65 protein-coding genes and 1 riboswitch are annotated in these 54,889 nt (G+C 39.0%); of the genes, 38 read left to right on the top strand and 27 right to left on the bottom strand.

Features of this window, described 5'->3' with window-relative positions:
* Window positions 1-400 precede the first annotated feature (400 nt).
* The 3 genes from AC1D0Y_RS00325 to AC1D0Y_RS00315 all read right to left on the bottom strand — a co-directional run bounded on the left by AC1D0Y_RS00325 (window position 401) and on the right by AC1D0Y_RS00315 (window position 1,442).
* Window positions 401-556 (bottom strand): hypothetical protein, encoded by a 156-nt coding sequence (locus AC1D0Y_RS00325; protein ID WP_169305187.1) that lies wholly within the window; start codon window positions 554-556, stop codon window positions 401-403.
* Window positions 557-700: 144 nt separating this feature from the next.
* Complete coding sequence (locus AC1D0Y_RS00320; protein WP_141425866.1) at window positions 701-901, bottom strand: hypothetical protein; 201 nt, start codon at window positions 899-901, stop codon at window positions 701-703.
* A gap of 22 nt (window positions 902-923) precedes the next feature.
* A complete protein-coding gene (locus AC1D0Y_RS00315) occupies window positions 924-1,442 on the bottom strand; it encodes a ferritin (protein WP_060747208.1) in 519 nt (172 codons plus the stop codon).
* A 281-nt stretch (window positions 1,443-1,723) separates the two neighbouring features.
* On the opposite strand from AC1D0Y_RS00315, the gene pgaC reads away from it, so the two are divergent.
* From pgaC to AC1D0Y_RS00290, 5 genes are all read left to right on the top strand, one after another.
* Window positions 1,724-2,980: a poly-beta-1,6-N-acetyl-D-glucosamine synthase gene (gene pgaC / locus AC1D0Y_RS00310; protein WP_060747209.1), complete on the top strand. Its 1,257-nt coding sequence runs from the start codon at window positions 1,724-1,726 to the stop codon at window positions 2,978-2,980.
* The gene (gene pgaD / locus AC1D0Y_RS00305; RefSeq protein WP_060747210.1) at window positions 2,938-3,399 is read left to right on the top strand and encodes a poly-beta-1,6-N-acetyl-D-glucosamine biosynthesis protein PgaD; all 462 of its coding nucleotides are present in this window, start codon (window positions 2,938-2,940) and stop codon (window positions 3,397-3,399) included. Before pgaC ends, pgaD begins: the two co-directional genes overlap by 43 nt.
* The gene (gene icaB / locus AC1D0Y_RS00300) at window positions 3,396-4,262 is read left to right on the top strand and encodes an intercellular adhesin biosynthesis polysaccharide N-deacetylase (RefSeq protein WP_060747211.1); all 867 of its coding nucleotides are present in this window, start codon (window positions 3,396-3,398) and stop codon (window positions 4,260-4,262) included. The genes pgaD and icaB overlap by 4 nt, the downstream gene beginning before the upstream one ends.
* Before the next feature lie 380 nt (window positions 4,263-4,642).
* Complete coding sequence (locus AC1D0Y_RS00295) at window positions 4,643-6,358, top strand: putative bifunctional diguanylate cyclase/phosphodiesterase (protein ID WP_060747212.1); 1,716 nt, start codon at window positions 4,643-4,645, stop codon at window positions 6,356-6,358.
* 84 nt (window positions 6,359-6,442) lie between these two features.
* On the top strand, window positions 6,443-6,592 hold the full coding sequence (locus AC1D0Y_RS00290; RefSeq protein ID WP_013084503.1) for a hypothetical protein: 150 nt from the start codon (window positions 6,443-6,445) through the stop codon (window positions 6,590-6,592).
* A gap of 24 nt (window positions 6,593-6,616) precedes the next feature.
* Here AC1D0Y_RS00290 and spoIIP read toward each other — a convergent pair whose 3' ends face one another.
* Complete coding sequence (gene spoIIP, locus AC1D0Y_RS00285; RefSeq protein ID WP_025750039.1) at window positions 6,617-7,801, bottom strand: stage II sporulation protein P; 1,185 nt, start codon at window positions 7,799-7,801, stop codon at window positions 6,617-6,619.
* A gap of 190 nt (window positions 7,802-7,991) precedes the next feature.
* On the opposite strand from spoIIP, the gene AC1D0Y_RS00280 reads away from it, so the two are divergent.
* Entirely contained in the window at window positions 7,992-8,144 is a 153-nt protein-coding gene (locus AC1D0Y_RS00280) for a hypothetical protein (RefSeq protein ID WP_162871436.1), read from the top strand.
* A gap of 26 nt (window positions 8,145-8,170) precedes the next feature.
* Here AC1D0Y_RS00280 and AC1D0Y_RS00275 read toward each other — a convergent pair whose 3' ends face one another.
* Window positions 8,171-8,557 carry a VOC family protein gene (locus AC1D0Y_RS00275; protein WP_060747213.1) on the bottom strand — a complete coding sequence of 129 codons (387 nt, stop codon included), beginning with the start codon at window positions 8,555-8,557 and terminating at the stop codon, window positions 8,171-8,173.
* 172 nt (window positions 8,558-8,729) lie between these two features.
* On the opposite strand from AC1D0Y_RS00275, the gene AC1D0Y_RS00270 reads away from it, so the two are divergent.
* Window positions 8,730-9,257 carry a YcxB family protein gene (locus tag AC1D0Y_RS00270; protein ID WP_477707279.1) on the top strand — a complete coding sequence of 176 codons (528 nt, stop codon included), beginning with the start codon at window positions 8,730-8,732 and terminating at the stop codon, window positions 9,255-9,257.
* Window positions 9,258-9,318: 61 nt separating this feature from the next.
* Here the strand turns inward: AC1D0Y_RS00270 and AC1D0Y_RS00265 are convergent, their stop codons facing one another.
* The 3 genes from AC1D0Y_RS00265 to pruA form a co-directional block, all read right to left on the bottom strand.
* Window positions 9,319-10,122, bottom strand: a complete 804-nt coding sequence (locus AC1D0Y_RS00265; protein WP_337134576.1) for a YwqG family protein — start codon at window positions 10,120-10,122, stop codon at window positions 9,319-9,321.
* Between the two features lie 172 nt (window positions 10,123-10,294).
* A complete protein-coding gene (locus AC1D0Y_RS00260) occupies window positions 10,295-11,209 on the bottom strand; it encodes a proline dehydrogenase family protein (RefSeq protein WP_025750035.1) in 915 nt (304 codons plus the stop codon).
* Window positions 11,210-11,281: 72 nt separating this feature from the next.
* Entirely contained in the window at window positions 11,282-12,850 is a 1,569-nt protein-coding gene (gene pruA, locus AC1D0Y_RS00255) for an L-glutamate gamma-semialdehyde dehydrogenase (protein ID WP_477707278.1), read from the bottom strand.
* A gap of 532 nt (window positions 12,851-13,382) precedes the next feature.
* On the opposite strand from pruA, the gene AC1D0Y_RS00250 reads away from it, so the two are divergent.
* From AC1D0Y_RS00250 to AC1D0Y_RS00240, 3 genes are all read left to right on the top strand, one after another.
* Complete coding sequence (locus AC1D0Y_RS00250; RefSeq protein ID WP_060747217.1) at window positions 13,383-14,777, top strand: amino acid permease; 1,395 nt, start codon at window positions 13,383-13,385, stop codon at window positions 14,775-14,777.
* 40 nt (window positions 14,778-14,817) lie between these two features.
* Complete coding sequence (locus AC1D0Y_RS00245) at window positions 14,818-16,206, top strand: amino acid permease (RefSeq protein ID WP_060747218.1); 1,389 nt, start codon at window positions 14,818-14,820, stop codon at window positions 16,204-16,206.
* 372 nt (window positions 16,207-16,578) lie between these two features.
* Complete coding sequence (locus tag AC1D0Y_RS00240; RefSeq protein WP_075419294.1) at window positions 16,579-16,692, top strand: YjcZ family sporulation protein; 114 nt, start codon at window positions 16,579-16,581, stop codon at window positions 16,690-16,692.
* Window positions 16,693-16,732: 40 nt separating this feature from the next.
* Here the strand turns inward: AC1D0Y_RS00240 and AC1D0Y_RS00235 are convergent, their stop codons facing one another.
* A complete protein-coding gene (locus AC1D0Y_RS00235) occupies window positions 16,733-17,407 on the bottom strand; it encodes a hypothetical protein (protein WP_060747219.1) in 675 nt (224 codons plus the stop codon).
* Window positions 17,408-17,504: 97 nt separating this feature from the next.
* On the opposite strand from AC1D0Y_RS00235, the gene AC1D0Y_RS00230 reads away from it, so the two are divergent.
* The 4 genes from AC1D0Y_RS00230 (at window position 17,505) to sigH (ending at window position 19,861) form a co-directional block, all read left to right on the top strand.
* A complete protein-coding gene (locus tag AC1D0Y_RS00230; protein WP_060747220.1) occupies window positions 17,505-18,065 on the top strand; it encodes a histidine phosphatase family protein in 561 nt (186 codons plus the stop codon).
* A gap of 327 nt (window positions 18,066-18,392) precedes the next feature.
* On the top strand, window positions 18,393-18,593 hold the full coding sequence (locus tag AC1D0Y_RS00225; RefSeq protein WP_013058502.1) for a cold-shock protein: 201 nt from the start codon (window positions 18,393-18,395) through the stop codon (window positions 18,591-18,593).
* Window positions 18,594-18,670: 77 nt separating this feature from the next.
* Complete coding sequence (locus tag AC1D0Y_RS00220) at window positions 18,671-18,826, top strand: DUF3934 family protein (RefSeq protein WP_162837669.1); 156 nt, start codon at window positions 18,671-18,673, stop codon at window positions 18,824-18,826.
* Window positions 18,827-19,210: 384 nt separating this feature from the next.
* Window positions 19,211-19,861 (top strand): RNA polymerase sporulation sigma factor SigH, encoded by a 651-nt coding sequence (gene sigH, locus AC1D0Y_RS00215; RefSeq protein WP_013058500.1) that lies wholly within the window; start codon window positions 19,211-19,213, stop codon window positions 19,859-19,861.
* Between the two features lie 21 nt (window positions 19,862-19,882).
* On the opposite strand, the gene AC1D0Y_RS00210 is transcribed toward sigH, so the two are convergent.
* A complete protein-coding gene (locus AC1D0Y_RS00210; protein WP_025750030.1) occupies window positions 19,883-20,311 on the bottom strand; it encodes a hypothetical protein in 429 nt (142 codons plus the stop codon).
* A gap of 254 nt (window positions 20,312-20,565) precedes the next feature.
* Between AC1D0Y_RS00210 and AC1D0Y_RS00205 the strand changes: the two genes are divergently transcribed.
* The 3 genes from AC1D0Y_RS00205 (at window position 20,566) to AC1D0Y_RS00195 (ending at window position 23,616) form a co-directional block, all read left to right on the top strand.
* On the top strand, window positions 20,566-21,018 hold the full coding sequence (locus AC1D0Y_RS00205) for a MarR family winged helix-turn-helix transcriptional regulator (protein WP_013058498.1): 453 nt from the start codon (window positions 20,566-20,568) through the stop codon (window positions 21,016-21,018).
* Window positions 20,987-22,186, top strand: a complete 1,200-nt coding sequence (locus AC1D0Y_RS00200) for an MFS transporter (protein WP_060747221.1) — start codon at window positions 20,987-20,989, stop codon at window positions 22,184-22,186. Before AC1D0Y_RS00205 ends, AC1D0Y_RS00200 begins: the two co-directional genes overlap by 32 nt.
* 179 nt (window positions 22,187-22,365) lie before the next feature.
* On the top strand, window positions 22,366-23,616 hold the full coding sequence (locus AC1D0Y_RS00195; RefSeq protein WP_477707277.1) for a C40 family peptidase: 1,251 nt from the start codon (window positions 22,366-22,368) through the stop codon (window positions 23,614-23,616).
* 39 nt (window positions 23,617-23,655) lie between these two features.
* Here the strand turns inward: AC1D0Y_RS00195 and AC1D0Y_RS00190 are convergent, their stop codons facing one another.
* Window positions 23,656-24,195 (bottom strand): DUF2199 domain-containing protein, encoded by a 540-nt coding sequence (locus AC1D0Y_RS00190; protein WP_060747223.1) that lies wholly within the window; start codon window positions 24,193-24,195, stop codon window positions 23,656-23,658.
* A gap of 152 nt (window positions 24,196-24,347) precedes the next feature.
* On the opposite strand from AC1D0Y_RS00190, the gene AC1D0Y_RS00185 reads away from it, so the two are divergent.
* The 3 genes from AC1D0Y_RS00185 (at window position 24,348) to AC1D0Y_RS00175 (ending at window position 26,414) form a co-directional block, all read left to right on the top strand.
* Window positions 24,348-25,013 carry a sigma-70 family RNA polymerase sigma factor gene (locus AC1D0Y_RS00185; protein ID WP_060747224.1) on the top strand — a complete coding sequence of 222 codons (666 nt, stop codon included), beginning with the start codon at window positions 24,348-24,350 and terminating at the stop codon, window positions 25,011-25,013.
* A 29-nt stretch (window positions 25,014-25,042) separates the two neighbouring features.
* On the top strand, window positions 25,043-25,624 hold the full coding sequence (gene clpP, locus AC1D0Y_RS00180) for an ATP-dependent Clp endopeptidase proteolytic subunit ClpP (protein WP_060747225.1): 582 nt from the start codon (window positions 25,043-25,045) through the stop codon (window positions 25,622-25,624).
* A 145-nt stretch (window positions 25,625-25,769) separates the two neighbouring features.
* Entirely contained in the window at window positions 25,770-26,414 is a 645-nt protein-coding gene (locus AC1D0Y_RS00175; protein ID WP_477707276.1) for a Bax inhibitor-1/YccA family protein, read from the top strand.
* Between the two features lie 135 nt (window positions 26,415-26,549).
* Here the strand turns inward: AC1D0Y_RS00175 and AC1D0Y_RS00170 are convergent, their stop codons facing one another.
* Complete coding sequence (locus AC1D0Y_RS00170; protein WP_217598250.1) at window positions 26,550-26,792, bottom strand: hypothetical protein; 243 nt, start codon at window positions 26,790-26,792, stop codon at window positions 26,550-26,552.
* Window positions 26,793-26,944: 152 nt separating this feature from the next.
* On the opposite strand from AC1D0Y_RS00170, the gene AC1D0Y_RS00165 reads away from it, so the two are divergent.
* Window positions 26,945-27,628: a hypothetical protein gene (locus AC1D0Y_RS00165; protein WP_255257945.1), complete on the top strand. Its 684-nt coding sequence runs from the start codon at window positions 26,945-26,947 to the stop codon at window positions 27,626-27,628.
* Window positions 27,629-27,734: 106 nt separating this feature from the next.
* Here AC1D0Y_RS00165 and AC1D0Y_RS00160 read toward each other — a convergent pair whose 3' ends face one another.
* From AC1D0Y_RS00160 to AC1D0Y_RS00150, 3 genes are all read right to left on the bottom strand, one after another.
* Window positions 27,735-27,896 (bottom strand): hypothetical protein, encoded by a 162-nt coding sequence (locus tag AC1D0Y_RS00160; RefSeq protein ID WP_165575905.1) that lies wholly within the window; start codon window positions 27,894-27,896, stop codon window positions 27,735-27,737.
* 67 nt (window positions 27,897-27,963) lie between these two features.
* A complete protein-coding gene (locus AC1D0Y_RS00155; protein ID WP_025750020.1) occupies window positions 27,964-29,280 on the bottom strand; it encodes a CitMHS family transporter in 1,317 nt (438 codons plus the stop codon).
* Between the two features lie 296 nt (window positions 29,281-29,576).
* Complete coding sequence (locus tag AC1D0Y_RS00150; RefSeq protein WP_025750019.1) at window positions 29,577-30,437, bottom strand: LysR family transcriptional regulator; 861 nt, start codon at window positions 30,435-30,437, stop codon at window positions 29,577-29,579.
* 184 nt (window positions 30,438-30,621) lie between these two features.
* Here AC1D0Y_RS00150 and AC1D0Y_RS00145 point away from each other — a divergent pair, with 184 nt between their 5' ends.
* From AC1D0Y_RS00145 to AC1D0Y_RS00135, 3 genes are all read left to right on the top strand, one after another.
* Window positions 30,622-31,749: a PrpF domain-containing protein gene (locus AC1D0Y_RS00145; RefSeq protein WP_477707367.1), complete on the top strand. Its 1,128-nt coding sequence runs from the start codon at window positions 30,622-30,624 to the stop codon at window positions 31,747-31,749.
* A gap of 94 nt (window positions 31,750-31,843) precedes the next feature.
* Window positions 31,844-32,512: a cyclase family protein gene (locus AC1D0Y_RS00140; protein ID WP_060747229.1), complete on the top strand. Its 669-nt coding sequence runs from the start codon at window positions 31,844-31,846 to the stop codon at window positions 32,510-32,512.
* Window positions 32,509-33,351: a GNAT family N-acetyltransferase gene (locus tag AC1D0Y_RS00135; protein ID WP_060747230.1), complete on the top strand. Its 843-nt coding sequence runs from the start codon at window positions 32,509-32,511 to the stop codon at window positions 33,349-33,351. The genes AC1D0Y_RS00140 and AC1D0Y_RS00135 overlap by 4 nt, the downstream gene beginning before the upstream one ends.
* Window positions 33,352-33,378: 27 nt before the next feature.
* Here AC1D0Y_RS00135 and AC1D0Y_RS00130 read toward each other — a convergent pair whose 3' ends face one another.
* Window positions 33,379-33,963, bottom strand: coding sequence for a YjgB family protein (locus AC1D0Y_RS00130; RefSeq protein ID WP_060747231.1), 585 nt, complete (start codon window positions 33,961-33,963; stop codon window positions 33,379-33,381).
* A gap of 330 nt (window positions 33,964-34,293) precedes the next feature.
* On the opposite strand from AC1D0Y_RS00130, the gene AC1D0Y_RS00125 reads away from it, so the two are divergent.
* Both AC1D0Y_RS00125 and AC1D0Y_RS00120 read left to right on the top strand, forming a co-directional pair.
* Window positions 34,294-35,904: a putative polysaccharide biosynthesis protein gene (locus tag AC1D0Y_RS00125; protein ID WP_477707275.1), complete on the top strand. Its 1,611-nt coding sequence runs from the start codon at window positions 34,294-34,296 to the stop codon at window positions 35,902-35,904.
* A gap of 13 nt (window positions 35,905-35,917) precedes the next feature.
* Window positions 35,918-36,286, top strand: coding sequence for a hypothetical protein (locus tag AC1D0Y_RS00120; RefSeq protein WP_060747233.1), 369 nt, complete (start codon window positions 35,918-35,920; stop codon window positions 36,284-36,286).
* Between the two features lie 90 nt (window positions 36,287-36,376).
* Here AC1D0Y_RS00120 and AC1D0Y_RS00115 read toward each other — a convergent pair whose 3' ends face one another.
* Window positions 36,377-36,535 carry a hypothetical protein gene (locus AC1D0Y_RS00115; protein WP_155920475.1) on the bottom strand — a complete coding sequence of 53 codons (159 nt, stop codon included), beginning with the start codon at window positions 36,533-36,535 and terminating at the stop codon, window positions 36,377-36,379.
* A gap of 328 nt (window positions 36,536-36,863) precedes the next feature.
* Window positions 36,864-36,970, top strand: a riboswitch (SAM riboswitch).
* A gap of 75 nt (window positions 36,971-37,045) precedes the next feature.
* Between AC1D0Y_RS00115 and AC1D0Y_RS00110 the strand changes: the two genes are divergently transcribed.
* The 5 genes from AC1D0Y_RS00110 to AC1D0Y_RS00090 all read left to right on the top strand — a co-directional run bounded on the left by AC1D0Y_RS00110 (window position 37,046) and on the right by AC1D0Y_RS00090 (window position 42,304).
* A complete protein-coding gene (locus AC1D0Y_RS00110) occupies window positions 37,046-38,056 on the top strand; it encodes a BMP family lipoprotein (protein ID WP_477707274.1) in 1,011 nt (336 codons plus the stop codon).
* 82 nt (window positions 38,057-38,138) lie between these two features.
* On the top strand, window positions 38,139-39,671 hold the full coding sequence (locus tag AC1D0Y_RS00105) for an ABC transporter ATP-binding protein (protein ID WP_060747234.1): 1,533 nt from the start codon (window positions 38,139-38,141) through the stop codon (window positions 39,669-39,671).
* On the top strand, window positions 39,646-40,713 hold the full coding sequence (locus AC1D0Y_RS00100) for an ABC transporter permease (RefSeq protein WP_477707273.1): 1,068 nt from the start codon (window positions 39,646-39,648) through the stop codon (window positions 40,711-40,713). The genes AC1D0Y_RS00105 and AC1D0Y_RS00100 overlap by 26 nt, the downstream gene beginning before the upstream one ends.
* Window positions 40,700-41,617 carry an ABC transporter permease gene (locus AC1D0Y_RS00095; RefSeq protein ID WP_217598245.1) on the top strand — a complete coding sequence of 306 codons (918 nt, stop codon included), beginning with the start codon at window positions 40,700-40,702 and terminating at the stop codon, window positions 41,615-41,617. The genes AC1D0Y_RS00100 and AC1D0Y_RS00095 overlap by 14 nt, the downstream gene beginning before the upstream one ends.
* Window positions 41,618-41,641: 24 nt before the next feature.
* Entirely contained in the window at window positions 41,642-42,304 is a 663-nt protein-coding gene (locus AC1D0Y_RS00090) for a sulfite oxidase-like oxidoreductase (protein WP_028409819.1), read from the top strand.
* 33 nt (window positions 42,305-42,337) lie between these two features.
* On the opposite strand, the gene AC1D0Y_RS00085 is transcribed toward AC1D0Y_RS00090, so the two are convergent.
* Both AC1D0Y_RS00085 and moaC read right to left on the bottom strand, forming a co-directional pair.
* A complete protein-coding gene (locus AC1D0Y_RS00085) occupies window positions 42,338-42,850 on the bottom strand; it encodes a MogA/MoaB family molybdenum cofactor biosynthesis protein (protein WP_060747238.1) in 513 nt (170 codons plus the stop codon).
* 12 nt (window positions 42,851-42,862) lie between these two features.
* A complete protein-coding gene (gene moaC, locus AC1D0Y_RS00080) occupies window positions 42,863-43,351 on the bottom strand; it encodes a cyclic pyranopterin monophosphate synthase MoaC (RefSeq protein WP_013058475.1) in 489 nt (162 codons plus the stop codon).
* A gap of 114 nt (window positions 43,352-43,465) precedes the next feature.
* Between moaC and AC1D0Y_RS00075 the strand changes: the two genes are divergently transcribed.
* Window positions 43,466-44,731: a molybdopterin molybdotransferase MoeA gene (locus AC1D0Y_RS00075; protein WP_060747239.1), complete on the top strand. Its 1,266-nt coding sequence runs from the start codon at window positions 43,466-43,468 to the stop codon at window positions 44,729-44,731.
* Window positions 44,732-45,167: 436 nt separating this feature from the next.
* Entirely contained in the window at window positions 45,168-45,554 is a 387-nt protein-coding gene (locus AC1D0Y_RS00070) for a hypothetical protein (protein WP_477707272.1), read from the top strand.
* A 127-nt stretch (window positions 45,555-45,681) separates the two neighbouring features.
* On the opposite strand, the gene AC1D0Y_RS00065 is transcribed toward AC1D0Y_RS00070, so the two are convergent.
* The gene (locus AC1D0Y_RS00065) at window positions 45,682-46,059 is read right to left on the bottom strand and encodes a winged helix-turn-helix transcriptional regulator (protein ID WP_060747240.1); all 378 of its coding nucleotides are present in this window, start codon (window positions 46,057-46,059) and stop codon (window positions 45,682-45,684) included.
* 119 nt (window positions 46,060-46,178) lie between these two features.
* Between AC1D0Y_RS00065 and AC1D0Y_RS00060 the strand changes: the two genes are divergently transcribed.
* Together AC1D0Y_RS00060 and AC1D0Y_RS00055 are read left to right on the top strand one after the other, a co-directional pair.
* The gene (locus AC1D0Y_RS00060) at window positions 46,179-46,751 is read left to right on the top strand and encodes an NAD(P)H-dependent oxidoreductase (protein ID WP_060747241.1); all 573 of its coding nucleotides are present in this window, start codon (window positions 46,179-46,181) and stop codon (window positions 46,749-46,751) included.
* A 486-nt stretch (window positions 46,752-47,237) separates the two neighbouring features.
* Window positions 47,238-47,501, top strand: coding sequence for a DUF3973 domain-containing protein (locus AC1D0Y_RS00055; protein ID WP_051421118.1), 264 nt, complete (start codon window positions 47,238-47,240; stop codon window positions 47,499-47,501).
* Between the two features lie 46 nt (window positions 47,502-47,547).
* Here AC1D0Y_RS00055 and AC1D0Y_RS00050 read toward each other — a convergent pair whose 3' ends face one another.
* Window positions 47,548-48,189, bottom strand: coding sequence for a DUF1232 domain-containing protein (locus AC1D0Y_RS00050; protein ID WP_060747242.1), 642 nt, complete (start codon window positions 48,187-48,189; stop codon window positions 47,548-47,550).
* A gap of 119 nt (window positions 48,190-48,308) precedes the next feature.
* On the opposite strand from AC1D0Y_RS00050, the gene AC1D0Y_RS00045 reads away from it, so the two are divergent.
* A complete protein-coding gene (locus tag AC1D0Y_RS00045; protein WP_060747243.1) occupies window positions 48,309-48,890 on the top strand; it encodes a manganese efflux pump in 582 nt (193 codons plus the stop codon).
* Between the two features lie 402 nt (window positions 48,891-49,292).
* Window positions 49,293-49,862 carry an MEDS domain-containing protein gene (locus AC1D0Y_RS00040; protein WP_060747244.1) on the top strand — a complete coding sequence of 190 codons (570 nt, stop codon included), beginning with the start codon at window positions 49,293-49,295 and terminating at the stop codon, window positions 49,860-49,862.
* A gap of 449 nt (window positions 49,863-50,311) precedes the next feature.
* On the opposite strand, the gene AC1D0Y_RS00035 is transcribed toward AC1D0Y_RS00040, so the two are convergent.
* A complete protein-coding gene (locus AC1D0Y_RS00035; protein WP_060747245.1) occupies window positions 50,312-50,542 on the bottom strand; it encodes a hypothetical protein in 231 nt (76 codons plus the stop codon).
* 262 nt (window positions 50,543-50,804) lie between these two features.
* On the opposite strand from AC1D0Y_RS00035, the gene AC1D0Y_RS00030 reads away from it, so the two are divergent.
* Complete coding sequence (locus AC1D0Y_RS00030) at window positions 50,805-51,323, top strand: YfiT family bacillithiol transferase (RefSeq protein ID WP_477707271.1); 519 nt, start codon at window positions 50,805-50,807, stop codon at window positions 51,321-51,323.
* Window positions 51,324-51,531: 208 nt separating this feature from the next.
* Here AC1D0Y_RS00030 and AC1D0Y_RS00025 read toward each other — a convergent pair whose 3' ends face one another.
* The 5 genes from AC1D0Y_RS00025 to AC1D0Y_RS00005 form a co-directional block, all read right to left on the bottom strand.
* Entirely contained in the window at window positions 51,532-52,002 is a 471-nt protein-coding gene (locus AC1D0Y_RS00025; RefSeq protein ID WP_098966680.1) for a hypothetical protein, read from the bottom strand.
* Window positions 52,003-52,006: 4 nt separating this feature from the next.
* On the bottom strand, window positions 52,007-52,795 hold the full coding sequence (locus AC1D0Y_RS00020; protein ID WP_336064586.1) for a hypothetical protein: 789 nt from the start codon (window positions 52,793-52,795) through the stop codon (window positions 52,007-52,009).
* 244 nt (window positions 52,796-53,039) lie between these two features.
* A complete protein-coding gene (locus AC1D0Y_RS00015) occupies window positions 53,040-53,531 on the bottom strand; it encodes a CBO0543 family protein (protein WP_477707270.1) in 492 nt (163 codons plus the stop codon).
* Window positions 53,532-53,912: 381 nt separating this feature from the next.
* Window positions 53,913-54,425, bottom strand: coding sequence for a DUF3231 family protein (locus tag AC1D0Y_RS00010; protein ID WP_060747250.1), 513 nt, complete (start codon window positions 54,423-54,425; stop codon window positions 53,913-53,915).
* A gap of 330 nt (window positions 54,426-54,755) precedes the next feature.
* Window positions 54,756-54,889 (bottom strand): small, acid-soluble spore protein, alpha/beta type (locus tag AC1D0Y_RS00005; protein WP_016765087.1); only part of this gene is annotated, 134 nt, incomplete at its 5' end.

Here is a 54,889-nt window from a genome sequence, read left to right as displayed (position 1 = left end):
TCTTTGTCAAATGAAGCAAATGAGTATTTATTCATCCTACAGATTGAGAAATACAGGAAGTTTGACCTCATTCAGTAGATGCACAGCTGTCCCATGTAAAAGGTCATCATCTGAAGAAAACAGTTAATCTGTTAATTAGAAAAGCATAGAATAAAAGCGTTTTTCTTTCTTTTGATTTTATTGTCAGAAACAAAGGTTTAAAAAGGAGCTTCCTTCCTTTTCTAAAGAGTAGGTTTTTTATTAACAAAATGCAGCCGGATTTACGCTGAATGATGAATAGATTTATGCATATTAAGTCGAGAAAAAAATTTCAAGCGGAGCTTTTTTTACTTGTTTTGAAGAGCAGTTATAGTCGAAGAATAAAGAAAAAAGCTCAAAGCAATGAGCTTTGAACCAATTTTTATCGTTTTTCAACCAGCAGTAAGCTGAAGGTAGCCAGCGGTCCTAAAGCAAGAGATAATAAGAACCAGTTCAGACCCGTTCGATTTTTACCTTGCGCTAATCCGGCATTAATTAAAGCCAGCGTTCCCCATCCTACAACGTATTGATTATCCATATGACACCCCGCTAATAATTGTTTCTTTATTTGATTAACAAAACCTGTATTAGCATAAATATCCATATTTTTGATTGGGATTCCTGAATTAGGGTGGAGAAACGGTGAATTTCTTCAAGAAGCAAGGTTCTTATTCTCCTTAACTTAGTGAAGGTAGTAGTGAATAAGAGAAGGGTGCACGTAGTAGACGTGAACATATTGAGGTCGATGATAGTGAAGCTGATGCATATATTGATTCATAAGCCTTTGAATGGCGTTATACACATTAGGCGGATAGCCATAATAGCCGTGGTGAATACCAACTCGAAACAAGGAAACGGGCGTCGTGTTATTGGTTCTGCACATTGTTCTACACTCTTCTGCGCTTTTAACCTTGCGGAGCTGCTCCACCCGCTGGTGCAGCCTTTCGCTGTCCTAGTTCTTGATCGAGTATAAAAATAGCTGCAGGGTTATTTTGAGCGATTTTTAGACGGTCTACAATCGTTTGAGCTTGAGCTTCTTCGTCGACTTGTTCTCGTAAAAAGTCCTGCACGATGACTAACGTTTGAGGGTCATTCGCTTGGCTTATAAATTGAAACGCTTGACGATAAGAGTTCGTGACGAACTTCTCATGCTCCAATACTTTTTGAAACGTTTCTAACGGTGTCCCAAACTCACTTGGCTGAGCAGGCAAAGAGCTTAATTCTACCGTTCCGCCGCGGTCAACTAAGTAGTCAATAAGTTTTAGCATATGAGTGCGTTCTTCTTCAGACTGCAGACGCAGCCAGTTGCCCATTCCTTTATAGTTTAATCGGTTCATGTAGTTAGACATAGCTAGGTATAAAGTCGAAGAGACGTGTTCAAGTTGAATTAAGTTATTGAGCAGCTTCTGAATTTGTTCGTTCATATTTGTTATTCCTCCTTAGGGAAAGGGTTTCTGTCGTATACTACCTGCAACCATCACGCTTTTAATCTACAAAGATACTATATGTCACTTCTTTAAGTAGGTAACTTGCCCATCCTTTATTGGTGCTTCTTGCTTACATATAAGGGTTGTATAATATAGGAATAAAAGTAGTTTAAAAGTATCTTTTTTTAGATGGTTAAAATTACTATGTTCTATTTAACCAATTTAGTGATAAAATTGTCACTCTGTGCAATTTTAATTGGTGTGAAGGAGTCAGAAAAATGAATATGCAACACGTATTAATACCTGGATTTGAAAAGCTTGCGAGCTTTGTTTTCTGGTATCCATTTATTATGTCTTTATTTTGGATTGCAGGCACGCTTATTTACATACGCTATCGCGACCGAGATCCTAAAGTTGATTTTTCAACAATTGACTGGCCGTTAGTGAGCTTTTTAGTGCCTTGCTATAACGAAGAAGAGACGATTGAAGAAACGCTTAAGCACCTTTTGGCGTTAGATTATCCGTCTAAAGAAATCATCCTTATTAACGATGGCAGTACGGATGGAACAGCTGCTATTTTAAAGGACATCAGCAGAAATCACCCTGAAGTTCGTGTGATTCAGCTTTATGAAAATAAAGGAAAAGCCAACGCGTTACATTTAGGTGCGCACGCATCTAAAGCTGAGTTTTTAATCTGCTTAGATTCCGACGCTATTTTAGATCAAGACGCTCCATATTATCTAATCCATCATTTTCTTCATAAAGGGGAACGGCTGGGAGCCGTTACCGGAAATCCGCGCATTCGAAACCGTAATACGCTGCTGAGTCGCATTCAGCTAGTTGAGTATTCTTCTATTATCGGTTCTATTAAACGAACACAGCGAATTTTAGGAAAAGTAATGACGGTCTCAGGCGTAGTAGTAGCTTTTCGAAAGAAAGCACTTGTGGACGTCGGACTGTGGGATCGTGACATGATTACGGAAGATATCGCCGTGAGCTGGAAGCTGCAGCAGCGCTTTTGGGATATCCGCTATGAACCGCGCGCATTGTGCTGGATGCTTGTGCCCGAAACCTTAAAAGGAATTTGGAAGCAACGAGTACGCTGGGCTCAAGGCGGACAAGAGGTAATGCTTCGCCACTGGAAAGTGTTATTAAAATGGAAGCAGCGCAGAATTTGGATTGTATACCTAGAGCAGTGGATCAGTACCCTTTGGTCATTTGCATGGCTATTTGTGACTATCATGCTGCTTGTTACGGCGAGCAGCCCTCAAGACATGCTGTTTTGGTTTACGTTTACTTCATTTTCCCTTGTATTTATGAGCTTAATTCAGCTGTTTATTGCGCTGAAAATTGATTCAAAATACGACAACGTGAAGCGGTATTACGTATGGGCTGCATGGTACCCAGCTCTTTACTGGATTGTGAATACGATTGTGGTAGTGGGCGCATTTCCTCGTGCTATCAGATCTAGAGTGAAAGGAGGCTATGCTACATGGAGCAGTCCAGACCGCGGCTTAACGAAGAGCAAATCATGATTCAAGCCAAACAGCCTCTTGCCCGATTAGTGATAAGCATCATTATTTCATCTGTTTTTTGGCTGTATTGTGCCATTGTTCTTTGGTTTTTCCTTTCAGCTGTTATCGGCGTAAATGACCGTTACAGCGGGGTATTAAAAATTGCGTTCAAAACGACGAACGGCGAAATTCGAACATTTTTAGTAATTGGACTCGTTATTTTTTGCTTCTTTTTCCTGGCTCTGTTTTTATGGAGATCCTACAACAAAAAGAGATTTGGAAGCTTAAACCGACGAAAAGAGCCAGCGTATACGAGTATTAAAGATTTAGAGCGTCTTGAGCTTTTATCCAAGGATCAAATTCAAGAGCTTCAGCGTGCACAGTACATCGAGTTTGATGTTAATCCGTTAAAACATACTGAAGAGAGGAAGCACGCATGAAGAAATATGTATTCTTTCTTTTGATTGCGGCATCGGTAGTTGGTTTTGTTTTCTTTAAAGTAGTGAATTGGGAAGACAAGGCGAAAGCAACAACGACCGTGGAGCCAGCGCTTGAGACGAACGGATGCTTAGGCTTAAATTATCATCGCGTGCGCAAGCATAATTGGTTTAACCGAATTATCAGCTCAGTTACAAAGTCTGACGAGCTAACAGAGTACAGCGTTTACAGCAATGATTTTGAACATCAGTTAAAAAAGCTGAAGGAAATTGACGCTACGTTTGTTACGCCAAAAGATATTGAAACGTATCAGCAAAAAGGTACGTTTCCAAAACGCTGCGTATGGATTTCATTTGATGATATCGACCGTACTGTTTATCAAAACGCGTTTCCAATTTTGAAAAAGGAAAACATTCCGTTTACGCTATATGTAATCGCAGGACAAGTGGGAGCAGAGGACTTTCAAAATTTAAACATGGCTTCGTGGAGTCAGCTAAAAGAAATGAAAGACAGCGGCCTTGCGACAGTCGGTTCGCATACATATGATATGCACCGTTTAGAAGAAGACAAGCCTTTATTTCTGACGCCTGCTAAATACAGCGCGTTTGCTGAAGATTTACGAAAAAGCAAAGAAACGATTAAGCAACATTTAGGAGTAGACCCTGTTTACTTTGCGTATCCATACGGCAATACAAATGATGACGTAGCTAAAATTGTAAAAAATGCTGGTTTTCACCAAGCAGCTATCCTAGCGCCGCACCTTATTACAAAAGATAACGATCCGTATTATCTTAATCGAATTGTTGTATACAATAAAACCTTTCAAGACCTTATTCTTCCGTGGCTGAACCGTACAAGCTCGTAAGAAGAAAGTGAAAAAAGCCTCTGTTTAAAGCAGGGGCTTTTTTCTTTTTACCATCAAAATGTATGTCAATTACGTGAAGAAAGTACACTTTCATTTCTATAAAAATCATTTTAATGTTACCATAGAAAAGTTGTGATAACAGATATGGATAAACGAAACTATCTATCAATCCTTTTACAAACTGCGTGTAAGAAGTTTGTAAAGGTGTAAAGAGGAAAAGCGGCAATTGTACGCTTACTATTTTACGAATGTAAGGCAATCGGACAAACTAATTCGCTGTCCATTGCTAATTAAATTGTATTCATTATTCACGATTCCTCTCTATCATTTCGTCATGGGTTTTGTTTTATCGTTAAAATTTTGATAAAGGTGTATAGGATATGGAAAACAGGCATTTTGAATATAAATTTAAAGAAGCGCTGAAAAAACTAAATGATATTGAACTTGCGTTAAATGAATCATCAATCGTAGCGATTACGGATAGTCGTGGATTCATCAATCACGTGAACGATAAATTCTGTGAAATTTCTAAGTATGAAAGACATGAGCTTCTCGGGCAGGACCATCGTATTATTAATTCGAAACATCATTCAAGCTTGTTTTTTAAAGAGTTATGGAGCACGATCAAATCCGGTAAGGTATGGCACGGAGAAATAAAAAACAAAGCAAAAGACGGCTCGTACTACTGGGTGGATACAACCATCGTTCCTTTTTTAGATGAGCGGGGTAAGCCGTATCAGTACGTATCGATTCGTAATGATATTACAAAACGAAAAGCATATGAAGAAAAAATTAAGCAAATGGCTTATTATGATCCGTTAACCAATTTACCTAACCGCTATTGGTTAAACAAACAGCTGAAAAAACTGTTTATAGATGAGGAATCTCCAGAACTGCTGGCTATTTTATTTTTAGATTTAGACCGCTTTAAATCAATAAATGATACGCTTGGCCATCATCACGGCGATGTGCTGCTGAGGCGCGTAGCAGAAAGGTTAAAAAAATGTATTCCGTCCTCTGATTTTATCTCGCGGCACGGGGGCGATGAGTTTATTTTAGTGCTGCATACACTAAAAACTGTTGAGGAAATTGAAGAAATGACCGAGCAGATTGTAAAAGAAATGTCTCTTCCTTTTTATATAGACGGTGATAAAGTGCTAACCTCTACAAGCGTTGGCATCAGCTTGTTTTCAAAGGAATGTCAGCAGCAAATTGTCCCAAAAGACGCAGATGAACTAATTGATCGACTGATCAAGCAAGCAGATATTGCGATGTATGTAGCAAAACGAAATGGACGAAACACATATGAAATGAGTTCATCTTCATCAAATGAACGAATAATTAAAACAATCAGCATGGAGAATGAGTTAAAGTATGCGTTAGAAAGACATGAGTTTCAGCTTGTTTATCAGCCGTTAATCGATTTGAAAACGTCTGGTGTGATAGGGGCAGAAGCGCTTATCCGCTGGAATAGCGCAAAATTTGGTACCGTCTATCCAAATGAATTTTTGCCTATTTTAGAAGAAGTGGGTCTGATTGTGCCGGTTGGCAAGTGGGTGTTAGAAGAAGCGTGTAAGCAAATGAAAGCATGGACAGAGCTGAATTCAAAAGCGAGCAAAATAGGAGTGAACGTATCACCTATTCAGCTGAAGTCCTCACGATTCGTAGCGGAGATTGAACAAATCTTGCAAAAAACAGGCCTTGAGCCGCACTTTCTGGAACTTGAAATCACCGAAAGCGTTATTCAAAACAGTCAAGAATCGAAAAAAGTGCTAAACCGCCTGCGGAGTCTAGGGATAAAGGTGGCGATGGATGATTTCGGAACGTGCTATTCTTCTCTTAGCTATCTGAAACACTTGCCGATTAATACGTTAAAAATTGATAAATCATTTATTGACGACTTAGACGAAGTTGGAAAAGTGCTGGTTGAAACGATTATTCAAATGGGAAAGAAACTTAACTTTGATCTCACTGCAGAAGGAATCGAAAACGAAGAACAGCTGCAGTTTGTGACAGAACAAGGCTGTCATATCGGTCAAGGCTATCTATTTGATAAGCCGCTTTCTCCCGAGGAAATGAGCCGTTTGTTGAAATGAAGGAAAATCCTATGTACGGAAAGAAGCTCTTTAATAGAGCTTTTTTTTTATGGTTTTTAATCGTATGTAAGGAGTGAGAAAGTCGTGAAAGAGTACGTTGGAATCTGCACAGTATGTCAAAAGAACGTATACTGTTTAGAGGGATTTTTAAACGGTGTGGTTGTTGAAGGGAAGCTGGTGTGCTTTGCGTGTGAAGAAGAGGAGAAGCGTGACTCTCATAAAAACAAAAACTAGCTACCTGGGGTAGCTAGTTTTTGTTTACTGCGCATTCACTTTTTCAGCTTGCCAGTAATACTCGCTGAACACATCAGAAAAAGCTTTGACGGTATTTGTGAGTTCTTCCATATTGTTATCGACGCCCCCTACTTCGATTAAAATGGAGCGGTCGGATAAGTCTTGATTATATAGCCCGTTATTGCCGCTTGTTTTCTTTTTGCTTAACACTCCGCGGCTAAGGCCTGGATATTTTTCTTCTAGTTTTTCATGAATCGCTTTAGCCATTTTCACGTTTTCATCAAATTTCGGGTTTGCTTCACCTAATACAATCATCATTTTAGCGTACGATTTGCCGTTAATAGCAGCCGTTGTTTTTTCTTGGCGCAGTGAATCACGATGAATATCAATTAAATAATCGACGTCTTTGTTTTGCTGAAGAGCTGTTTCCACTACGCTGCGAGACATCATATAGGCTCGTCCTGTACCCCAGCCTTTTTCATTCAGCTTTTGCGTCATATTGGTTGTATCTACTTCCGAACCGATTCCGTCTGCTTTTAATTCCATTCCTAGCATTTGACCAACGAGCGTGATGTTGGTTTTGTTATCAACTGCTTTATTTTCGTTCGCTTCACCTTGCATACCAAGTAAAGGGAAATAAGATTCCCAGCTGTGCGTGTGGTAGATGTACACAACTTTTCTGTCTCCCGTACTTTGCTTGGCCTGTGTTTGAGACTGTTTTTTGCTTTCTTCGTACGTTTTGCTTTCAGCAGGATCCAAATCACGCTCGCCTGAAATGCTTTCGAGCGGAGGAGCCGATTCATGAGGAATCGTGGTATAATCCGTTCCTTCACCGGCTAATAGAATATGGGAATCAAAAATAGAAAAGCCGGGCAGTTCTGATCCAAATAGACTTCTTGTATCTGCCACGCGAATATTCGTCGCCAGCTGAAGGGCGACAGAAGAGAGAGGAGGCGGAGAGAAATCTTCTTCAAAGGCATGAGAGAAATGATGGTTTTCCGTATGCATGAAGTAGAACAAGCTTTGTGCTTTATAATTTGATAGTGCTTGATAGACAACGTTCGAGCGCAGCGTATGCTGAAGAGTTGAATACGTGACGGTAAAAATAGCGGCTGATGTTAAAAGAACAAATAGTATAGCGATAATTAATGATTTATAAGAAAGGATCCAAAAAAGCTTTTTAGGCTTTTCAGTAAACTTGTTTTTCATAGAGTAAACCTCCTCTAATAAAATTTTGAAATCAGCGGATGAGAACTCTAAGAGGAGAATGTTATGTATTTACTATTTACTCTATTAAAAAGAAATAGAAATATGATAGAAACTATGATATTTAACACAACATAAAAAAGTTTATATTAGGGCATACTGTAAAAAAACGGTGCGTATTGGAGCTGGTTAGATGAACGACTCATGGGTTTATCATCATTTTATTAATACATTTTTATTTCCTTTAACAATGTTTGGCGTGGCATTTTGTGTGCTGGGACTGTTGCTGTACATGCTGTGGAAAGAAAAGCAAAAAGAAGGACCAAAAGAAAACAAGAGCTCTTAAATAAGAGCTCTTGTTTTGTCTAATATTCAGTTAGAAAAAGGGAGATTCACTCTCTCTAAGAACTCCATTCGGTTGCCGAAAGGATCAGCCACGTAAATTCTTTCGACACCGGGAATGTTTTTGTCTTCCATAAAAGAAATACCGAAGCTAGTCAAATGATCTTTGAACTCAGGGAGATTTTTGACGTGAAAGCCTGGATGCGCTTTTTTTGCGGGTGAAAAGGCAGGTTCAACACCAATATGCAGCTGATAACAACCAAATTCAAACCACACGCCGCCGCGCTTTTTTAGACTTTCCGGTTTTTCGACTTCTGTTAATCCAAGAACAGTTCCGAAAAAGTGCCGTGCTTTGCTTTCTGAATTCGGTGGTGCAGCTAGCTGAATATGATCAATATGCGTCAGTGTAAAAGTCATAAACATTCCTCCTTAAACAGTAGAGTACTAGTTAAGTTTACGTGATGTATACGTGTAAATAAATGTAAAAAATATGATACTTTTCATAAGAAAAACTTATTATTTTATATACATATAACACCAAATGAGGTATATTTTATTTTGTTGTTATTTAGGAGAATTGGAGATTAATATGGAATATCACTATACGTTAACAAAAGAGGATTACGTAGCTTTTAACATGCATCACGCTCAACATTCGGAAAGAGTACAAAAAGTGCTGAGAGTTCAGCGATGGATGTCGCTTATTTTTCTTCTTATTCCTTTGCTTGTTTCGTGGGTTGAAGGAGAATTTTTACTCGGCATGTTCGTAGCGTTTGCACTGCTTGCGGTGCTGTGGTTTTTATTTTATCCGAAGTACTTTTACGGAAGTATTAAAAAGAACATTGTAAAGGTAATAAATGAAGGAGATAACAGCAGTCTGACGGGTGAGCATACTATGATGGTTACGGAAGATGGCTTGGTAGAGAAAAGCTCAAAAGGAGAAGTGAAGACTCCTTGGTCAAGCATCACTCAAATTAGAGAAACCGATGAACATATCTTTATCCTTGTTAGTGCAATGAGCGGATATGTTATTCCTACAAGCGCATTTACAGATGTAGAAGCGCTACAGCAGTTTAAAGAAACGCTGAATGCTGCAAGAGACGCAAAAACAGGCTGAGTAGTAAATAATAATAATGTAAAAAACGCCCTCCTAGACACTTTTCTAAGAGGGCGTTTTTTTAACAGCAGTCCCAGTTGTATAAAACATCTCTAAAGTTACGGTGGCGAAGGTCTTCTTCTTTAATAAAGAAATTGGCCACTCCCGCATCACCAAACATAATATCCGCTTCGTCGTCCATGGCGAATTGAAGAAGCAGAACATCGTATGCTCGCAGCGCTTCATCGTAGTCTCGAGGATCGCTTTGAGTGAAAAAAGCGTATCCGCCCATTTTATGATACTCGCCCGTAAGCTCATCCCAGTAGATTTCTTCCGTTTCTTCATCTTCAAATAAATCTGATTCTATATCATTATATCGATAGTCAGTAGGGGAAACGGGTTCAATTTTTATTTCAAACTGTAAGCCTACTTCTTGAGGAATAGGGAACATATCCCGGTCAATGTCTTCAAGATACGTAAAATCGGTTGTTAACTTTTTTTCATCTGTGGTTACGTCTTCATAAAAAACGATGCGAAAGTCTTTTTGAGCCGTAGGATGGTCAAAATCAAGACCGTACATATCGCCGGTGCTTTCGTTATCAGCTCCGCAAATGAAAAATTGAAGCATGCCTTGAAAGGGCATATTTTCATAGGAAGGAACTTCAGAAAAATTGATTTGTGCCATCAGGAGCATCGGCTTGCCCTGAGAATCAAGAGGATGACTTGCTTCTAAAGGAAGATAAGGGTTGCCGCCGAACTTGCTTTCATATAATTTTGGAATGTTCATGACCGTATGGAGGTGGATATAAGGCTTACATGTTTGTTCGATTTCTTTTCGGTAAGGTTCTAGCTTAGGAGGCAGTTCTAATTTTGATAGAGGATTCATATGTATTCTCCTTTTTGTTTGGAATAAAAAGAACGTTTGTTCGTATTTATATTTTAGCGTAATACACACGAAAAGGGAAGAGAAATCGTATAAAAAATCCCTTTGCAGAAGCATCCGCAAAGGGCACAAAGAGATGATAGCGTTTTCATTATGGAACTTACTAAATCAATGCTTATTTAGAAAAGAAACCTTTTAAAGCAAATGCGACGTTTTGCGGTCTTTCCGCTAAGCGGCGCATAAAGTAGCCAAACCAGTCGTTGCCAAAGGGAACGTATACGCGCATTGTATAGCCTTCTTTTGCAAGGCTAAGCTGCATATCTGTGCGGAATCCGTACAGCATTTGAAATTCAAACTGCGTGCGAGGGATGTTGTTTTTGTGAGCGAACTCTTTTACTTTTGCAATAATATTGTGGTCGTGAGATGCGATAGCCGTGTATGTCCCGCTCAGCAGATGCTCTTCAATAATTCGCATATAGTTCTCGTCAATTTGGGCTTTATCTTGAAACGCCACGGTTGGTGATTCTTGATACGCGCCTTTTACCAATCGAAGAGGAATGCCTTTTAGCTCTTTTACGTCTTGTTCAGCGCGGAACAGGTAAGCTTGAATAACCGTTCCAACATTATCAAACGTCTCGCGAAGCTCTCGTAAAATATCTAGCGTCATTTGACAGTGAGCATAGTCTTCCATGTCGATTCGGACGAAGTTATCGTATTTTTTCGCTGTTTCAAGAATGCGGCGCATGTTCTCAACGCAAAAACTGCGGTCAATATCCAAACCAAGCTGCGTCATTTTGACAGATAAGTTGCACGTTACACCGGCTTGCCCCATAGCTTCCAGCGTTCTGACATTATATTGAGTCGCTTCGATAGCTTCTTCTCTGCTTGAAACAAATTCCCCTAAATGATCAAGCGTACAAACAAGTCCTTTTTCATTCAGTTCCCGTACTTTTTTGATCGCATGTTCAATCGTGTCGCCAGCTACCACTTGAGCTGCCCCAAAGCGAAGACCCCATTTTTTCGCCGCTTTGTTTAGCGCTTTATTTTGGGAAGCGTGAAGAAACACATTTTTAGATACCTCTGCTAACATAAATATCTCCCCCTATAGAAAAAATCCCTTGTTGTTTTAAGATAGAGCAGCCTAAGGCTGCTCTACTGAGTATTAAAGCGTCGTGCTTGTTGTTTTTGCTTGTAGGTGCAGAATCAAGTAATCAGGACCGCCAGCTTTTGAATCTGTTCCTGACATATTAAATCCGCCAAACGGCTGGTACCCAACGATGGCACCTGTACAACCGCGGTTGAAGTAAAGGTTTCCGACGTGGAACTCTTCTTTTGCACGCTCGATGTGCTCAGGCGTATTTGAAAGAAGGGCACCTGTTAAGCCGTAGTCTGTGTTGTTCGCAATTTCCATCATATGATCGAAGTCGCGCGCTTTGCAGAATGCTACGACTGGGCCGAAGATTTCTTCTTGCATTAAACGTGCTTTTTCATCTACATCTGCAATGATCGTAGGCTGAATGAAGTAGCCTTTTGAATCATCTGCTTCTCCGCCCGTCATTAAACGGCCTTCTTCTTTACCGATTTCAATGTACTTTGTAATTTTGTTGAAAGAAGCCTGATCAATAACAGGTCCCATATACGTGTTCACATCTTCAGGGCTGCCCATTGTTAATGTTTTTGTCAGCGCAACTGCTTTTTGAAGAACGATATCGTACACGTCTTGGTGAACAACCGCACGAGAGCCTGCTGAACACTTTTGTCCAGAGAAGCCAAACGCTGAATACACGATAGAAGAAGCAGCTAAATCTAAATCAGCATCTTTGTCTACAACGACCGTGTCTTTACCGCCCATTTCAGCAATAACGCGTTTTAGCCAGATTTGACCAGGCTGTACTTTTGCTGCGCGTTCATAGATGCGGCAGCCTACTTCACGAGAGCCTGTAAATGAAACAAAGCGTGTTTTTGGATGATCTACTAAATAGTCACCAATTTCGCTTCCGCTTCCCGGCACGTAGTTCAGTACGCCGTCTGGAAGGCCGGCTTCTTTCATTACTTCTACAAATTTTGCTGCGATAACCGGTGTGTTATTAGCCGGTTTTAATAGAACCGTATTTCCTGCTACGATTGCTGCTGCAGCTGTTCCTGCCATGATCGCTAACGGGAAGTTAAACGGTGAAATAATAACGCCGACACCAAGCGGAATGTAGTTGAATTTATTTTCTTCACCTTCGCGGCTCTCAACAGGCGCGCCGTCTTTTAGCTGCACCATTTGGCGAGCGTAGTATTCAAGGAAGTCAATTGCTTCTGCTGTATCAGCATCTGCTTCATTCCAAGGCTTTCCTGCTTCTTTTACAAGATAAGCTGAAAATTCATGCTTGCGGCGGCGAATGATGTCCGCTGCGCGGAAAAGAATATCTGCTCGTGCTTCCGGCGCTTCTTTTTTCCACGTATTAAAGGTAGAAAGTGCTGCTTGCATAGCTTTTTCAGCCAAGTCTTGATCTGCTTTTGACACGCGGCCGATAACTTCTGTTTTATTTGCTGGGTTAATGGACTGAATTTGATCTTCTGTTGTAATTAATTTTCCGCCAATTACAAGAGGATAGTCCTTGCCAAGCTCTGATTGTACAAGTTCCAATGCAGATTCAAATGCATCTTTGTTTTGTGCAATCGTAAAGTCCGTGAAAGGCTCGTGTTTGTATTGTTTGATTTCGTTGATATTCATTGTGTTCATTTTCATTACCCCTTTTTTTAGAAAATTTTAAACATAATTAATATTCCAACACCCTATACCTGTATTATAATCACCTTATTATCGTTTTGTACATAGTTTTTTAACAAAAATGTTCAATAATTTTTATAAATAAACACTTTTGTTTAAATAAACAATCAATTCTTCGTTTTTATAGTGATTTTGAACAAAAAGCACAATAAAGGACAGAGGTAAGCAGAAGTAAAGATGTTTTGAACTAAAGAATTACGATAAAAGAAAGAGTTTATCGTTAGTAAATGAAAATGATCTTCCTTTCAAAAAAACAATAGACAAAGTTGTTCAAAATAAATTATCATATAATTCGAAAAGTAATTTTTGTCGAATGAAGCTGTCTTTTTCGTCAAGTGAAGGCTTCATTTGAATGTACAGATAGAGGGAGGGTAGGAAAACGGCAGTTAGTTGTCCACAGTATTGAAAGGGCTTACATATTTAACGCGCGATGCGAAGAACGTGTAATTCTTTAAATGACGGTTTTTATGAGGAGGATTTTAACATGAGTCATCAACCGCCTGAGTTAAAAAAAGAATTAAAAATTCGACACATAACCATGATTTCTTTAGGAGGAATCATTGGTGCCGGTTTGTTCATTGGAAGCGGATCACTCATTAACGCAGCAGGTCCTGGTTCCATTTTTTCGTACGCGTTTGCCGGTTTGCTGGTGATTTTAGTGATGCGAATGCTGGGGGAAATGTCTACGGCTAATCCTTCAAGCGGCTCGTTCGCGACCTATGCCAGAGAAGCACTTGGACCGTGGGCTGGCTACACAATCGGCTGGCTATACTGGTTTTTCTGGGTAATTGTTATTGCTGTTGAAGCGATTGCCGGGTCAACAATTATTCAATATTGGTTTCCGTCCTTACCGTCTTGGGGCGTTAGTCTCATCCTGACGTTTTTATTAACGTTAACGAACTTATACTCTGTTAAATCATTTGGTGAATTTGAATACTGGTTTTCACTTATTAAAGTAGTTAGTTTAGTGCTGTTTTTACTTTTAGGAGGAGCGATCATCCTCGGTTTAATACCGGGAGTAGAGTCTCCGGGAGCATCGAACCTTCTTCATAGAGGCGGATTTCTTCCAAATGGAATCAGCTCCGTCTTTTTAGGAGTGGCGATTGTCATGTTTTCTTTTATGGGAACAGAAATTGTCGCAACAGCCGCTGGAGAATCGGCTCAGCCTGAGCGAGCAATCACCATCGCAACAAATACCGTTATTTATCGTATTTTATTTTTTTATCTTGGGTCTATTTTAATCTTAGTAACGATCCTTCCGTGGGATTCTTCAAGCTTGATGAAAAGTCCGTTTGTTTCGATATTAGAGCTGGTAAACGTTCCGGCAGCGGCTCAAATTATGAACTTTATCGTACTGACTGCTGTTTTGTCTTGCTTAAATTCAGGTCTATACACGAGTTCTCGTATGCTGTACTCAATGGCGCAAAAAGGAGACGCGCCGCGCATGTTTTTGAAGGTGAGTAAAAAAGGCATTCCGTTTAATGCCATTGTAGGATGTACCGTGATCTCTTACATCAGCGTTGGTTTTAACTATCTTTCACCTGATAAAATCTTTTTATTTTTAGTAAACGCATCGGGAGGCGTAGCGCTTCTTGTGTACCTTGTTATTGCTTTTTCACAGCTTCGCATGAGAAAGAAATACGAAAAAGAAAAGCCGGAAGCATTAAAAATCAGAATGTGGCTGTATCCTTATTTAACGTATGGAACGATTGCGGCAATCACAAGTATCTTTATTGCGATGGCATTTATTGATTCACTTCGCACCCAGTTTTATCTCACGCTGCTGATTGCTGTATTTGTGGTATGTTCATACTTCTTTGTGAAAAAGAAAAAAGATGATAGTTCCCTATCAGGACAGGGGAATAAAAGAATTTCTTAATAGAAGAGAAAATCATCACGAGGGGCTAGGGGGAAGTAAATTGGCAAACAAAGAGTTAAAAAGAGGGCTTGAATCTCGTCATATCCAAATGATTGCTCTTGGAGGAACGATTGGGGTAGGGTTATTCATGGGTTCAGCAAGCACTATTAAATGGACGGGGCCATCCGTCCTGCTTGCATATGCTATTTGCGGCGTTTTTATTTTCTTTATTATGCGTGCAATGGGTGAGATGCTTTATTTAGAGCCAAGTACGGGTTCGTTTGCGACATTCGGTCATAAATATATTCATCCGTTAGCGGGTTATATCACGGCTTGGAGCAACTGGTTTCAATGGGTGATTGTGGGCATGGCAGAGATTATTGCAGTCGGAGCTTATATGCAGTACTGGTTCCCGCATTTACCGGCGTGGGTTCCGGGAATTGTCGCCATGGTCATTCTTGGTGGGGCAAATTTAATTTCGGTGAAATCGTTTGGAGAGTTTGAATTTTGGTTTGCAATGATTAAAATTGTCACGATTGTTCTCATGATTATTGCCGGTCTTGGCCTTATTTTTTTCGGTCTTGGAAACGGCGGCGAAGCGCTTGGCCTGTCGAATTTGTGGGCAAACGGCGGTTTCTTTACAGGCGGATGGTCAGGCTTTTTCTTTGCCTTGTCCCTTGTTATTGCTGCCTATCAAGGAGTAGAGCTTATTGGAATTACAGCAGGAGAAGCAAAAGATCCTAAAAAAACGTTAACAAGTGCAATTCAAAGCTTAATTTGGCGTATTTTAATTTTTTATATCGGCGCCATCTTTGTGATTGTAACGGTGTATCCGTGGAACGAGCTGGATTCACTCGGCAGTCCGTTTGTTTCTACGTTCGCTAAAATAGGAATTACAGCAGCGGCGGGCATTATCAACTTTGTTGTCATCACAGCGGCCATGTCTGGGTGCAACAGCGGAATTTTCAGTGCGGGACGTATGCTTTACACGCTAGGTGTAAACGGTCAAGCTCCAGCCTTTTTCACAAAGGTCTCTCGAAACGGTGTGCCTATTTATAGTACCGTTGCGGTGATGATTGGCTTAGCGGCGGGCGTTGTCTTAAATTATATTGCACCGCCAAACGTTTTCGTGTACGTGTACAGTGCGAGCGTGCTTCCAGGTATGATTCCGTGGTTTGTGATTCTCATCAGTCAAATTCGTTTTCGAAAAGCAAAAGGAGCGGCGATGGATCAACATCCGTTTAAAATGCCTTTTGCTCCCTTGACGAACTACGTAACAATCGCGTTTTTATTGATGGTGCTTGTAGGCATGTGGTTTAATGATGAAACGCGCATATCGCTGATTGTCGGCATTATCTTTTTAGCTATTGTTGTGCTGAGCTACTATGTACTAGGTATCGGTAAGCGTACGGAAGTACGGTCTTCTGAAAGACGTAAGCTAGTGAAATAAATGATTTTGTAAGAGAGCTGAAAAGCACTTTAGTTTAAGGAGAAGATCCGAACGATGAATGAAACGCGTTCGGATTTTTTTATTGATATGGTGAACGTAAGTTTCAGCTTATGTATCTCATTTGTTCGTCTTTAGATTGACTTGATTTCGTTATGCCTTAATCTCTTTTGGGCAGAGGAGAAGAACCGAAGTCAGCGCTTTTCTTAGGCTGTTTTCTTCTTTTATTAATGAGGTGCATGGCAAGAAGGAAAAAGAAAAAAGAAAAAACCAGAGTCAAAAGGGCGCGTTTAGGCATAAGATAATCCAACTCAAGTGAAATGCAAGCGGCGTTTTTCTTGAGGAAAGAGTAATCAAAGAAAAGGAAGTGTTCGTATGTCTGGAAACCCTGGATATGGTCATGGATCTGGTTTTGCTTTATTAGTTGTATTGTTTATTTTATTAGTGATCATCGGCTGCAGCTGCTACGGCGGAGGCTTTGGCTGGTAATTCACTCATTTCAAAAGCCCTATAAGGGCTTTTTCTATGCTTATAAATAACGCTTTTTTCCGTTTTGATAAATGTTGACGTGAAAGCCGTTTACTTCACCCATAAAGATTTTAGAAGGAAATCCTGCTGTTTTGACAGATGAAGTGATTTCGACAGTTTGATACGTTTTTGGTTCCAACGTAACAGTATGAAGCTTAGGTTTATTCATCATCACTAAAAAAGGGGTATCTTCTTTAAAATAGGAGCGTTCATCCAGTGCTACTTCAAACGTAACGGGTTTTGAGCTGTGATTTTCAAATGAAAGGTCACAGGTGCCTGTTAATACGGTTTCTTTTTTATTTCTCTCAAATGTACAAATGCTGTTTTCCACATCGTAAGAAACGGCATACATACCTGGTAATACGGTCTTTTGCATCGCTTCAACCATATGACCAGGACCCGATATGACAATAAACGCAGCAAACATCGTTAGTTTCAAACGATGCCGATTTAAACTTTTGTAAAGGGCAAAAAGACCAAGTAAAAGTATAATTCCCCACGCATTACTAGCATATTGAATTCCCGTCATTGTTTCTTCATCTCCATAGAGGGGAAGACCTAAAAAAGAAAAGACAGAATGACTGAGCGGCGTTGAGTTAGGAAAAGGGATGTTTAAAATAAAAACGGCTAGTAAAAAGGTGAGTCCTTTTATCAAAAGTGATCGTTCACGAATCATGTTGTTCCTCCTTAGCTATAAATCACGTATCATTATATACTATTATTATCTTATTTTGTAATTAATGGTTATTTTACTGCGTCTGGAGGGAAGATGAATGAAAACTTTTTTATTAGTTAGGCATTGTGAAGCAGAAGGGCAAGAAGCAAAAGCATCACTGACAGAACAAGGCATACAGCAAGCCCAGCAGTTAATGTATTATTTGAACAAGCTGAGTTATCCCATTGATAAAATTATTTCAAGCCCGTACAAACGAGCTGTTCAAACAATTGAACCTTATGCAAAAGATACCGGTCTGTCTCTTCATATAGATAAAAGGCTAGAAGAAAGGCGTTTAAGCGGACAGCCTCTTTTCAACTGGATAGAAGTGTTGAAAAGAACTTTTGATGACATAGACTTTAAGGTAGACGGAGGAGAATCGACCAAAGAAGCCACGGTACGTGTTTTAGAGCTGTTTAAAAAAGTAATGAATGAAAAACAGAAAACAACTCTGTTTGTTACGCACGGCAATTTGATGACGTTAATCCTCAGATATTTTGATCCGAAATTTGGGTTTGGTGAATGGTCGCGTTTAACAAATCCTGATGTATATCAAATCGATCTTCAAAAGAAGAACGTTTCCATTACAAGGCTTTGGAGTGAGCAGAAAACAAATTAATGAAATAAAAGATTTTTTGTACATTTGTGCAGATGATAAGTTTAGCTCAATACAAGAACCTCATGCCCCATCTCAATCCAGAAATGTTGGTAGCCTCAAAGCTGTCCTGTAGGCTTTTAGCAGATACATAATTAGGTTGAAGTCTGTCTTAGAACAGGAGCTTGCTATTTCTAAATTGATATGTTACACTAAGGTTAATTATTTTTGTTCGGTATGAAATTGAAAGAAGAGAAATATTCTTCAATAGAAATTTTTATCTGGAAATAGTACGATTGAGCAAGGGTAGTAATATATGCGTGGAGTAATTCCACCACTGGAGGAAATAGTATGACTGAAGGTACAGTAAAATGGTTTAATGCAGAAAAAGGTTTCGGTTTCATCGAAATTGAAGGCGGAGAAGATGTATTCGTACATTTCAGCGCAATTCAAGGCGACGGATTCAAATCTTTAGATGAAGGTCAAAAAGTGACTTTCGACATCGAGCAAGGTCAACGCGGTGCACAAGCTGCTAACGTTGTAAAAGCATAATTTTATGCAATCCAAAAAAGACTCCGACTTTGGACGGGGTCTTTTTTTATTGTAACAAACACGCAGGTAACGGAGGAATACGTATGAGTAAAGCAAAAGGTAAAGGCGGCACGGGGCGAGGCACCGGCAAAAAAGGGTGGAACCGCTGGCAGGCGAGTGCAAAAAAGAAGAAAAATGCAAAGCCTTATAAAAGCAAGGGAACAAAAAATGCTGATAAGCCGGAAGGCAACTAATCCTATATGCGCAGTATCATCTGCAACTTCGACTTACTCTGCTTGAGTAAGTTTATTTCATATGGAATTATTTTTTTATTGCTTTTTTGACAGATTGCTGTCACTATATGAAATAATAAAGTGATTTGTGTGAATTTTCTATAAAAATTGATTTTTTTTGCAAACACTTTCATATTTCGACAACCTTTTTGATTTTTATCGGTTATACTTCTTTATAATAGATTATAGAAAGATGCAGGGGAGCATAAAGTGAGAGAGGAAAGCGACAGTTTACCTGTACGCTTTTTACGTTTCTGGACCGTATTGCAGTAGCGTCGTAACAAGTAGATCATGCATCAGTTTAGAACACATCAAAACTCAACTAAGTGTAACGGGGGGATATGAGTGAGCGTAGGCATCGTAATTGAAAAAGTTCAAAATTATGCTATGTTAGAAGATCATGTTTTGGTTGAAATGGTTCACAGCGGAGATGAAAAATCATTGGAGTATTTAATCAATAAGTATCAAAATCTTGTGAGGGGTAAAGCAAGAAAATACTTTTTGATTGGTGCTGAAAAAGAAGATATCGTCCAAGAAGGAATGATTGGACTGTACAAAGCAATTCGCGACTTTAACGAAGACAAGCTAACATCTTTTAAAGGGTTTGCAGAGTTATGTATCACAAGACAAATCATTACGGCGATTAAAACGGCTACTCGTCAAAAGCACGGTCCGTTAAATTCGTACATTTCATTGGACAAGCCTCTGTATGATGAAGAATCAAACTATACGCTGATGGATATGATTCCTGGCGATCAAATTGCTAATCCGGAAGCGGTGCTGATTCATCAAGAAAAAGTGGAAGACCGCGAGTTAAAAATTGCGGAAACACTTAGTGAATTGGAAAGAAAAGCATTGACGCTGTATATGGACGGCCATTCATACGCTGAAATTTCGAAAGAATTAAATACGCACGTCAAGTCAATTGACAACGCGCTGCAGCGTATCAAAAGAAAGTTAGGTCGAGACGTAGAAAGCAGACAAGCTATTTCATAATAGGTAAAAAACAGCCGGACCTCAAAGGGGTTTCGGCTCTTTTTCACGGTCTTTTAAAATGTCTTGAATAATTTCAATATGAACAGAAGCCCACGATTGTTCACGGAAATGAAGAAACACGCTTGGAATGAGAATAAAAACATACAGCACCACAAAAATAATCCAAAGCCAGCTGCCGTCTTTAAATAAAAATTGCTGCAGCCGCTGCGAAAATAAAAAAAAGAGCCAAGGCAAAGCAGAAACAAGGATGGGAATGACGCCGGAGCCGTTTTTTTCTTTAGTCATTCGGTAATACACTTTTCGCAAAGTAGCGCTTTCGAGCGTAAGGTAAAGCTGCCGGATTTCTTCCATTTCCGCTAATTCATCAATTTCTTCTGCGTTTTGGTTTTGATGAGCTGCTTTTTTCAGTTTAAGGTAGACTTTATGAGCATCGCCGCGCAGTGAAAACATATACCAGCCTCCCGCATAGTGTTTCGTCTTCTTTAACATAGTTTGCAGGTGCATGTAAATATATACAAAAAATTTCGTGATACGAAAGAATAAGAAAACAGAAGTGAAAGCGTAAATCATTAGTAGAAAAAGAAAGAAAACAGCTGATTTTCGCCCTTTTTAGCCGCCTTTACACATCAAGTAGCAGCACATATACTAATAAAAGAACAATTAGTTACCTAGGTAAATAAAATGAAAAGGTGAGGTGGGAAAAAGTGAATAACTTGGTGTTTCATGAGCTTCATCAAAAGTCGAGATTGTCTATTAAAGAAGTAAATGAAGTGTTAAAAGCGTACGGGCTATACAGCTCACAGTATTCAATTTTATTTTGTTTAAAGCGATTCGGCTCGATGACGCAAACGGAGATTTGGCAGTATTTAAATGTCGAAGCGCCAACGGTTACCCGCACGTTAACAAGGCTTGAAAAAAGCGGATGGATCGTTCGAAAAGCAGGCAGTGATAAACGAGAGCGCATCGTTTATTTATCTCCTCAAGCGAAGAAAAAACTTCCGGAAATTCAGCAAGAAATTGAACGTTTAGAAGAAAATTTGCTGATTGCTTTATCCGACAGCGAACAAGATCAGCTTATTTCGTTATTAAAGAAAATTTGTAAATCTACAGAAAAGGGTGAAATGAATGACGAACCAGCAGGAGCCAATCTGGACTAAAAGTTTTATCAGCATTGCGATTACCAACTTTTTTATTTTTGTTGTGTTTTATGCATTGCTGACGCTGCTGCCGATTTATGTATTAGACGCCTTAGAAGGCACGAGTACGCAGGCAGGGCTTGTTGTTACCATCTTTTTATTATCTGCGATTATTGTTAGACCGTTTTCAGGGAAAGTCATTGAAAACATTGGAAAGAAAAAAACGCTTGTATTTAGTACCCTCATTTTTGCGCTTTCTTCCTTCTTATATATGTTTATCCACCATTTTAACGTGCTTTTATTATTGCGCTTCTTTCAAGGGATTTCATTCAGCTTAGCGACAACCGTCACCGGAGCGATCGCAGCGGATTTAGTTCCCGCTAAACGACGAGGAGAAGGGCTTGGCTACTTCGGAATGTCAATGAACTTAGCCGTTGTTGCAGGGCCGTTTTTAGCACTAACGCTTCATCAATACATGGCATACAACATTATTTTCTTTGTATTTGGCGTGATTATGCTCGTTGGCTGGCTCTGCGGAATGATGGTCAAAAATCTTCAAGAAAACGCTGCTCCGTCAGTAAAGAAATCATTTTCACTGAGCGATTTATTTGAAAAGAAATCCATGCCGATTTCATCTGTAGGTATTCTCGTTTCTTTTTCGTATGCAAGTATTATTTCTTTTATTTCTGTGTATGCACAGTCGCTTGGATTGATTAAAACAGCAAGCTTTTTCTTTGTCGTGTTCGCAGCTGCGATGCTGATTTCACGACCGTTTACAGGAAGATTATTTGATAAATCTGGCCCAAACATTGTGATTATTCCATCATGTATTGTTTTTGCGATTGGTCTATTTAGCTTAAGCCTTACACATTCTTCTTGGATGCTGCTGTTTTCAGGTGCATTAGTAGGACTAGGCTACGGAACGCTGCTTCCTAGCTTCCAAACGCTTGCTATCCAAGCGGCGCCTGCTCACCGAAGCGCGTATGCAACTGCCACGTTCTTTACGTTTTATGATAGCGGCATTGCGGTTGGTTCATTTGTATTAGGAATTGCAGCAGGTGCTTTAGGGTATTCAAAACTGTACTTTGCACTTGGTATTTTTGTTCTTTTGATTACACTTTACTACAAGTGGATTGCAAATTTACGTCAAAAACAAAAAGCGTCAAATATCCAGGTGGGCATGAAATAAAAAAGCTCGGCGTAATACGCGCCGAGTTTTTTTATGGATTTTTTACAGGACTTTGGAAGGGAAGCATATTTAAGTCAAAAGGTACTAGCCAATTCCTATCCATCTGCACCATACTTTAACAGAGGAACCATTTACATATAAAACTTCTTGGATGAAATAAAAAACAAAGGAGAAAAAACATGAAAGTAATGAAACCTCTTATGGTCACAGCGTTAGGACTTAGTCTTGCCACTTTTTATGAAGGCGCTTTTCCTGCAGAAAAAGCTGTGCAAGTACAGGCTGCTACAGATGAAAACGTGATTGTTGATAAAGCAAAAACGTATGAAGGAGCGGATTATACGTCTGGAGGAGAGACGTTAAGCGAAGGGTTTGACAGCTCTGGCTTCGTTCAATATGTGTTTAAGCAAGCGCTCGATACAACGCTGCCTCGTTCCGTGAAAGAACAGTCAGAGCTTGGAACAGACGTCGATAAAAACGAGCTGCAGGCAGGCGATGTATTGTTTTTTGACACCGATGAAAACGGTGAAGTGAACGTAGCCGCTATTTATATCGGAGACGATGAGATGATTTATGCATCTTCTTCAGACGGAAAAGTCGTGGTGAAAAACATTTCAAGCAGCGCGTATTGGTCATCACATTTTGCCAAAGCAAAGCGCATTACAGGCGCACCGGAAATTGCAAAAGATAATGAAGTCATTGCAGAAGCATTAAAACATCTCGGTACACCATATGTATTCGGAGGCGAGTCGCCAACGGACGGTTTTGATTGTTCCGCATTTGTTGCTTATGTATTTCAACACGCATCGGACGTGTACCTTCCGAGATCAACCGATCAGCAGTGGCAAGTTGGAGAAGAAGTTGCCCGCGAAGATTTAAAACCAGGCGACGTTATCTTTTTTAAAGATACGTATCGTGAAGGGATTTCACACGTCGGTATCTACGCAGGCGGCAATCAGTTTATTCATGCCAAGCGCAGCGAAAATGTGACGGTGGATTACCTGACAAGCAGTTACTGGACGTCTAAGTACGCAGGAGCGAGACGCTACGATGACTTATCGCTGTCAAAAGACAATCCATTTGTGACGGAATCTCTTAAATATGTAGGAGAAGTACCTTACGCACAAGGTGGGACAAGTCCTTCTACAGGTTTTGATACGGCTGGTTTTGTTCAATATATTTACAAAGAAGCTGCTGGAAAAGATATTCCACGCTATGCGAGTCAGCAGTGGGAAGCAGGAGAAACCATTTCACAATCTGATTTGAAGCCAGGAGATCTCGTCTTTTTTGAAGGAAGTTCGCTTATTCCATCTATCTATATTGGAAATGACTATGTCGTTCACGTATCTACATCCGAAGGCGTAAAAATTACAAACTATAAAGTAGACAGCTACTGGGCGCCTAAATACTACGGAGCCAAGCGCATGCCATAAAGGTGAAAAAACAAGACAGTCTGGGGCTGTCTTGTTTTTTTAATAGGTAGTCAATTGCTTTTGTATGTCTTTGATTCGCGCTAGCGTTATCCCTTCCCGCTGCTCGACGGCTAAAGGGTGATCGGTTGGCTCTAACTTGATGAGGGGTCTTGTTCCGACAGATCGTGTATGCACATTTGTTTTCAAATTTAACGTTTCGGGATAGCCTGGAATGGAAACTGAAAACCATCCGAAATAAGGCGGTTCATTTTCTCTTTTGTCACTTTCCCATAAATCGATCATTCGATGAAAATTTTCTTCGCTTAAAGAAACCCATATGTTCCAAGTGAAAAATTCTTCTTCATTAAGAACAGGAATTTCAACACAGCCTCTTACGAAAAAATGTTCTTGATTCATGATACAAATCTCTGAATATAGTTCAAAGTCGTTTTGTCTTTCATCGTCTGACGCATCATAATAGTAAAAAGGAGCTTCACTTGTATAGCTCATAGGCAAAGCAGGGTGAGGGTGTTCACAGGTTAAGTCTTTAAAGTGAAGTTTGTTCGTTTTCTTCTTGCCATATAATCGTCTTCTTCGCATATTATTTTAGACTCCTCAGATAAAAGTATCTTCATTATAATACAAAAAAATGACTGCTTAAGCGTATAATGTGTAAAAAAGTTTGATTCCCCGTATCTTTTGAACTTCCTTCAATCGTTTAGTAAATAGAGAGTGCAAAAGGAGTGAAAATCATGTCACATTCAAAAAAAATTGAAACACAAACAGAAAGCTTTGACGATGTCTGCTGGAACGAGCATTACCCAAAATTGCAGCAGTACTGCCGTTTTTTAACGCAAAATGCGTGGGACGGAGACGATATTGCCCAAGAAACGTTTTTAAAAGCTCAGCGATATAAAGGTGAAGAGCACAAGCTGTCTTCTGCGCTGTTAAATAAAATTGCGTATCACCACTGGATTGATCTGCTGAGAAAACGAAAGCGTGAAGTAATAGCCGCAGAAGAAGTTTTGAACCAACAAGACGGCAAGCAGGCGTTTGATATGAAAGGACACTCGGTCGAGCTGCTCCTTAGTCAGTTTACGCCGAAGCAAGCGGTTATCTTTTTCTTAAAAGAAGGCTTTCGCTATCAGCTAAAAGAAATAGCGTTGATTTTACAAACGTCAGAAACAGCGGTGAAAAGCAATTTACATCGTGCTAAGCAGCGGTTAGAAAAAGGCGGTGAGCCGTTTTCTACAGATTCTTTTTGGGATGAAAAAGAGCGTAATGAGCTGTCAGAACTGTTTTATAAAACGTTAGAAGCGCAGGACCCAGCACTTTTGATTCGGGCTTTGCCTTCCTTAAAAAGCGTCATTCAAAAACCAACGTATACTCCGACGTGCACTCTCTGCATGGCTGCATAGCCATATTACGTATGATAAGGAGGATATATATGAGTACGATTCCATATGTAATTGAACAAAGCAACCGCGGTGAACGTTCGTATGATATTTATTCGAGGCTGTTAAAAGATCGAATTATTTTAATTGGTGATGAAATCAATGATCATATTGCCAACAGCGTGGTCGCGCAGCTCTTATTTCTCGCCGCAGATGATCCTAAAAAAGATATTTCACTTTATATTAACAGCCCCGGAGGTTCCACTTCAGCAGGGTTTGCGATTTATGATACAATGCAGTACATTGAGCCGGATGTTCAAACAATTTGCACGGGCATGGCTGCTTCTTTTGGCGCACTGCTTCTCCTAGCAGGAGCAAAAGGAAAGCGCTATGCACTTCCGAACAGTGAAGTTATGATTCATCAGCCGCTAGGAGGGGCTAGAGGGCAGGCGACTGAAATTGAAATTAGCGCCCGGCGGATTTTAAAATTGAAGCAGCATATTAATGAAATCATATCAACACGAACGGGGCAGCCGGTTGAAAAAGTGGCACATGATACGGAACGAGATTATTTTATGAGTGCTGAAGAAGCAAAAACTTACGGAATTATTGACGGTATTCTGTTGCCGAAATAAAGGTATAATAAGGAAGCATAGACGGCAGCGTCTATGCTTTCTTTTCTATAAAAATAAGAAAAAAGACCTTAGTATTATCTTTATTTTTCTTTAAAAGGTAGGTATTATATAAAATATAACAGATTTTAGAAAGAAGGTTTTACACATGCAAGAAGTGATTGGAGTAGAGCAGCGGTCTCTGTTTCAAAAAGTATTAGTAACATTTATTTTTTCGTTATTTATTTCAACAGTTGGCTTATATGTAGGTCAATATGTGCCACCGGCTTATTTCCTTCCGTTAGCGATTGCTGAACTTTTGATGCTGGTTGCCGCATTTATGTTGCGAAAGAAAAAAAGCGTAGGATATGGCTTTACATATGCTTTTTCATTTATATCAGGCATCACGCTGTTTCCGATTGTCAGCTACTATGCATCAGTAGCGGGGGCGCAAGTCGTTCTTTATGCGTTTGGAAGCACGTTCGTTATTTTTACGGTGATGGGTGTAATTGGGGCAAAAACAAAAAAAGATTTAGGGTTTTTAGGCAGCTTTTTATTAGTAGCGCTGTTAGCACTAGTGTGTATCAGCATTTTCTCGCTGTTTAGTCCCTTAACAACGCCTGGACTCATGGCATTTTCGGTGATTGGTACCATCGTTTTCTCACTTTACGTACTGTATGATTTTAATAAAATGAAGCACGGTGAAATTACAGAAGAGCTTGTTCCACTGCTGGCACTATCTCTTTATTTAGACTTTATTAATCTATTCATCAACTTGCTTCGCTTTTTTGGTATTTTAGGCAGCGATGATTAATAAGAAAGAGGCTGGGACAAAAGTGTTTTAGCTGAAGGAAGATCCGAACGATGAAGATTCTTGATGGAGAATCAACTTCGTTCGGATTTTTTATTGGTAGGATGAGCGTAGATTACAATCTCTTTTTTGTTTTAGTTATTCTCCGCCGTCCCCATCTCCATCCTCGCTAACGTCATCCTCTGTTTTTTCATAGTTTGGTCCGGTAGCGTAAGGATCTTTAAAAAACTTTTCAAGCCACGTGGAACTTGTAGCGACCGCGCCGTTTTTAGCGTGAATAAATTCACTGATTGTATATATTTCAACGACTTGCTTTCGATATTTCCGAAATAAAAATGCGCTGGCAACGACGCTAATGCTGATGATTATATACGTATTCATGAAATCCTCCTTATAAAAGGGTTAGTGTTATGTATGCCAGATAAGAAAAGGATATGCGAATCTAAAACAAGTTCGTTTAGTAGTGCGAGTCTTTGGAAAAGTGTTAGTATAGAGCAGGTACATAGAGAACGTAAACTTTTTTGGAAGGATGCATGTTAGTGGTGAATTTTAAAGAGTTTTTTACTATTTCTTCGTATGAAGTAATGGAGCATTTGAGTCGAAAAGAAAACGGAAAGAATATAGATGAATACGAAGTGATGTTATATAACGAAAACGTTAGTCAAACAGAAAATGTGATGATTAAGTTTAAAAAGGTGAGCGATGAAATAGCAGTGGAAAAGGTCCAAACGTTCTCTTACTTTGATCAACAGAGTCCCAAACATCCCTGTAAGATTTGCGGCAGTGAAGTGATGGTAAAAGAGAACAGCACTGAAGAACTAAATGTTTACGCACATAATTGTTCATTTAACTATGAAGAAATAGAGTGCTGTTTGAGAGAACTAGTACAAAATGAACTTTTACAGGATAGATTTACTCAAGAAGAATTCGACCGGAACTATGGAGTTAACTATCGTGATGACGCTAACCAGCAATATAGCTTTTACGATGCCCAGCAAAGAGATACTTTCTACACCATCTTTAACGATAGTGTTTATCACACCTCTTACGCAGGACCACAAGAGCTCCGCTGCAAGTTTTGCGGGATGGATGAAGAGCTGCTTGTTGTAGACGGAGCCTTCTACCAAAAGTGCACAGTGCTAACTCCACATACAAATCAAATTATTAATATGATTGAAGCAAGAAAACAAAACGAACCAGACGTAACAAAACGTTGAGGAGAGAAAAGGGGACGAAGTCTCAGAAGAACATAAAAAAAGAAGCTTCCTTTTGAGCGAAAGGAAGCTTATCAAGTTTGTACCTATAGGGTTGAGTGGTGCATAATTAAATAGCTACCGGAATAACCGATGAATCATTAAAGTAAACAACTTCTGAAAGAATGGTGCAGCCTTTCAGGTTTTTGAGCTGAGAAAGGGCTTCTTCTTTGCTATCAAACTCGTACATTCTCATTTCACCTTTTCCTACATAACACGTAATTACATACATTTTAGAAGTACCTCCACCTATCATTTATCAATTTATTAATAAAGAGCCATAACGGCTTTTATTCCTATTAAAATAGCGTAAGTGCGCCTGTGACAATAGCAAGGACAATGAGAACAAGAGACGTTAAAACAGCCCATTTAAATGCAAATCGCTGATGTTCACCAAGATCAACACCTACCATACCTACAAGTAAGAAAGTAGACGCAACGAGCGGGCTTAACAGATGAACAGGTTGTCCGAGCACTGAAGCTCGCGCAATTTCCATCGGATCAATTCCGTAAGAAGCAGCTGTTTCAGCGAATATTGGTAAAACACCGAAGTAATAAGCGTCGTTACTCATCACGAATGTAAACGGCATGCTTGTTAAAGCAACGATCGTCGGTAAAAATGAACCGAGTGAATCAGGAACTAAATGAATTAACAGGCTTGCCATTTCATCAACCATTTTAGTGCCGGATAGTATTCCTGTAAAAATACCGGCTGCAAAAACAAGTGCTGCCACGGTCAGTGCGTTGCCTGCATGAGCCATTAAACGTTCTTTTTGATCCTCAAGTTTTGGATAGTTAATCATAAGAGCAAGCGCAAAGCCAATCATAAATAAAACAGAAACTGACCAAATGCCTGAAACCAATACGACCATGAGTGCAATGGTTAAAGCTAAGTTGATCCAGATTTTTTTAGGCTGTGTAATATCTTCTTGAGAAGTTAAAGATGCGTCTTCAGCAAACGCAAGCGAGCTTTTTAATTCAAACTGCTCGATGTCAATAGCACCAAGTCGTCTGCGCTCTTTTTTTCCAAGAATATAGCCTGTAAAAACAACCCACAAAGCTCCGCCAATTAGCGTTGGAAGAAGTGGAATAAAGAACTCTGATGCATCAAGGTGAAGGGCGACAATCGCACGAGTAGCCGGGCCTCCCCAAGGCGTCATGCTGCTCATAATACTAAGAGAAAGCATCGCAACTGTCGTTAACACTAACGGACTCATATTCAGGCGTTTATAAAGTGGAAGAAGAGCAGAAACCGTAATCATATAAGTGGTTGTACCGTCTCCGTCTAGTGCAACTAAAAGCGATAGAAGAGCCGTTCCGATGACGATTTTAAGCGGATCGCCTTTTACGATTTTTAACAGCTGCTTAATTAATGGATCAAACAGTCCGGCATCAATCATAACCCCAAAATATAAGATGGCGAACAGCAGCATCGCAGCTGACGGAGCTACTTGTTTTAGACCTTCTAGCATCATGTCTCCGACGCCTTTGCCAAACCCTCCAATCACTGCAAAAAGAAGTGGAATGACCATTAAAGCTACGATAGGAGACATCCTTTTTGACATAATGAGATACGTAAAGACAATAATCATTGTAAAACCTAGTAGTGCTAGCATTCAAACAACCTCCTTTATTTTCCCTCTTTTCTCTGAAAGCGTTTTCTTTTAGAGTAAAAAAACGTGACTAACACCTCTCATCCCCATGTATGAGTCGTAGTTTGATTATTAAGAATTTTTAAAGCCGCTCTTTACTCCCGCTGATGTTTCTTGTTTTCATGTTAGTACATTTTTAAAAATAAAGGAAATATAGGTTTTTTTAGAAAGTTCATAAAAAATTTTTATAATGGTAGTCTAGAAAAAAGCTTGGTCTAAAAGAGAGATTCTTCCAAGACGCAAACTTTTTAGCTTTGGCTTTATTTTTCACTTAGCTTTAAAAAGTCAATAAACGCTTTCACGACCGATAGATTCAAGTAAGAAGGATCATACATGAGCCACGTGTTTCGAAGCAAAGGTGATTCATCTCGGTACGAAAGTCCGTATGTATATAAGTTGTCGCTGGAGTGAAGGCAAATTTCAGGTAAAATGGCAAAGCCTAAATCATTTTTGACCATTTCTTTGGCTGTTTCTTGCCGGTCAACTTCCATTGCCACAAACGGAGGTTCTGAAAACTTGTCATGCCACCAGTCTTGAATGAGATCTTTTAGCGACGTATCGGTTTTATAGTTAATATAAGGCAGGTTCGGCAAGTCATCGATCGCAATTTCTTTTTTCGAAATTAAGCATAGCCGTTCTTTCGTCAGCAGTGATTTCTCTCCGTTCCACGGGTAATTGCCTCGTAAAATGCCAACGTGCACACGCGAAGAGTCTAATAGATTCATAACTTGCGTACTCCAGCCCGTATTGACGCTGAACTGTACATTTGGGTAGTGAAGAGAGAACTGCTTTAAAATTTTAGGAAGCTTATGCTGTGCAAAGTTACTCGATACCCCTAAGCGAAGCGTTCCCGTAACGGTTTCGCTCATATTACGCATGCTGTCTTTTGTTTCCTGCAGCTGCTTCCACATATTTTCCGCATAGCGAACAAGATGCTCACCTTCAGATGTAAACTCAATTCCTTTTTTCGTTTTGAAAAAAAGCGACACGCCAAATTCTTCCTCAAGATTTTTAAGGCGGTAGCTTAAAGAAGGCTGCGATACGTAGAGCCTTTCAGCCGTTCGCGTAATGTTCTTTTCTTCGTGAAGAGTTTTAATTAATATCCAATCTTTTTGATCCATCCCGATTCCCCCTTGTATTTAGATTATAAAAAAATTTTTAAAAAGACAATAAATTTTATGTATTTTACTTATGACCACCTCTATTATACGATAAATGGCAAATGAACCGGTTCTAAATAGTAAAAAAATAAAATGGTTTGATGAACGCCTCGGCGTTTGTTAGTAGGGGAGAAAGGTGATTAATATGACGCGTATTCCTGTAACGGTTATGAGAGGTGGAACAAGTAAAGGGGTTTTTATCAATCATGAAGAAATGCCTGTGAACAAATCGGATTGGGAACCGTTTTTGCTAGATATAATGGGAAGTCCGGATCAACGTCAAATTGACGGACTCGGCGGAGCTAATTCGCTGACAAGTAAAATCGCGATTATAAAAAAATCAGATTTAGAGAAAGCTGACGTAGATTACACGTTTGCGCAGGTTAGCATCAGCGAATCTCTCGTTGATTTTAAAGGAAACTGCGGCAATATCTCTTCAGCGGTCGGACCTTATGCAATCGAACAAGGACTTGTACAAGCTGTGGAACCGGTGACTAAAGTGCGGATCTATAATACAAATACCAAAAAAGTAATCGTAGCGGAAGTAGAAGTAGAAAACGGGAAAGTGAAAACAGAAGGATCCTGTATGATTCCTGGAGTGCCAGGTACGGGTTCACCCATTTATCTTTCGTTTGAAAACGGAGAAGGAGCCGTTACTGGAAAACTGCTTCCAACCGGGAACGCTATCGATCGTCTGCAAACATCCATTGGGACGATAAAAGCATCAATTGTTGATGTAGGAAATCCGCTTGTATTTGTTAAAGCAGAGGATATTGGCCTAAAGGGAGCAGAACTTCCGCATGAATACACGGACAAACAGCTGAAGCTATTTGAAGAAATTCGCTCCATTGCAGCGGAAAAAGCGGGGCTCGCACCTCAAGACAAAGCAACTAAACTATCACCAGCGGTTCCAAAAATGACGATTATTTCTCCTCCTATGGACCATCGCGACGGGACTGGCAGAGAAAAAGCTGCTTCTCAAATGGACGTATTAATCCGTATGATGTCGATGCAAAAACCACATCAAACGCTTGCGATTACAGGAGCAATTTGTACAACGGCGGCTATCTATACAAAAGGCACACTTCCGTCAGAAATGGTTCAATTAAAAGGCGATACCGTTCGACTTGCTCATCCAATGGGAATTATGGAAACCAGTGTGGATCTAAAAGATGGACAGGTTAACGGAATCAAAGTAGTGCGTACAGCCCGTCTTATTTTTGAAGGATTTGTTTATACAAAGCATACGTATGATGTATGTTTATCAAGTTAATAATGTTCTCTAAAAAAAGCTCTTTCTAGGAAACTAGGAAGAGCTTTTTTATGTTAGAATATTTTTACTGAATATTGAAAAAGTGGGTGGGGGTATGAAAAAAAGAACGTATATTGATCTAAGCCACATCATTGAAGACGGAGTTATCACACATAAAGGCTTGCCGGCACCGATCATTTGCGACTATTTAAGCCGAGAAGAGTCTAGAAAGCTTTATGAATCAGGCACTGAATTCCAAATCGGTAAAATTGAAATGGTCACGAATACCGGTACGTATATTGATGTGCCGTTTCACAGATACAAAGACGGAGCGGATTTAGCTCAAACGGCTATTGATAAAACAGCCGGGTTAGAAGGAATAGTCGTTTCAGTTGATCCGACTTTAAAAGCGATTGATGAATCTCATTTTCAACATGTAGATGTAAAAGGCAAAGCGGTATTAATTCATACAGGATGGGATCGCTACTGGAATACAGACGATTATTTAGAAAATCATCCATACTTAACAGAAAGCGCGGCAGCTTATTTAGTGTCTCAACAGCCCGCTCTTGTTGGAATTGATTCGATGAATATTGATGATACAAAAGGAAAAGCAAGACCAGCTCATACGCTGCTGTTAGGGGCGGACATTGTGATTGTTGAGCACTTATGTCACTTAGATCAACTAACGGCGAAGTCCTTTTTATTTTACGCCGTGCCTCCTAAAATAAAAGGAGTTGGAACGTTTCCGGTAAGAGCATTTGCGGAGGTAGAAAGAAAATGATCCAGTTACATAGATATAGAGAAGTGCAGGAATTTAAAAACCAAGTAGAGCCGCTTTTATCAAAGAATGAAGTTCTTCATAACTTAGCGCTCGGCATTTTACACAGCTTACAGGAAAACAGCAAACCAAATTTTATGTGTGTTATTTTAAAAGACAGCCGTGCTGCACTTGTGTTGCTGCAAACCCATCCTAAGCAAATCATACTGTCTCACATACAGAAGCTAACGGAGGGTGAACTAAGCGAAGCGGCAGAGCTGCTACAAGAAATCGACATACCGGGCTTAGTTGGAGAAAGACAAATGGTTTTATATCTTTCTCAAAAGCTAGCAGATTTAAAAAATCAAGAAGCTTCTTTGAAAATGGATCAGCGCATTTATCGGTTAGACAAAGTAAAAAAAGCAGCGGATGCTGACGGAGTGCTGGTAAAAGCAAGGTTGGAGCATCTTCCGCTCGTGACAGAATGGATTTGGGAGTTTATGGGCGTCATTGGAGAGCCTGTATCAAAAGAACAAGCTGCCAAAACAGGAGAAGCTTTTATTAAAGCAGGAAGGTTATTCCTATGGGAAGTGAATGGCAAGTATGTGTCGATTGCCAATGCTACGCGTCCAACGGCCCATAACATTACGATTAACTATGTGTACACACCTCTTGAAGAACGTAAAAAAGGCTATGCCTCAAGCTGTGTATCCACGCTTTCTCAGCTTATGCTAGACGAAGGATTTCAAACAACAAGTTTATACACAGATATGACAAATCCTACGTCTAACAAGATTTATATGGAGATTGGGTATGAACACGTAGCGGATTCAGCATTGGTTTTATTTCATGAAAAAAAGTAGCAGACAGCCTGCTACTTTTTCTATTACTTAAGGTTTTTTAACTAAATTAACGTGATTTAACGTTTTGCTATCATCAAAAATGAATTCAAGATCATAGGCGCCGGCGTGATAGGTGTACTTCGTTTGAGTAGTACCATCACCTTTTACTTTGCCTATAAAGTTCGGCTGACCTAATTCTTTCTTTAAGTTAGCTTGGGTGATGGAGCCTAGATTTGTTTGACGCTCTACATTTGTACCAAAATAGCGGATTTCGTTAATAATGTTATTTTGATCATAGCCAAATGCGTATCCAGGGTGACCCATTTCCGCGTGATAGTAGTCAAAGTTGTTTGATGAACCTTCAGGCGGGGGACCGAACTGATCACGAACGTCTTGACGCAGTGTTTTGCCAATTTTGAAGTCTGCCGTTAAGCGTGGCACTTCACCTTTTACTGCGGCGTTGTAAATTTCATTAATGTTTTTTACAGCTGTTTGACTTTGACTGCTTGTTTCTTGAGATGTAGCTGCATGTGCTGGTGTATCAAGCTGAGCGACAGGAGCAAATCCAAACGCAGCAATTCCTGTAATCGTTGCAGCCGCCGCTGCTTTTGATAGTCGTTGTTTCATATTCATGATTTTTTCCTCCTATATATAACGATTTAGCAACCTCAGTCTACCTAAAAGAGCAGGTAGGCCAGAATAGTCAAGGAGTCTTAGTTGAGTTGGTAACTGATATATATAATGTAACACGTCTTTTAAAATGTAAACGTCAGGTAAAGTAAAAAGCAAAAAACGATTCATTTATCATAGGTTAAAAGATTGGTTTATATTCCTTTATTAGGTAAAAACGTAATATAGAGAGGGTTCTAATGTTTTATAAAAAACTAGATAATAATTGTAAGTATGATACAATAAATCAAGTATTTGTTAAAAATAAAATATTTATTTCTGGGGTTTTGATGTATGGAAAAAAATTTGATGAGAGGTACGCTTTTGTTAACAGCGTCTTCTTTGCTAACAAAAATTTTAGGTTTTATTTATATTATTCCGTTTACGGCCTTGGTGGGAACGTCAGGATACGCGCTTTATAAGTATGCATACGGTCCATACACCTTGATGCTAAGCTTGTCGACGATGGGTCTTCCGCTTGCTGTTTCAAAGTATGTATCAAAATATAACGGTCTTGGAAACTACCGTGCTGGACAAGATCTATTAAAAGCAGGACTTCTATTAATGACGATAACGGGCATCATAGGCTTCTTAGTCCTCTATACGATGGCGCCGTGGCTTTCTGAGCTAGTGATTAACGGAAAAGATTCCTCAGGAAATAGTCAAAAAGACGTAGTATACGTGATTCGAATGGTGAGCTTTGCTTTAATTATTATCCCGCCTATGAGTCTATTACGAGGCTACTTTCAAGGTAACCAGTCCATGGGACCATCCGCGCTAAGTACAATTATTGAACAAATAGTGCGCGTGCTGTTTATTTTAGCAGGAGCATACGCTGTTATTCACCTTTTTCATAGCACGATGACAAAAGCTGTTGGAATCGGTACGTTTGGAGCGTTTATTGGAGGCGTAGGGGGTATAGGAATTCTCGGTGCGACTTATCTAAAACGCAAGCGGCTGATTATGAAGGAAGTAAACAGCGGAAAGAATAATAAATTCATTTCGTTCTCTTCAATGTTCAAAGAGCTTGTGACGTACGCTGTTCCGTTTGTCTTAGTTGGTTTAGCGATTCCAATCTATCAAAATATTGATACGTTTACGATTAACATCCTTTTTCAATCAATAGGGTATGGACAAGCTAAAGCCGAAATAATCAACTCTGTCATTGGATTAGCTCAGATTTTAGTGATGGTGCCGGTATCGCTAGCCACCGCCTTCAGCATGTCGCTGATTCCCGGCATTACATCTTCTTTTGTGCAGGGAAATTTACGAGAAGTAAAAGGAAAGATTACAAAAACGCTGCAACTGCTGTTATTTTTTACTCTTCCTGCTGCTGTGGGGCTTTGTTTATTAGGCAAGCCGGTATATATGATGATTTTTGGAGCAAAAAACAGTCCTGAAATCGGTGGAGTTGTTTTACAATGGTACGCGCCTGCTGCCGTTTTATTTGCTCTTTTTACAGTAACAGCCGCAATTCTCCAAGGAATTAATCAGCAAAAGAAGCTAATTTTAGGCTTGGGCTTAGGAATTGTTGTGAAGCTAGTATTAAACGTACTGTTGGTTTCAAGCTTAAAAGAAATTGGACCGGTTGTCGCGACTTACGGAGGGTATGGTGTATCGGTTATATATAACTTTTATTTAATTGAAAAATCCATTTCTTACCGAGTTCAATCACTGAGACAAGCTGCGTTGACACCTGTTTTATTAGTAAGTGTGATGTCAGCCGCTGTGATTATCGGCAATTATACTTCTCACTATTTTTTAGAAAATAAGCTGTCTGCATCTTCACTTGCAATTAGCACATCTTGTATTTCAATTGCTTTAGGTGCTGCCGTGTATCTAGGACTTGGCGTAAAAACAAGTTTAGGGCAATCCGTTGTATTAAATAGAAGAAAAAGAATGTAAAGGAGAGAAAGTAGTGTCAAAACGATTTGTACTAACCGTAGCGGCTGGAGGATGTATAATAATTTCCGGCGCGCTGCTGCTATTAAATTGGGAAAGAGTGTTTGGAGATTATCGTCCCATTCAAACAGCAACAGCTGTATTCAAGTTAGAAGTGGGAAGTCAAGATGTAGCAAACACTACGGATTCAGATGATGCTCTTCACTATATGGTTAAAAAAGGGCATTTAGATGAATATATTCAACTGATGAATGAAAAAGGCTATGTGTTAAAAGAAAAAGATATTAATCATAACCGACTTGTTTTTAACGATGGACAAGAGGATGAGCAAATTTACTACAAGCGCTTTGCTAGGAAGTATACGATGATTGATGAAGAAGGGTAAAAGCATTCACTGAGAATAACTACATACTAAAATCATTAAAAGAAAACACCACCTTGCGAATAAAAGGTGGTGTTTTTTAGTTAGGTTATCTTATCTTAGTTTCGCTCTTGCTATACCTGTTACGACCATACTAGTAATAAAAATAACTACAATTCCAATATTGGTCGGGGTATCAAAAAAGATTTTTGAAACCGCCAAAGCGATAATGAGTCCAATAGCTACTCCAGATAATTCTTTCATCAATTTCAACGTTAACACCTCTTAAAAAATATCGCTCAGGAAAAGTCTAACATTCTTGGTAAAGTGTTTTCAATCGATAGTGGATTAACAAAAGAGATGTAATAAAAGTGCTCTGCTACACATGATCCTTCTAGAAGACTAGCAGACTTACCGTAAGCGCTTTGCTAGGAGGCATACGATGATTAATTTAGAAGGTTGATCTGTATTTTAGTAGACTAAAACCGTATAATCCTATCTGTTTTTAAAGTTTTTTTGCGTAAAAAAGAAAAATAATATTGACAATTGTTAAAAAACTATTAATATTGACTATATTACATAAAACAAATAGCTATTGTTTTCCTTATCAAGAGAGGTGGAGGGACTGGCCCTGTGAAACCCGGCAACCGCTGTCTATGACAGAATGGTGCCAAATCCTTAAGAACAGTATGTTCTTGAAGATGAGGAAGAGACGTTTGGTTAACGAGCTCTTCCTTTATATAAAGGAAGAGCTTTTTTTATATTATAGGGGGAGTAAGTTAAATGAAGAAGTTTCTTATTTTAGCCGTTGCGCTTGTACTACTCGTAACTGGCTGTCAGTCAAAAAGCACAAAAAGCAGTGGAAGTGAAGAGAAAGGAAAGAAGCGAATTGCTCTTGTTTTACCTGAAAAGATTGGAGTTAACCCGTTTTTTCAACAAATGGATGATGGAGCAAAACGCGCTGGAAAGAAGTATAACATTGATATAAAGACAATTGAATCCACGGACCAAGCAGCCATTGAAAGTAATTTGCGTGCTGCCGTAGCAGAAAATTATGATTTGATTATTACATCTTCTTTTGAATCCGAAGATGCGTTGAAAAAAGTAGCTCGAGAAAACCCGCAGCGTCAATTTGCGATTATTGATACAGTGGTCGATTTACCAAATGTAAGAAGCGTTGTATTCCGTGAACAAGAAGCTTCATATTTATTAGGAGCAGCAGCAGGATTGGTTACAAAAACGAATAAAGTAGGAATGGTTGCAGCAGATGATATTCCATTATTAAAAAAATGGACCGTAAGTTTTAAAGAAGGGTTACAATCAACAAATCCAAAAGCAGAGTTTCTAGTAAACTATGTTGGAAGCTTCTCTGATCCAGCTAAAGCAAAAGAGCTTGCTATTTTACAGGCTTCAAAAGGAGCTGACTTTATTGCCGGAGCTTCAGCGGTAGGCGACTTGGGTGTATTTGAAGCAGCAAAAGAAAAAGGTTTTTATACGGCTGGCCAAGATATTGACCGTACGGAAGTAGATCCTGAGCATATCGTTTTATCGCAGTTAAAAGGATCTGATGCGGCTGCTTATGAAACGGTAGAAGCACTCGCAAATGACAAATTTAAATCGGGCGTAGTAACATACGGCTTAAAAGAAAAAGGTGTTGGGTTAACGTATGTGACTCAAGACAGCAAGACACCTCTTAATGACTTTGTAGGGCAAGATGTAATTGATCAATTAAAAGAAATTAAAGATTCGATTATTGATGGAAAAACCGTAGTAAAAGATCCGTTAGCCAAGTGAGTTGAAAAGAGAAGTCGAGTAAGGCTGGCTTCTCTTTCTTATTTTTGAAAAAATCCTAAAGTGGAAAGGAGCAATGAATGGAATGAGTGAGCTGCTGCAGTTAACGAATTTGACGAAAAAATACGGTTCGTTTTTAGCGAATGATAACGTGTCTTTTACACTGAAAAAAGGCGAGGTTCACGCGCTGGTTGGAGAAAATGGCGCTGGAAAAACGACGTTAATGAGGATGCTTTACGGAATGGAAAAGCCGAGTTCAGGAAGTATTCAGCTACATGGGAAAACCGTCTCGTTTTCATCTCCTGCAGATGCCATTAAAAACGGAATAGGCATGGTGCATCAGCATTTTATGGTTTTTCCTCATTTTACAGTGGCTGAAAACATTGTCTTGGGGCATGAGCCAAAGAAAGGCCTCTTTTTTAATAGAAGGCAGGCGAAAGCAGATGTACAGCAATTAACCGAAACGTATCAAATTTCAGTAGATGTTCATAAAAAAGTAAAGCATTGCTCGATTGGAGAACAGCAAAAAATTGAAATTTTAAAAGTGCTGTATCAAGGAGCAGAAATCATCATTTTAGACGAGCCTACCGCCGTTCTTACTCCTCATGAAGTGAAGGAACTATTAAAAACAATCCGTTTTTTAGCTTCTCAAGGTAAAAGTATCGTTATTATTACACATAAGCTGCAAGAAGTGATGGAAGTAGCGGACCGCATTACGGTGCTTCGAAATGGTAAAGTAGCCGGCGTCACAAGTAAAGAAGATACCAATGCTCACCACCTAGCCAGGCTGATGGTAGGGCGAGAATTAAAAGAGCGTCCTGCAAGAATACCATCACAAGGTACCTCTCATCTAAACGTACAAAATCTCTTTTTAAAAGGAAAAGGACAAAAAAACGTATTGCAAAATGTGTCTCTTCACGTTTCTGCAGGCGAAATTGTCGGTATTGCAGGTGTGTCGGGAAATGGACAATCAGAGCTGCTTCAAGCCATTGCTGGATTAATAGAAACAGATAGTGGCAGTATCAAACTTGGCGATGAGCACCTTACAGGGCGATCTGTGCGTGAAAGAAGAGAAGCAGGCATCGCTCATATTCCAGAAGACCGCTATATGTGGGGAGCCTCCAAAGACGATACGATTGAAGAAAATGCACTGATGGGCTATCAGTATAAACCTTCATTTTCAAAAATGGGCTGGTTAAAAAGAAAGATATTCAGTTCTAGTGTGAATGAATGGATAAACGAATTTTCGATTAAAGCCACTTCATCTAAGCAAAAAGCAGGAGAGCTGTCAGGGGGAAATCTGCAAAAATTGATTGTTGCCAGAGAGCTTGGGCAAAACACTTCTTTTCTACTTGCTGCTGAACCAACGCGAGGAGTGGATATTGGGGCAATGGAACGTATTCATGATGCTTTGATTCAAAAACGGAATAATGGCTCCGCTATTTTACTTGTATCTTCGGAACTGTCGGAGATTATCTCCCTATCAGATCGAATGTTAGTTATGTACGAAGGCAGCGTTGTCGGAGAGCTTACAAGAGAAGAAGCAACGGAAGAGAAACTAAGCATATTAATGGCAGGAGGAACGGTAGAAGGTGATACAGTTGCAGAAACTTCTTAAATCATTAATCCAGCCGGTTATTGCAGTCATTTTTGGCTTAGCAGTAGGAGGCATTATTATTTCCTTAACTGGTGGTTCGGTTCTTCAAACATATACAGAGCTCTGGAATGGAGCGTTTGGTAATTTTTATTTCTTCACCACTACGCTGGCTCGCGCTACGCCTATTCTTTTAATTGCTTTAGGTGTCGGGTTTGCTTTTAGGGCAGGTGTGTTTAATTTAGGGGGAGAAGGACAGATGGTCGTTGGAGCGATTAGCGCAGCGATTGTCGCTTATTACCTGCCGGCTCCGGGGATAGTCAAGCTTATAGCGGCTATTGCAGCTGCCGTTGTGGCAGGAGGTTTGCTTTCTGGTTTAGCAGGCTGGATGGAAGCTGCGTTTAAAATTCAGCTCGTCATTTCAACACTTTTGTTAAATTATATCGCTGTTTTATTTGCAAGCTATTTAGCAGGCCATCCGTTTCAAGACAAAACAGGCTCAGCTGCTCTCGCTCAAACGCCTATGATTGAGCAAGGGGCGTGGCTTGGAAAAGTGTTTCAAGGAATGCCTCTTCATATCGGGTTTATCATTGCTCTAGTAGGTGCGCTTCTGCTGTGGACGGTGCTTCGCTATTCTGTGTTTGGGTACGAAGTGAATGCATCCGGAAAAAATCCGTTGTTCGGGGCGTATGGAGGTATTCATCAAGTAAAAGTCATGCTGCTTAGTATGTTTATTAGCGGGAGCTTGGCTGGATTAGCCGGAGGATTTGAAGTTCTTGGTTCGCAGTACCGTTTTGTAGACGGTGCACTCACCGTTCCTGGATATGCGTGGACTGGAGTGATGGCTGCTTTGTTAGCAAACTCGAATCCGATCGGCATTGTTTTTACGTCTCTTTTACTTGCCGCTTTGCAAACAGGAGCGATGGGGCTGGAGCGTAATACAGAAATTCCGTTAGAAATTGCGAGTATTATGCAAGCTGTGCTCATTCTATTTATCTCAGCAAAATTCACAAAGCAGTGGTGGAGAGCAAAAAAGAAAGGAGCTGATATTCGTGGAGCTGCTTGATTGGTCACTGTTAAATGCAACGTTACGAATGGTTGCACCGATTTTATTAGCGGCGCTGGGCGGAATGCTTTGCGCGCGCGTAGGCATATTTAATGTAGGGCTAGAAGGTCTGATTTTGATTGGAGCTTTTAGCGGGGTTGCCGGCAACTATTATACTCATAATGTCTTTTTTGCAATCATGATTGCAGCTGGAGCAAGCTTACTTTTTGCGTTGCTGTTTGGAATGATGGTCGTGGTGTTTAAAGCGAACGAAATTGTTGTTGGGGTCTCCATTAATTTTTTAGCACTAGGCTTAACGACCTTTTTACTCCGGACAATTTTTCATACAAAAGGTGCTTATTACGATAAAAACATGCACGGAATAGGCACATGGGATATTCCTTTGATCAAAGACATACCTGTAATCGGCGACATTATTTCAGGACAGTCGCCGCTTGTCTATTTTGCTTTTATAGCAGCTATTGCTTTTTATATCTTCTTTTATCGAACGATTTTCGGTTTTCGGCTCCTAGCAGTAGGCTACAATCAAGTAGCAGCAAGTACGCTTGGCTTAAAAGCAATCAGATATCAGCTGTTTGCGATTGCAGCATGCGGAATTCTGTGTGGGATTGCCGGAGCACAGCTTTCATTAGGACAAGTGACGATGTTCTCAGAAGGTATGACTTCAGGGCGTGGATTTATTGCACTTGTTGCGATGATGCTCGGTCAGTCTCATCCGGTCGGTATTTTAGCATCAAGTATACTTTTTGGCTTAATGGATGCGGTGAGCACACGACTGCAAGGTTTTTCAATACCGACCGAGTTTACGATGATGGTCCCTTACGTGCTGACATTAGCGGCGATGTTTTTCTTGCGGGATAAAGGCGTCGAAACGAATCAAACAAGTCAGCAAAGTGCACGCTGATAAAAAAATAAAGAGGTGGTACCTATGAACAAAGCAGACCGTATCAAACGAATGAAAACACCAGAAATTGACCCAAAGTATGAAGGACGAGTGCCTCCGGGGCAAGTAGTAACGGAGCGCTTTCCGATTTTACATGAAGGCGACGTGCCGGAGTATAACCTAGAGGAGTGGACGCTTCGAGTGTTTGGATTAGTAAACAAGGAAGTAACGCTTTCGTACCAAGATATATTGGATATGCCGCAAACAACGGTGAAATGCGATATTCACTGCGTTACGAGATGGACAAGGCTTGATAATGAATTTACAGGCGTGCTGTTTACAGACTTTTTAAAAGCAGTTGGCGTGGAGTTAAAAAGTAAATACATCATGCTGCACGGAGATAATGACTATACGTCAAATATTGAAGTGAAAGATTTACTGAGAGACGATATTCTTCTCGCTCATTCCTTTAACGGAGAGCCGCTTACAGCTAAGCACGGATATCCGCTGCGATTGGTTGTTCCGCATTTGTACTTTTGGAAAAGTGTTAAATGGCTTCGAGGCTTTGAAGCCATTGATGAAAACCATCCTGGCTTTTGGGAGCAAAACGGCTTTCATCTTAGAGGAGATCCGTTTAAAGAAGAGCGTTTTTCTGGAGAAGATTTAGGCATTCCAGAAGATGAGTGGGTACATAAAGACTATGATTAATGAAAATGCCTATGCGCGCGCATAGGCATTTTGTCAGCGCTGGCGGTTTAATTCCCACACAACGTGGCGAAGTTCAGGTAAAATCAGCTTGGTCATCGCTAGACGAACAGCACCGCTTGATCCTGGTGTAGAAAAAACGGCTTTTTCGTTAATCGTCCCGGCAATTGCCCGGCTCATAATCGCTGCGCTGCCAATGTCTTCGGTGTAGCTCAGCATGCGAAACAGCTCGCCGAATCCAACGATTTCTTTATGAATCAGCGCTTGAACGGCTTCAATCGTAACGTCTCGTTTTGTGATGCCCGTGCCGCCGTTTGTAAGAACAACGTCAATGTCCTCAGCACTGCATCCGGCAAGTATCGCTTGTTGAATCAACGTTTGGTCGTCTTTTACAATTTCATAGGAAGCAACCTGCATGTCATGTTCTTTCAGAAGTTGGATCATTAGCGCGCCGCTTTTATCGGTTTCTTTTGTGCGTGTGTCTGATACCGTAATGATTTTGCAGCGAACGGGCTGCGTTGCTTTGGATTTATGTTCATGTACGCTCATTATGTACCTCCTTTACGCTTCCGTACGCTTGTAGTCACCGTTTTTGCCGCCAGATTTTTCAAGCAGATACGTTTCGCCGATAATCATACCTTTATCAATGGCTTTGCACATATCATAAACGGTTAGAGCGCAGGCAGAAGCGGCAGTTAAAGCTTCCATTTCAACGCCCGTTGAGCCTTCCGTTTTAACAGTTGCTTCTATTAATAAACGGTACTGATCATTGCTTGTATCCCAGTCAAATGAAAGGTTTACGCCTTTTAATAAAAGAGGGTGACACATCGGAATAATGTCAGACGTGCGTTTTGCTGCCATGATTCCCGCTACTTGGGCGACAGCAAGGACGTCGCCTTTTCCGATTTTATGTTCTACAATGGCTTCGTGAATTTCTTTGTTAACAAGTATGCTTGAACGAGCCGTTGCAACGCGGCGAGTGATAGATTTTTCGCTAATATCGACCATGTTGGCACGGCCTTGGTCATTAAAATGTGTAAAAGAAGACATCGGTGTTTTCATCCTTTTTCAGTAAATTTTATTGTATGATAGAAATAGTGAGATATGCTATGATTTTACACCATAGCATAAAAAGTGAACAGACATAAAGGAAGTGAAGAATGTATGTTAGAAAGCAGAACACCTATTTCAATTCCTGAAGCAATTGAAAAAGTTATGACATATAAAAGAAAAGGCAGCATCGAACGCGTATCGATCACCGAAAGCTACGGGCGCTATTTAGGAGAAGATATTATCGCCGACCAAAACGTTCCTCATTTTAATAAATCGCTTTATGACGGCTTTGCAGTTCGAGCGCAAGACTGCGTAGAAGTCTCAAATGAACATCCTGTGGAGTTCGAAGTTGTAGGTGAAATCGGTGCAGGCTCTGTTTTTGAAGGAGAAGTAAAGCCGTTTCAAGCGGTGCGTATTATGACAGGAGCGCAGGTCCCTCATTCGTGTGATGCGGTTGTGATGCTTGAAGTCACAACTTCGTATGAAAAAGACGGGAAAACATATATGGCGTTAAGCAGGCGGGCTTCAAAGTGGGAACACATTGCGTTAAAAGGAGAAGAAACAAAAAAAGGAGACGTGCTTGTTTCCAAAGGGACGCGAATCAATCCGGGCGTCACGGCTTTTTTAGCTACGTTTGGCTATGCGGACGTCGCTGTCGTGAAGCAGCCGGTTGTTGGCGTGTTAACAACAGGAAGCGAACTGCTTGATGTGAACGAGCCGTTAGAGCCAGGAAAAATCCGCAACAGTAACTCCTATATGGCACTCGCACAAATCGTAAGAAGCGGGGGAATTCCGAAATACTTAGGAAAGCTTGAAGATGATTTTGACCGTTGCTATGAAGCGGTAGAAAAAGCGCTTGAAGAAGTGGACATTCTACTAACGACCGGCGGGGTATCCGTTGGCGACTATGATTATTTGCCGGCTATTTATGAAAAGCTTGGTGCGAACGTGCTGTTTAATAAAATTGCGATGAGACCCGGAAGCGTCACAACAGTTGCAGAACGAAACGGGCAGTTGCTGTTTGGACTATCAGGAAATCCATCTGCTTGCTATGTCGGGTTTGAACTGTTTGTTCGTCCGATTGTTCGCAGCTTTTTGTATTCACCAGCGCCTCATTTACATAAAACAAAAGCGATATTAAACGGCCGTTTCAAAGAACCGAACGCTTTTACGCGAATGGTGCGAGGAGAGATTTCAGATGAAGGCGGAAAGCTTGTCGTGACCCCTGTTGGCATGGACAAGTCAGGTGCTATTTCATCATTAGCTGCAGCAAACGCGCTGATTGTTCTTCCAGGAGGAGAGCATGGATATGACAAAGGAACAGAAGTGAACGTACTGCATCTTGAAAACGAAGGCACGAGCTCGCTTTGGGTATAAAAATAGCAGTCTGCTTATTGCTTGTCCTTTTTTTCAATAAGAACTTGAAGCAGCCTCGGCATTGGCAAGCGAGGCTGCTTTTTTGTAAGGGTTTATTTATACGTATCTCAGCATAAATGAATACTAGATTTTAACATGTTTTTAAATGTAAATACTACTTTTGATGTGCTTTAACGGGTGTATAAAAGGTTTGCTTTTTATGCGAGAGTTCTTCATTTCTATCGAAATGAAATATTGTTAAATCAGGGGTGTATAAAAAAGCCCATAAAACGAATAACACCCTATCGAAAACCTCTTGTGCGCCAAGGGTTCTTTTTTTGATGTGTACCGGAAAGAGTGTTTATGTAAACCAGGAATGAATATAATATACATTTTTATCCTTAATTTACATTGGATGTGTTAACATAAAACTAGATATTATTAGGAGGATTTAAATTTGAACTTTAGACAACTCAGTTTAGTCATCGTATTTAGTTGTATATTGATTCTTCTTGCTAGCTGTAGTGAAGAAGATAAGAGTTTACGCTTTGAAGGGGAAAGTAAGAATTGGAAGTCTCAGTATTTTTTAACTCAAGATAAAGATAAGGAAAATGGTGAAGGAAGCATTATTTATAAAGGACCCAATAAAGATAATATTGGAGAAGTTACATATAAAATTGAAGGTAGTTATGGCAGTATCCATGTAAATTCAACACCAGTGGATGGCAAAATGGGTATCAATGATGCTTGTGAAGGGTGTGCAAAACAAGATAGTTCTGATCCCTTTCATGTAACTATCAACTGGGACGGTAAAACAGAAGAATTTGATTTAAAAGCAAAATAAAAGGTGGTGAAAGAGAAACTTCTTTCACCACCTTTTATTTTTACTACCTAGAATGGTAATTACGGTAACTACTCGTGTATAGGCCATATCTAAAATACACTAATTTATTAATTAATATATTCGATGTTTAAATTTCTTCTTTTTCTACTGTTCTCGCACTAATAATTCTGTTCTTATGTGTTTCTCCCCAGTCTTTCATAAGTAAAATGATTGGTTCGAGAGATCTTCCAAATTCGGTTAGGGAGTACTCTACTTTTGGAGGAATTTCTTTATAGATCTCACGGTGAACAATCCCGTCCTTTTCTAATTCTCTTAATTGCAAGGTCAGCATCCGCTGGGTAATGGCAGGATACAGTTTTCGGAATTCATTAAAACGTTTCTTTCCATCGATAAGGTGATAAAGTATAATCCCTTTCCATTTTCCCCCTATTACGTCTAATGTGGTTTCGACCGGGCACCCGACTTTAGTGGGGGGGTAATCAAATCCCATTTTTTGGTTTCTCATCCATTTTCACTCCCTGTAGTATACAGTTTTATACTATGTTTAATTAATGTGCGTACTTCCTCTAATTTATTACAAAATATACAATATAATCATACCAAAAATAACAAGGAGGTCTAGATATGAAAACATTAGTGCTTATTGCACATCCAAATATTGAATCTTCCCGAGTAAATAAAAAGTGGAAGGAATCAGTTTTGAATGAAACGGATCTAACAGTTCATGACCTTTATGAAACATATTGTGATCAGCCTATTAATGTGGAATTTGAACAACAGCTGCTTCTTGCCCATGATCGTATTGTTTTTCAGTTTCCACTGTACTGGTATAGCAGTCCGCCACTTTTAAAACAGTGGTTTGATGAAGTGTTTACCTTTGGCTGGGCTCATGGTCCTGGCGGAACGAAGCTGACAGGAAAGGAGTGGGTATTGGCTATTTCTATCGGTTCACCTGAACATTCTTATCAAGCAGGCGGGTATAATTTATTTTCGGTAAGTGAATTAACAAAGCCGTTCCAAGCATCTGCTAGTTTAGTGGGGATGAGTTATCTTCCTCCTTTTGTCGAGTATCGTGCAAATAAAATCAATGACTATGATATCATTCAAAGTTCAATTCGCTATGTAAAGCATATTACAAATACAGAATTAAATTCGAAAATTCGCTTTCGTAACTATTTAAAACAGCTAGCTGAATAATGTGTGAGGAACTGACTTTATAGAATATTTAATTTTATGGGAGATGAGACGTTAGATTATTTACTATTTAGAAGTATTGAATATCTTGAGGATGAAGCGTATAAAGATATGTAAAAAAAGTTGAAGATAAAATTAATCATCACTTTTTTTAACGCAGAAAAAGCTCCCTATTTCCGTAGGGAGCTTTTCTGCTAGGAGAATTATTCTCACATAGTCGATACGTTGCGGTATCTTGAGTAGTTTAAGCAAAAAGTGGAATATTATTCGTTCTTTAACTAACAGCTTTTAGTTTTGATTTAGAGTTCAAGCTCCATAAGCTAAATAGTACGGTTATTAACCCAAGTATGATGCTAGATTGAGGTGTGTTGAATATCCTTCAACGCCTGTTGAGATTTTTCCAACTTTTAATATAGGAACAAGCACTTCTGTTGATGAGTTCTCATAAGATGTTTCAAAATCAAATATAAGAAAGAGAGTGGAAAACGAATGTACTATTGCGTTACTTGCTGCAGATTGCAAAATGAAAATGTTATTAAGAGTACGCTGTTTGAAAATGGATTTTATATAGATCCATTTTTAGGAGAGAAAATTCCTTTAGGTATGTGTGCACATAGGTGTAACCACGAGCTATGCAAAAAAGAAAAAGTGATTAAAAAGATTGCGCCAAAGGAAGTATTTAAATTAAAGAAAGCAATAGAATATTTACCTGCTCATCGTCATGATCAAGAAAAAGTTCCATTTTCACAATAAATAGAGAGCGGTATCCGCGTTCATTTCACTTAATAGAAAGCCGTTGTTATTTCGCAAGCTGATTCATTACCAGTTGTACGGCTATTGCATCGTCTAAATAGCCGATTGGAAAGACATAGTCTGGGATAATATCGGTAGGCAAAATAAAATACAGTAGCGCACTTCCCAATATCGAGCGCTTGGCAGCTGATGTTTTTTCATCACAATATTCAAGATACATTTGCTTTAATTGATCAATAAAGGTTCCGACGCTGCCGACCTGCTCTATTTTGGTTTGAAAGTTATTACAAATCATGCTGTGTCCTTCGTCTGTCTGTGCATATTGTTTGTATTTTGTTAGTTCTTGTTCGACACGCTCAATCGTAAAGTTTGTATCTACTATATTAAAAGATTTAAGTATTTCTTGAATTTTATCAATGGAGTAATGAATGCCTGTTTCTACTTCATTTTCTGTATTGTTTGAAGCAGCTCCAGCAGGATCAATTAATGCTTCAAGAGGAGTATTTAAATAGTGCGCAAATTGTTTTAAATGATGTAGATTTGCTTGCTGTTTTCCATTTATAATCCGTGAGATAGTTGCCGTATCAATCCCCGTAAGTGAGCTAAGTTTCCGCATAGATAAAGCATTTTCCTTTAATAAAGACCTTAATAACAAACCAAGGCTTTGATCATTTTGGATGTTAGACATAGCGGTTCACCTCTTTCTATTTTTCAAAGTGCAGTAATCATGTTATTGAAGGTTTATCAACAATATATGCAACAAGGAAGCAAATCTCCTCAATATTATGAACAAAAGGAGAATACAAAATGGAATGGTTATTCATAGTAGGTTTTGCATTATCATCGAGTATAGATAACTTCGGTGTAGGAATATCATACGGAGTTCGAAAGGTAAGGATAAAATGGCTTTCTAATTTACTAATAGCAGCTATTTGTTTCCTCTTTAGCATGGTGGGAATTACGTTTGGCAAGTGGATTTCAACCATCTTACCAGGAGTTTTCCATGTTATTGTAGCCGTCGTATTATTAACGCTAATTGGGATTCGGATTATTTTATTAGTCAGCTCCCAAAGAAATAACGAAATTGATGAATTAGATAGTAGGGAGCAAGGAAAAGTACGCTCTATTGGATGGATAGAAAGCAGTGTTTTAGGTGTAGCACTTTCAGCTAACGCACTTACAAATGGTTTAGGAGCAGGTTTGCTTGGATTGTCACCTTTAGCTATTTCGCTTACATCAGCATTTGGCAGTTTTATCACAGTATGGCTAGGGGTAATGGTGGGGCAAAAAGCCGCAAATGTGCAAATTGGGAAATTTACATTGAGTCAATGCGGAACGTTAATAAGCGGGATTACGATTTTAATTGTAGCCTTTACTCAAATATTTTAAAAGAAAAGGCGCCACTTATTAAAGCAAGTGGCGTTTTTTCTTTGTGTTTTATAGTGACTAGTCTTCTATACAAAATAAAGAAATGCTGCATAAGAATTTATTTAATGAAGAGGTAAGAAAACTTACTTCTGCAATTATTTCTTGTTAAGTTTTAATCGTATTTTAAAAGGGTACAGTATCCTTTAGCCAAGACGCCAGAATAACTGGCACAACTATTATCTCGTTTGCAATCAATATAGATACACCATTCTAAAAACCAGCTGTACATCCTAAAACAAAGCGGGGAACATCTAGTTTTGACAGACAAGAATGCAAAGCGTAGAATTGTTCTAATGAATAGACAATTCACTATTTTAAGAGTCTTAATATTTAGGTTGATTTTATATAAGGGAGCGTACACACTTGAAAAATCAGTTTGCTCAATTAATACAGAATAATGAAAGCGTTCATATTTACTACAATATTGACGATATGAGAAGTTACTTAGATAATCTTGTGTCTTATATTGTTTCGGGGATTGAACAAGAGAGACATACGTTAGTTATCGAAAGTGAAAGACTAATTCCGCTGATTTTTAAAAAGTTAGAGGGAATTCTGACTAAAGACCAACTAGCATATATACATACCATTAATAATTTTGATTATTACTGTTCAAGTGGAAGCTTTCAGCCTGCCATCATTTTTGAACATCTCTCTAAACACTTAGATCCTTTTTATAAAAACAATACGACTTTTCAAATATGGGCTCATGTCGAATGGGGACAGCAAGAAGGAATTATACCTATTTTAGAAGAGTTTGAAAATGAAGCCGACAAATTAGTAAATAAAGGCGGATTACATTTAGTATGCGCGTATGATGAAGAGAGAGTACCGGAAGTTCTTAAACTTGCTTTAATGAAGTGCCATCCATACTTAATTTTAGAAAACAAAATTATCCCATCCAATTTATATGTAATGACGGATGCAGTGTAAGTAATAGTGTGATTGAGCGTTACTTTTAAAAAGCAAAAGGTGAAATTGAAGAACTGTTAACAAAATATCCCGGAGCTCCAAAAATAGAGTTGAAAGGGACTACCTATTATCCGTATCATCAATTCGTTGACTGGATGTCGTCTAATGAAATCTATAAGGTGTAAAGGAGAGGAAGCATTTAGTCTTTAAAGGCTAGATGCTTCTTTTTTGAAGGTTGGATTCTAATGCCATCGTCATATTTAAAATGAAAAAGATGTCGCCAAGCATGTACTGGGGAATGACTACGGTTTTAGCCGTTGTTTTATATGGATATCAGTACATCGTGGAAAAAGTAATTAGGCAAACCAACGATTCTCAATCAAGATTACAAGCGCTTAAAGCAAATATCCAAAAAAGACCTTCCAATAGCTGAAGGTCTTCTTTTATTTCTGTGGGGGGTTATGATGTATTTATTTAGCTCTTTTTATTTTCCATAATAAGTTTGCAAGGAAGGCACTAAAAAAGCCAATAGCAATTAAACAAAAACCAATTTGATACAAGATAAAATTCCAGCTGTCTTCAAAAGAAAAAAGTGTAATTCTTCCTGATTCTATAATATCAACACTAATAAATAAGGAAACGGTAATAAAATATATTAAAAAGAACTTTTTGCAGAAATAGCTTTTATAATCACTGCTCATTTTACTCACCTCAACTTAATTTTACGGCAAGTTTATCTATATGTTTATTGTTTTAATTAAAAGCGGCCTAATTTAAGGGGGAATTATCATGAATTATAGCAAAGGCAGATCTTTGTACTGCGGAGAAGGTACATGATGGTAACTGAAAGTACATACCATATTTATAAATTATAATTTTTCACCTATATTTAATTCAGAATATTTAAATTTATTTAAAATTGCTATAATAGATAGTAATAAAAATAGAAAGAGAGGCAGAAATATGTTTAATCAATATCCTATTGGGAAATTTACGGTGAAAGAAAATATTCAGAAAGAAGATATTCAAGGGTGGATTCATGACATTGGAGATGCCCCAAAGCAATTAGCTGATGCTGTAGAAGGACTGACAAAAGAACAATTAGCCACGCCTTACCGAGAAGGCGGTTGGACATTAAGTCAAGTTGTCCATCATTTAGCTGACTCACATATGAATGCTTATACTCGTTTTAAACTAGGCTTAACAGAGCAAGCGCCTACTATTAAGGCTTATGATGAAGTGGCTTGGTCAACTCTGCCTGATAATGATTTACCGATAGAAGTTTCTCTTCAACTTTTTTCAGCTTTACATAAGCGGCTTCATAAATTGTTGAACTCACTTGATGAAATAGATCTAAAGAAAACGATCCACCACCCTGAAAACGGGGAAGTGACGATTGAGCAATTAATAGCTACTTACGCTTGGCATGGAAAGCATCATATTGCTCATATTACGACATTAAGAAATCAAAGAGGTTGGTAGAATGGCATTTAATTAACATATGTTAGAACCAAAAAAGCTCTTTTTAAAAGCTTTTTTGGTTCTAATAAATGACATTATATTAACTAAAGAGTATACAGCTTAAAAACAGAAAAACTCCCTCAATGCGTTAAGGAAGTTATCTCTAATCCTGAATAGTAATTTATTCATTCTGTATCTGGTCATTATATTGTACGATGATGACTTATTTTTATAAGCCATCCGATCGGACTTTTGAAACACCTAAGGCAAGGTTTTTCCACAAAGTTTGTTCAACAACTCCGGCGTCCACCGTACGACAGTCAACAATGAGTATGACTTCCGAATGTTTGCCGCGTAAAAGCCGTTGGTTTTTCCTGATTACTTTAAACATAAATAGTTTAATTCCTAGTCCTAAGATAAATCCGATAAAAGCACTAATTATTCCCCAGTAGATAGGGCCCCAGCTTAGTTTAAACCCAATGCTTGCACCGATGACTGAAAAAGCTGTGGCTAGAGCCATTCCTAGATCAATAAGAGAAACTCCATCGGCTCGATGAAGGCTATCAAAAATCCGTCGATCTTCCGTTCGATTATTAAGCGGGACAATAAATATATCTTCTTTTTTTATCCCTTTTTTTTCTAGCTCTGAAACAGCTAATTCTATGTAACTGGAGTATTCAAATGTAGAAAAGACCTGCATGTTTTCACTCCACCTTTTTTCCTTTCGCAATACAAAAGCTTGGATGTTGATACGTTTTTTCAAAGAAGTTTTTCTGCACTCTTTCAGCAAGTTTATTATTCTCAACCGTATTTATATAGGAATCGAAGGTAGCAAAACCATATAGGGAAGGGAAAAATAACAGCCATTCTTTATTTAAAACGGAAGTAGCCTGTTTTATTTCTCCTAAAAATAGAAGAGAAATTCCTTCAAGCAAGTGAGAATAATAAAAGAAAACAACTGCCCAAATGATGACAAAGAAAGCACCAATGATGCGATGAATATAGAGTTGTCCTAGACCTGGCATCACCAAGGACCAGAAAACGGACAGGATGGGATTCCGTTTATCTAAATAGTTTATTTCCATGGCTCCTATACTAAAGGTGTTGAACCGATGATTTTCTCGTTCAGCTAACACGTATATTCTATTTAAATCAACGGTTGTTCGGTAACTATCCCATATAGCAAAAATATAAACGGGAATATAAATAAGAAGCCACCTTGTATTAAGCACGTCTTTGGCCATATCAATGTTTCCTTGAAAAGAATAAATCATAGCTAAATTTACATGAGATTTAAGGTTTATGACGACTTCCCATACAAATAACACAAAGCCGCGAAGGTATTTAGACAGTAGTAGGTGCCCAAAGCCTGGAAAAGCTGCTGACCACCAAGCGATAATATAAGGGTTTCTTAAATGGATTTGAGTCGTTCCAAATATACTGACATGAGCAATATAGCGTCTTGCAGTATTGTCATTTTTATAGTTATTCATCTACGATCTCCTATGGATTCGGAAAAAAATATACTTTTTATACCTATCACCGATATTTAATATGGTCTTGTTCATTTATTTTATGCAGTTCATTGATATACACCTAATCTTTATCAAAATGAAGAGTTCTGTGACAAAAAAAGCTCTTTATTTTTCCATAAAGAGGTGGTTAGATGCTTCACGGCGTCTTGACTCATTTGTTCAAGGTATAGAAATATCTTCAACTTAGTTTTTATTTCATGAATCAAGAACTCTTTTCTGCTTTTTCATCTAATGCTCTTATAGCTCCGATCATTAACCTGTTTAATACTGATTTGACTGTAAGACTAAGTAAAGTATGATACCATTTCCAAGGTCTTCTCCATCTAATTAAATTTGTCTTTTTTTCTGCCCAGAGTTCGATTAAAAACATTGGAAAGATGAATAAAATAATTTTATATATGATAACTAAGGGTTTATCGTTTTTTGTTAGTTTGTTGATGATAACGGAGACAGTTGGATATAGCAAAAAGTCAAATAGAACATGTATTTTAAACTCTTTTCGAAAATAGCGTACAGGATATTTAATGAGCTTATGAGTAATAACAAATCTGTCAACTATGCCGTTGGTATACCCATTAAGTAGAAAAGTCAATATTGAGTCTTTCACAGGAGGATTTCTTAATAAAAAAGGCAAACCCGATAGAGTTAAAATAAAGAGAACCCTCAAAAAACGCTTTTCAAATTTATTATTCAATTGGTTTTATCTCCTTAACTATACTGGAAGTATCTTTTTGTATATTGTTAGTAGTTTCTCTTAAAAGACTATCATGTATTCCAGAATTAATTTGGTACTGTTTATAAACGTACATATGTCCACTGCCTTTTTATATTCTATACAACACAATAAAAAGGAAAAAACTACTGCTCCTATTGCAGTAGTTTTCCTAGTCGTTGAAATATAGATGTTATTATATTGCTAATGCTCTACTGCATCTTGAGTAGTTTGCGCTCATTGTTGCTCTTTATTCATTATGAGAAAGAACTACTAGTGTGGAATGAATCAGTAGTTCCTTCTCATAGCATATTGTATGATTTACTAAATGTGAAATCTTCACGTTTTATACGAATTTTATGATTAACAATCCGTGTTTTTTGACTTGTGAAGAGGTGGTGGAACTAACCAGCCTTTTTCTTTGTTAAGTCGCAAAAACTTCCCACCAAGGGCTACTTTTTGCATGTGAATTTGACCGAACATTGCTGCAATATCTTCACGAATAGATTGACCAATCAGTTGACTGCAAGCAACTAGACCAGCAGCTATATCCAGTGAAATAGCCGCAGCGATTTCAGGGTCTTGAACACGTGCACCTACTGGAATATCATCTAAACAAGCTTCTGGGCGTTCAGGCGGAGTTGGAGGTAAAGCCACTCCATTTTCTTTTAATAGCTTTTCTACACCTTTCATTTCCTGCTGACATTGTTCAATCGTTTCTTGTACCAACTTATGTAAATCCTTGTCACCTACATGATTTAGAAACGTTTGATAACCAGCTACTAATCCTTTTGAAGCTGAAAGAAACGACCATGTTCCAAACACTTCACCGTAATGCATCGGTTCATCTGTAGGATTTCCACTTAAAATACCCATTGTTATCCTCCTTAACATACTCATAATAATGTGCCACCTTTCTTACTATGCACATACTTAACGTTTCCATATGATGTTTTATTATTCTTCTAGATATAAAAAGGAATTTTATCAGTGAATACAATCTACTATTTTACGCATACTATTCAAGATGCCTAAAGGGCATCAGTCACAATACCCTTGTTATACAGAGAGCTGCCTTCTTTGGCAGTTTTTTGTTTTGTCATGCTTTATGTGGCTTTCTACTTGTGATGATAAATAGAAAATGTCCATAATAAAAAGAAGAGTGGGTATCCACTCTTCCTTCAGCCATCACTTTATAAAGTTGTCTTAGAAACGTCCGCCGCCAAGTTGTTGCTCAGCCATTTGTACAAGACGTTTTGTGATTTCGCCACCTACTGATCCGTTTGCACGTGCAGTTGTATCAGCACCAAGGTTTACACCAAATTCGCTAGCGATTTCAT

Source organism: Priestia sp. P1_B12_1 (genome assembly GCF_056406695.1).
This window is presented reverse-complemented; position numbering and strand designations above follow the sequence as displayed.

Excerpts from the sequence above, each read along its gene's own strand:
- AC1D0Y_RS00075 (WP_060747239.1), top strand. The coding sequence starts at position 43,466 with ATGTTAGAAAGCAGAACACCTATTTCAATTCCTGAAGCAATTGAAAAA.
- AC1D0Y_RS00280 (WP_162871436.1), top strand. The coding sequence starts at position 7,992 with ATGAACGACTCATGGGTTTATCATCATTTTATTAATACATTTTTATTT.
- AC1D0Y_RS00275 (WP_060747213.1), bottom strand. The coding sequence starts at position 8,557 with ATGACTTTTACACTGACGCATATTGATCATATTCAGCTAGCTGCACCA.
- AC1D0Y_RS00055 (WP_051421118.1), top strand. The coding sequence starts at position 47,238 with ATGTACTATTGCGTTACTTGCTGCAGATTGCAAAATGAAAATGTTATT.
- AC1D0Y_RS00105 (WP_060747234.1), top strand. The coding sequence starts at position 38,139 with ATGAGTGAGCTGCTGCAGTTAACGAATTTGACGAAAAAATACGGTTCG.
- pgaC (WP_060747209.1), top strand. The coding sequence starts at position 1,724 with ATGAATATGCAACACGTATTAATACCTGGATTTGAAAAGCTTGCGAGC.
- AC1D0Y_RS00265 (WP_337134576.1), bottom strand. The coding sequence starts at position 10,122 with ATGAATCCTCTATCAAAATTAGAACTGCCTCCTAAGCTAGAACCTTAC.
- pruA (WP_477707278.1), bottom strand. The coding sequence starts at position 12,850 with ATGAACACAATGAATATCAACGAAATCAAACAATACAAACACGAGCCT.
- AC1D0Y_RS00135 (WP_060747230.1), top strand. The coding sequence starts at position 32,509 with ATGATCCAGTTACATAGATATAGAGAAGTGCAGGAATTTAAAAACCAA.
- AC1D0Y_RS00110 (WP_477707274.1), top strand. The coding sequence starts at position 37,046 with ATGAAGAAGTTTCTTATTTTAGCCGTTGCGCTTGTACTACTCGTAACT.
- AC1D0Y_RS00325 (WP_169305187.1), bottom strand. The coding sequence starts at position 556 with ATGGATAATCAATACGTTGTAGGATGGGGAACGCTGGCTTTAATTAAT.
- AC1D0Y_RS00270 (WP_477707279.1), top strand. The coding sequence starts at position 8,730 with ATGGAATATCACTATACGTTAACAAAAGAGGATTACGTAGCTTTTAAC.
- AC1D0Y_RS00010 (WP_060747250.1), bottom strand. The coding sequence starts at position 54,425 with ATGGGTATTTTAAGTGGAAATCCTACAGATGAACCGATGCATTACGGT.
- AC1D0Y_RS00165 (WP_255257945.1), top strand. The coding sequence starts at position 26,945 with ATGTTAGTGGTGAATTTTAAAGAGTTTTTTACTATTTCTTCGTATGAA.
- AC1D0Y_RS00315 (WP_060747208.1), bottom strand. The coding sequence starts at position 1,442 with ATGAACGAACAAATTCAGAAGCTGCTCAATAACTTAATTCAACTTGAA.
- AC1D0Y_RS00060 (WP_060747241.1), top strand. The coding sequence starts at position 46,179 with ATGAAAACATTAGTGCTTATTGCACATCCAAATATTGAATCTTCCCGA.
- clpP (WP_060747225.1), top strand. The coding sequence starts at position 25,043 with ATGAGTACGATTCCATATGTAATTGAACAAAGCAACCGCGGTGAACGT.
- AC1D0Y_RS00025 (WP_098966680.1), bottom strand. The coding sequence starts at position 52,002 with ATGCAGGTCTTTTCTACATTTGAATACTCCAGTTACATAGAATTAGCT.
- AC1D0Y_RS00295 (WP_060747212.1), top strand. The coding sequence starts at position 4,643 with ATGGAAAACAGGCATTTTGAATATAAATTTAAAGAAGCGCTGAAAAAA.
- icaB (WP_060747211.1), top strand. The coding sequence starts at position 3,396 with ATGAAGAAATATGTATTCTTTCTTTTGATTGCGGCATCGGTAGTTGGT.
- AC1D0Y_RS00130 (WP_060747231.1), bottom strand. The coding sequence starts at position 33,963 with ATGAATATGAAACAACGACTATCAAAAGCAGCGGCGGCTGCAACGATT.
- AC1D0Y_RS00250 (WP_060747217.1), top strand. The coding sequence starts at position 13,383 with ATGAGTCATCAACCGCCTGAGTTAAAAAAAGAATTAAAAATTCGACAC.
- AC1D0Y_RS00260 (WP_025750035.1), bottom strand. The coding sequence starts at position 11,209 with ATGTTAGCAGAGGTATCTAAAAATGTGTTTCTTCACGCTTCCCAAAAT.
- AC1D0Y_RS00190 (WP_060747223.1), bottom strand. The coding sequence starts at position 24,195 with ATGCGAAGAAGACGATTATATGGCAAGAAGAAAACGAACAAACTTCAC.
- AC1D0Y_RS00155 (WP_025750020.1), bottom strand. The coding sequence starts at position 29,280 with ATGCTAGCACTACTAGGTTTTACAATGATTATTGTCTTTACGTATCTC.
- AC1D0Y_RS00235 (WP_060747219.1), bottom strand. The coding sequence starts at position 17,407 with ATGATTCGTGAACGATCACTTTTGATAAAAGGACTCACCTTTTTACTA.
- AC1D0Y_RS00175 (WP_477707276.1), top strand. The coding sequence starts at position 25,770 with ATGCAAGAAGTGATTGGAGTAGAGCAGCGGTCTCTGTTTCAAAAAGTA.
- AC1D0Y_RS00240 (WP_075419294.1), top strand. The coding sequence starts at position 16,579 with ATGTCTGGAAACCCTGGATATGGTCATGGATCTGGTTTTGCTTTATTA.
- AC1D0Y_RS00090 (WP_028409819.1), top strand. The coding sequence starts at position 41,642 with ATGAACAAAGCAGACCGTATCAAACGAATGAAAACACCAGAAATTGAC.
- AC1D0Y_RS00320 (WP_141425866.1), bottom strand. The coding sequence starts at position 901 with ATGTGCAGAACCAATAACACGACGCCCGTTTCCTTGTTTCGAGTTGGT.
- AC1D0Y_RS00150 (WP_025750019.1), bottom strand. The coding sequence starts at position 30,437 with ATGGATCAAAAAGATTGGATATTAATTAAAACTCTTCACGAAGAAAAG.
- spoIIP (WP_025750039.1), bottom strand. The coding sequence starts at position 7,801 with ATGAAAAACAAGTTTACTGAAAAGCCTAAAAAGCTTTTTTGGATCCTT.
- AC1D0Y_RS00210 (WP_025750030.1), bottom strand. The coding sequence starts at position 20,311 with ATGTTTTCACTGCGCGGCGATGCTCATAAAGTCTACCTTAAACTGAAA.
- AC1D0Y_RS00125 (WP_477707275.1), top strand. The coding sequence starts at position 34,294 with ATGGAAAAAAATTTGATGAGAGGTACGCTTTTGTTAACAGCGTCTTCT.
- moaC (WP_013058475.1), bottom strand. The coding sequence starts at position 43,351 with ATGTCTTCTTTTACACATTTTAATGACCAAGGCCGTGCCAACATGGTC.
- AC1D0Y_RS00030 (WP_477707271.1), top strand. The coding sequence starts at position 50,805 with ATGTTTAATCAATATCCTATTGGGAAATTTACGGTGAAAGAAAATATT.
- AC1D0Y_RS00145 (WP_477707367.1), top strand. The coding sequence starts at position 30,622 with ATGACGCGTATTCCTGTAACGGTTATGAGAGGTGGAACAAGTAAAGGG.
- AC1D0Y_RS00035 (WP_060747245.1), bottom strand. The coding sequence starts at position 50,542 with ATGAGCAGTGATTATAAAAGCTATTTCTGCAAAAAGTTCTTTTTAATA.
- AC1D0Y_RS00050 (WP_060747242.1), bottom strand. The coding sequence starts at position 48,189 with ATGTCTAACATCCAAAATGATCAAAGCCTTGGTTTGTTATTAAGGTCT.
- AC1D0Y_RS00170 (WP_217598250.1), bottom strand. The coding sequence starts at position 26,792 with ATGAATACGTATATAATCATCAGCATTAGCGTCGTTGCCAGCGCATTT.
- AC1D0Y_RS00045 (WP_060747243.1), top strand. The coding sequence starts at position 48,309 with ATGGAATGGTTATTCATAGTAGGTTTTGCATTATCATCGAGTATAGAT.
- AC1D0Y_RS00225 (WP_013058502.1), top strand. The coding sequence starts at position 18,393 with ATGACTGAAGGTACAGTAAAATGGTTTAATGCAGAAAAAGGTTTCGGT.
- AC1D0Y_RS00140 (WP_060747229.1), top strand. The coding sequence starts at position 31,844 with ATGAAAAAAAGAACGTATATTGATCTAAGCCACATCATTGAAGACGGA.
- AC1D0Y_RS00230 (WP_060747220.1), top strand. The coding sequence starts at position 17,505 with ATGAAAACTTTTTTATTAGTTAGGCATTGTGAAGCAGAAGGGCAAGAA.
- AC1D0Y_RS00160 (WP_165575905.1), bottom strand. The coding sequence starts at position 27,896 with ATGTATGTAATTACGTGTTATGTAGGAAAAGGTGAAATGAGAATGTAC.
- AC1D0Y_RS00185 (WP_060747224.1), top strand. The coding sequence starts at position 24,348 with ATGTCACATTCAAAAAAAATTGAAACACAAACAGAAAGCTTTGACGAT.
- pgaD (WP_060747210.1), top strand. The coding sequence starts at position 2,938 with ATGGAGCAGTCCAGACCGCGGCTTAACGAAGAGCAAATCATGATTCAA.
- AC1D0Y_RS00020 (WP_336064586.1), bottom strand. The coding sequence starts at position 52,795 with ATGAATAACTATAAAAATGACAATACTGCAAGACGCTATATTGCTCAT.
- AC1D0Y_RS00200 (WP_060747221.1), top strand. The coding sequence starts at position 20,987 with ATGACGAACCAGCAGGAGCCAATCTGGACTAAAAGTTTTATCAGCATT.
- AC1D0Y_RS00065 (WP_060747240.1), bottom strand. The coding sequence starts at position 46,059 with ATGAGAAACCAAAAAATGGGATTTGATTACCCCCCCACTAAAGTCGGG.
- AC1D0Y_RS00195 (WP_477707277.1), top strand. The coding sequence starts at position 22,366 with ATGAAAGTAATGAAACCTCTTATGGTCACAGCGTTAGGACTTAGTCTT.
- AC1D0Y_RS00085 (WP_060747238.1), bottom strand. The coding sequence starts at position 42,850 with ATGAGCGTACATGAACATAAATCCAAAGCAACGCAGCCCGTTCGCTGC.